Source organism: Novosphingobium sp. (assembly GCF_040398825.1).
Taxonomy (GTDB): Bacteria; Pseudomonadota; Alphaproteobacteria; order Sphingomonadales; family Sphingomonadaceae; genus Novosphingobium.
In genome coordinates this window covers 1-56662 of sequence record NZ_JBBATI010000018.1, presented here as the reverse complement: position 1 = coordinate 56662, position 56662 = coordinate 1, and the positions used below count along the sequence as shown (strand labels likewise).

At 64.1% G+C, this 56662-nt stretch carries 54 protein-coding genes, 1 tRNA gene and 1 pseudogene (1 of these 56 cut by a window edge); 22 read left to right on the top strand and 34 right to left on the bottom strand.

Going from position 1 to position 56662, the window contains the following annotated elements; translation table 11 throughout:
- The 5 genes from queA to ABWP89_RS10570 all read right to left on the bottom strand — a co-directional run.
- Positions 1 to 1017 carry the 5' portion of a tRNA preQ1(34) S-adenosylmethionine ribosyltransferase-isomerase QueA gene (gene queA, locus ABWP89_RS10590; protein ID WP_353229147.1) on the bottom strand. Its footprint begins 18 nt before the window's first position, so only the first 1017 of its 1035 coding nucleotides appear in the window; its start codon is at positions 1015 to 1017; its stop codon lies off the left edge, out of view.
- 26 nt (positions 1018 to 1043) lie between these two features.
- Positions 1044 to 1766 (bottom strand): peptidylprolyl isomerase, encoded by a 723-nt coding sequence (locus ABWP89_RS10585; RefSeq protein WP_353229146.1) that lies wholly within the window; start codon positions 1764 to 1766, stop codon positions 1044 to 1046.
- A 248-nt stretch (positions 1767 to 2014) separates the two neighbouring features.
- On the bottom strand, positions 2015 to 2548 hold the full coding sequence (coaD, locus tag ABWP89_RS10580; RefSeq protein ID WP_353229145.1) for a pantetheine-phosphate adenylyltransferase: 534 nt from the start codon (positions 2546 to 2548) through the stop codon (positions 2015 to 2017).
- 56 nt (positions 2549 to 2604) lie between these two features.
- A complete protein-coding gene (locus ABWP89_RS10575) occupies positions 2605 to 3525 on the bottom strand; it encodes a polyprenyl synthetase family protein (RefSeq protein WP_353229144.1) in 921 nt (306 codons plus the stop codon).
- A 5-nt stretch (positions 3526 to 3530) separates the two neighbouring features.
- Positions 3531 to 3785, bottom strand: a complete 255-nt coding sequence (locus ABWP89_RS10570) for an exodeoxyribonuclease VII small subunit (RefSeq protein ID WP_353229142.1) — start codon at positions 3783 to 3785, stop codon at positions 3531 to 3533.
- Positions 3786 to 4021: 236 nt separating this feature from the next.
- Between ABWP89_RS10570 and ABWP89_RS10565 the strand changes: the two genes are divergently transcribed.
- From ABWP89_RS10565 to purL, 3 genes are read left to right on the top strand one after another with little or no spacing between them, the layout of a single operon-like run.
- Positions 4022 to 4417, top strand: coding sequence for a DUF2177 family protein (locus ABWP89_RS10565; RefSeq protein WP_353229141.1), 396 nt, complete (start codon positions 4022 to 4024; stop codon positions 4415 to 4417).
- A 6-nt stretch (positions 4418 to 4423) separates the two neighbouring features.
- The gene (locus ABWP89_RS10560) at positions 4424 to 5080 is read left to right on the top strand and encodes a hypothetical protein (RefSeq protein ID WP_353229139.1); all 657 of its coding nucleotides are present in this window, start codon (positions 4424 to 4426) and stop codon (positions 5078 to 5080) included.
- Positions 5081 to 5126: 46 nt separating this feature from the next.
- Positions 5127 to 7328 (top strand): phosphoribosylformylglycinamidine synthase subunit PurL, encoded by a 2202-nt coding sequence (gene purL / locus ABWP89_RS10555; RefSeq protein WP_353229138.1) that lies wholly within the window; start codon positions 5127 to 5129, stop codon positions 7326 to 7328.
- Between the two features lie 128 nt (positions 7329 to 7456).
- On the opposite strand, the gene ABWP89_RS10550 is transcribed toward purL, so the two are convergent.
- Both ABWP89_RS10550 and serB read right to left on the bottom strand, forming a co-directional pair.
- Positions 7457 to 8290, bottom strand: coding sequence for a Coq4 family protein (locus ABWP89_RS10550; protein WP_353229136.1), 834 nt, complete (start codon positions 8288 to 8290; stop codon positions 7457 to 7459).
- A gap of 72 nt (positions 8291 to 8362) precedes the next feature.
- A complete protein-coding gene (gene serB, locus ABWP89_RS10545) occupies positions 8363 to 9199 on the bottom strand; it encodes a phosphoserine phosphatase SerB (RefSeq protein ID WP_353229135.1) in 837 nt (278 codons plus the stop codon).
- A 52-nt stretch (positions 9200 to 9251) separates the two neighbouring features.
- On the opposite strand from serB, the gene miaA reads away from it, so the two are divergent.
- The 7 genes from miaA to ABWP89_RS10510 all read left to right on the top strand — a co-directional run bounded on the left by miaA (position 9252) and on the right by ABWP89_RS10510 (position 16864).
- Positions 9252 to 10199 carry a tRNA (adenosine(37)-N6)-dimethylallyltransferase MiaA gene (gene miaA, locus ABWP89_RS10540; protein WP_353229133.1) on the top strand — a complete coding sequence of 316 codons (948 nt, stop codon included), beginning with the start codon at positions 9252 to 9254 and terminating at the stop codon, positions 10197 to 10199.
- 182 nt (positions 10200 to 10381) lie between these two features.
- Positions 10382 to 12130: a biosynthetic-type acetolactate synthase large subunit gene (gene ilvB, locus ABWP89_RS10535; protein ID WP_353229132.1), complete on the top strand. Its 1749-nt coding sequence runs from the start codon at positions 10382 to 10384 to the stop codon at positions 12128 to 12130.
- Positions 12131 to 12140: 10 nt separating this feature from the next.
- Positions 12141 to 12659, top strand: a complete 519-nt coding sequence (gene ilvN / locus ABWP89_RS10530) for an acetolactate synthase small subunit (RefSeq protein ID WP_353229130.1) — start codon at positions 12141 to 12143, stop codon at positions 12657 to 12659.
- A gap of 46 nt (positions 12660 to 12705) precedes the next feature.
- A complete protein-coding gene (gene ilvC / locus ABWP89_RS10525) occupies positions 12706 to 13725 on the top strand; it encodes a ketol-acid reductoisomerase (RefSeq protein ID WP_353229129.1) in 1020 nt (339 codons plus the stop codon).
- Positions 13726 to 14034: 309 nt separating this feature from the next.
- The gene (locus ABWP89_RS10520) at positions 14035 to 15309 is read left to right on the top strand and encodes an aromatic ring-hydroxylating oxygenase subunit alpha (protein WP_353229128.1); all 1275 of its coding nucleotides are present in this window, start codon (positions 14035 to 14037) and stop codon (positions 15307 to 15309) included.
- Between the two features lie 224 nt (positions 15310 to 15533).
- Positions 15534 to 16061: a hypothetical protein gene (locus tag ABWP89_RS10515; protein ID WP_353229127.1), complete on the top strand. Its 528-nt coding sequence runs from the start codon at positions 15534 to 15536 to the stop codon at positions 16059 to 16061.
- Positions 16058 to 16864, top strand: a complete 807-nt coding sequence (locus ABWP89_RS10510; protein ID WP_353229126.1) for a hypothetical protein — start codon at positions 16058 to 16060, stop codon at positions 16862 to 16864. The genes ABWP89_RS10515 and ABWP89_RS10510 overlap by 4 nt, the downstream gene beginning before the upstream one ends.
- A gap of 167 nt (positions 16865 to 17031) precedes the next feature.
- On the opposite strand, the gene ABWP89_RS10505 is transcribed toward ABWP89_RS10510, so the two are convergent.
- Positions 17032 to 18150: an epoxide hydrolase family protein gene (locus tag ABWP89_RS10505; RefSeq protein ID WP_353229125.1), complete on the bottom strand. Its 1119-nt coding sequence runs from the start codon at positions 18148 to 18150 to the stop codon at positions 17032 to 17034.
- Between the two features lie 232 nt (positions 18151 to 18382).
- On the opposite strand from ABWP89_RS10505, the gene leuA reads away from it, so the two are divergent.
- From leuA to ABWP89_RS10490, 3 genes are all read left to right on the top strand, one after another.
- Entirely contained in the window at positions 18383 to 20056 is a 1674-nt protein-coding gene (gene leuA, locus ABWP89_RS10500) for a 2-isopropylmalate synthase (protein ID WP_353229123.1), read from the top strand.
- 130 nt (positions 20057 to 20186) lie between these two features.
- Positions 20187 to 21233: an amidohydrolase family protein gene (locus ABWP89_RS10495; RefSeq protein ID WP_353229121.1), complete on the top strand. Its 1047-nt coding sequence runs from the start codon at positions 20187 to 20189 to the stop codon at positions 21231 to 21233.
- A gap of 70 nt (positions 21234 to 21303) precedes the next feature.
- Entirely contained in the window at positions 21304 to 22284 is a 981-nt protein-coding gene (locus ABWP89_RS10490) for an NAD(P)H-dependent flavin oxidoreductase (RefSeq protein ID WP_353229120.1), read from the top strand.
- A 29-nt stretch (positions 22285 to 22313) separates the two neighbouring features.
- Here ABWP89_RS10490 and ABWP89_RS10485 read toward each other — a convergent pair whose 3' ends face one another.
- The 4 genes from ABWP89_RS10485 to ABWP89_RS10470 form a co-directional block, all read right to left on the bottom strand.
- Entirely contained in the window at positions 22314 to 22832 is a 519-nt protein-coding gene (locus tag ABWP89_RS10485) for an AHH domain-containing protein (RefSeq protein ID WP_353229118.1), read from the bottom strand.
- A 107-nt stretch (positions 22833 to 22939) separates the two neighbouring features.
- On the bottom strand, positions 22940 to 23638 hold the full coding sequence (locus ABWP89_RS10480; RefSeq protein ID WP_353229117.1) for a hypothetical protein: 699 nt from the start codon (positions 23636 to 23638) through the stop codon (positions 22940 to 22942).
- Between the two features lie 145 nt (positions 23639 to 23783).
- Complete coding sequence (locus ABWP89_RS10475; RefSeq protein WP_502915273.1) at positions 23784 to 24224, bottom strand: NAD(P)H-dependent oxidoreductase; 441 nt, start codon at positions 24222 to 24224, stop codon at positions 23784 to 23786.
- 129 nt (positions 24225 to 24353) lie between these two features.
- Positions 24354 to 25712, bottom strand: coding sequence for a hypothetical protein (locus tag ABWP89_RS10470; protein ID WP_353229114.1), 1359 nt, complete (start codon positions 25710 to 25712; stop codon positions 24354 to 24356).
- A gap of 240 nt (positions 25713 to 25952) precedes the next feature.
- On the opposite strand from ABWP89_RS10470, the gene recJ reads away from it, so the two are divergent.
- The 6 genes from recJ (at position 25953) to phoB (ending at position 31267) form a co-directional block, all read left to right on the top strand.
- Positions 25953 to 27788 carry a single-stranded-DNA-specific exonuclease RecJ gene (recJ, locus tag ABWP89_RS10465; protein WP_353229113.1) on the top strand — a complete coding sequence of 612 codons (1836 nt, stop codon included), beginning with the start codon at positions 25953 to 25955 and terminating at the stop codon, positions 27786 to 27788.
- 137 nt (positions 27789 to 27925) lie between these two features.
- Positions 27926 to 28000: transfer RNA gene (locus ABWP89_RS10460), tRNA-Glu, on the top strand.
- A gap of 35 nt (positions 28001 to 28035) precedes the next feature.
- A complete protein-coding gene (locus ABWP89_RS10455; RefSeq protein WP_353229112.1) occupies positions 28036 to 28263 on the top strand; it encodes a hypothetical protein in 228 nt (75 codons plus the stop codon).
- Positions 28264 to 28378: 115 nt separating this feature from the next.
- The gene (locus ABWP89_RS10450) at positions 28379 to 29599 is read left to right on the top strand and encodes a sensor histidine kinase (protein ID WP_353229111.1); all 1221 of its coding nucleotides are present in this window, start codon (positions 28379 to 28381) and stop codon (positions 29597 to 29599) included.
- Between the two features lie 188 nt (positions 29600 to 29787).
- Positions 29788 to 30474 (top strand): phosphate signaling complex protein PhoU, encoded by a 687-nt coding sequence (gene phoU, locus ABWP89_RS10445; protein ID WP_353229110.1) that lies wholly within the window; start codon positions 29788 to 29790, stop codon positions 30472 to 30474.
- Positions 30475 to 30577: 103 nt separating this feature from the next.
- On the top strand, positions 30578 to 31267 hold the full coding sequence (phoB, locus tag ABWP89_RS10440; protein WP_353229109.1) for a phosphate regulon transcriptional regulator PhoB: 690 nt from the start codon (positions 30578 to 30580) through the stop codon (positions 31265 to 31267).
- A 25-nt stretch (positions 31268 to 31292) separates the two neighbouring features.
- On the opposite strand, the gene ABWP89_RS10435 is transcribed toward phoB, so the two are convergent.
- From ABWP89_RS10435 to ndhC, 19 genes and pseudogenes are all read right to left on the bottom strand, one after another.
- The gene (locus tag ABWP89_RS10435; RefSeq protein WP_353229108.1) at positions 31293 to 31568 is read right to left on the bottom strand and encodes a DUF1467 family protein; all 276 of its coding nucleotides are present in this window, start codon (positions 31566 to 31568) and stop codon (positions 31293 to 31295) included.
- 150 nt (positions 31569 to 31718) lie between these two features.
- Positions 31719 to 33371: a ribonuclease J gene (locus ABWP89_RS10430; protein WP_353229107.1), complete on the bottom strand. Its 1653-nt coding sequence runs from the start codon at positions 33369 to 33371 to the stop codon at positions 31719 to 31721.
- A 59-nt stretch (positions 33372 to 33430) separates the two neighbouring features.
- A complete protein-coding gene (locus ABWP89_RS10425) occupies positions 33431 to 34210 on the bottom strand; it encodes a type III pantothenate kinase (RefSeq protein ID WP_353229106.1) in 780 nt (259 codons plus the stop codon).
- A gap of 7 nt (positions 34211 to 34217) precedes the next feature.
- Positions 34218 to 34952: a biotin--[acetyl-CoA-carboxylase] ligase gene (locus ABWP89_RS10420; protein WP_353229104.1), complete on the bottom strand. Its 735-nt coding sequence runs from the start codon at positions 34950 to 34952 to the stop codon at positions 34218 to 34220.
- Positions 34953 to 34958: 6 nt separating this feature from the next.
- A complete protein-coding gene (gene nuoN, locus ABWP89_RS10415) occupies positions 34959 to 36425 on the bottom strand; it encodes an NADH-quinone oxidoreductase subunit NuoN (RefSeq protein ID WP_353229102.1) in 1467 nt (488 codons plus the stop codon).
- Positions 36425 to 37969 carry an NADH-quinone oxidoreductase subunit M gene (locus tag ABWP89_RS10410; RefSeq protein WP_353229100.1) on the bottom strand — a complete coding sequence of 515 codons (1545 nt, stop codon included), beginning with the start codon at positions 37967 to 37969 and terminating at the stop codon, positions 36425 to 36427. Before ABWP89_RS10410 ends, nuoN begins: the two co-directional genes overlap by 1 nt.
- A complete protein-coding gene (gene nuoL, locus ABWP89_RS10405; RefSeq protein ID WP_353229099.1) occupies positions 37966 to 39999 on the bottom strand; it encodes an NADH-quinone oxidoreductase subunit L in 2034 nt (677 codons plus the stop codon). The genes ABWP89_RS10410 and nuoL overlap by 4 nt, the downstream gene beginning before the upstream one ends.
- A gap of 10 nt (positions 40000 to 40009) precedes the next feature.
- On the bottom strand, positions 40010 to 40315 hold the full coding sequence (gene nuoK, locus ABWP89_RS10400) for an NADH-quinone oxidoreductase subunit NuoK (RefSeq protein WP_353229097.1): 306 nt from the start codon (positions 40313 to 40315) through the stop codon (positions 40010 to 40012).
- Between the two features lie 169 nt (positions 40316 to 40484).
- The gene (locus ABWP89_RS10395) at positions 40485 to 41102 is read right to left on the bottom strand and encodes an NADH-quinone oxidoreductase subunit J (RefSeq protein WP_353229096.1); all 618 of its coding nucleotides are present in this window, start codon (positions 41100 to 41102) and stop codon (positions 40485 to 40487) included.
- A gap of 12 nt (positions 41103 to 41114) precedes the next feature.
- Positions 41115 to 41600 (bottom strand): NADH-quinone oxidoreductase subunit NuoI, encoded by a 486-nt coding sequence (nuoI, locus tag ABWP89_RS10390; RefSeq protein ID WP_353229095.1) that lies wholly within the window; start codon positions 41598 to 41600, stop codon positions 41115 to 41117.
- Positions 41597 to 42643, bottom strand: a complete 1047-nt coding sequence (gene nuoH, locus ABWP89_RS10385; protein WP_353229093.1) for an NADH-quinone oxidoreductase subunit NuoH — start codon at positions 42641 to 42643, stop codon at positions 41597 to 41599. The genes nuoI and nuoH overlap by 4 nt, the downstream gene beginning before the upstream one ends.
- Positions 42640 to 44646 (bottom strand): NADH-quinone oxidoreductase subunit NuoG, encoded by a 2007-nt coding sequence (gene nuoG, locus ABWP89_RS10380; protein ID WP_353229091.1) that lies wholly within the window; start codon positions 44644 to 44646, stop codon positions 42640 to 42642. The genes nuoH and nuoG overlap by 4 nt, the downstream gene beginning before the upstream one ends.
- The gene (nuoF, locus tag ABWP89_RS10375) at positions 44646 to 45938 is read right to left on the bottom strand and encodes an NADH-quinone oxidoreductase subunit NuoF (RefSeq protein WP_353229090.1); all 1293 of its coding nucleotides are present in this window, start codon (positions 45936 to 45938) and stop codon (positions 44646 to 44648) included. Before nuoF ends, nuoG begins: the two co-directional genes overlap by 1 nt.
- Before the next feature lie 170 nt (positions 45939 to 46108).
- The gene (locus tag ABWP89_RS10370; protein WP_353229088.1) at positions 46109 to 46777 is read right to left on the bottom strand and encodes a complex I 24 kDa subunit family protein; all 669 of its coding nucleotides are present in this window, start codon (positions 46775 to 46777) and stop codon (positions 46109 to 46111) included.
- Between the two features lie 42 nt (positions 46778 to 46819).
- Positions 46820 to 47017 (bottom strand): hypothetical protein, encoded by a 198-nt coding sequence (locus ABWP89_RS10365; protein ID WP_353229086.1) that lies wholly within the window; start codon positions 47015 to 47017, stop codon positions 46820 to 46822.
- Complete coding sequence (locus tag ABWP89_RS10360) at positions 47014 to 48225, bottom strand: NADH-quinone oxidoreductase subunit D (RefSeq protein ID WP_353229085.1); 1212 nt, start codon at positions 48223 to 48225, stop codon at positions 47014 to 47016. Before ABWP89_RS10360 ends, ABWP89_RS10365 begins: the two co-directional genes overlap by 4 nt.
- 14 nt (positions 48226 to 48239) lie before the next feature.
- A pseudogene (locus ABWP89_RS10355) lies at positions 48240 to 48869 on the bottom strand (NADH-quinone oxidoreductase subunit C); the annotation flags it as partial.
- A 17-nt stretch (positions 48870 to 48886) separates the two neighbouring features.
- Positions 48887 to 49444: a NuoB/complex I 20 kDa subunit family protein gene (locus ABWP89_RS10350; RefSeq protein WP_353229083.1), complete on the bottom strand. Its 558-nt coding sequence runs from the start codon at positions 49442 to 49444 to the stop codon at positions 48887 to 48889.
- Between the two features lie 5 nt (positions 49445 to 49449).
- Positions 49450 to 49785, bottom strand: a complete 336-nt coding sequence (gene ndhC, locus ABWP89_RS10345) for an NADH-quinone oxidoreductase subunit A (RefSeq protein WP_502915272.1) — start codon at positions 49783 to 49785, stop codon at positions 49450 to 49452.
- A 362-nt stretch (positions 49786 to 50147) separates the two neighbouring features.
- Here ndhC and ABWP89_RS10340 point away from each other — a divergent pair, with 362 nt between their 5' ends.
- Positions 50148 to 51344 (top strand): acetyl-CoA C-acyltransferase, encoded by a 1197-nt coding sequence (locus ABWP89_RS10340; RefSeq protein ID WP_353229082.1) that lies wholly within the window; start codon positions 50148 to 50150, stop codon positions 51342 to 51344.
- A gap of 45 nt (positions 51345 to 51389) precedes the next feature.
- On the opposite strand, the gene ABWP89_RS10335 is transcribed toward ABWP89_RS10340, so the two are convergent.
- Positions 51390 to 51857 carry an SH3 domain-containing protein gene (locus ABWP89_RS10335; protein WP_353229081.1) on the bottom strand — a complete coding sequence of 156 codons (468 nt, stop codon included), beginning with the start codon at positions 51855 to 51857 and terminating at the stop codon, positions 51390 to 51392.
- Between the two features lie 180 nt (positions 51858 to 52037).
- Here ABWP89_RS10335 and ABWP89_RS10330 point away from each other — a divergent pair, with 180 nt between their 5' ends.
- Together ABWP89_RS10330 and ABWP89_RS10325 are read left to right on the top strand one after the other, a co-directional pair.
- Positions 52038 to 53075, top strand: a complete 1038-nt coding sequence (locus ABWP89_RS10330; RefSeq protein WP_353229079.1) for a 2-hydroxyacid dehydrogenase — start codon at positions 52038 to 52040, stop codon at positions 53073 to 53075.
- Positions 53076 to 53110: 35 nt separating this feature from the next.
- Positions 53111 to 54418, top strand: a complete 1308-nt coding sequence (locus ABWP89_RS10325) for an ammonium transporter (protein ID WP_353229077.1) — start codon at positions 53111 to 53113, stop codon at positions 54416 to 54418.
- A 32-nt stretch (positions 54419 to 54450) separates the two neighbouring features.
- Here the strand turns inward: ABWP89_RS10325 and ABWP89_RS10320 are convergent, their stop codons facing one another.
- Together ABWP89_RS10320 and ABWP89_RS10315 are read right to left on the bottom strand one after the other, a co-directional pair.
- Positions 54451 to 55860 (bottom strand): NAD(P)H-dependent flavin oxidoreductase, encoded by a 1410-nt coding sequence (locus ABWP89_RS10320; RefSeq protein ID WP_353229076.1) that lies wholly within the window; start codon positions 55858 to 55860, stop codon positions 54451 to 54453.
- Between the two features lie 227 nt (positions 55861 to 56087).
- Positions 56088 to 56662: peptide chain release factor-like protein (locus ABWP89_RS10315; RefSeq protein WP_353229075.1), on the bottom strand; the 575-nt coding region annotated here is incomplete at its 5' end.

Here is a 56662-nt window from a genome sequence, read left to right as displayed (position 1 = left end):
CAGGCTGGCATCGCCATAGCTGTAGAACCGGTATTCATCGGCGATAGCATGGGCGTAAACCGCCTGCATCCGCTCAAGCCCCATCAGTGCCGACACCAGCATGAACAGCGTTGACTTCGGCAGGTGGAAATTGGTCATCAGGCCGTCGATGGCGCAAAATGTGTACCCGGGCGTGATGAAGATCGACGTGTCGCCGGCAAATGCGCGGATTACGCGATCATCGCCGGTGGCGCTTTCCAGCAGGCGCAGGCTGGTGGTGCCGACCGCGATCACGCGCCCGCCGCGCGCGCGTGCAGCGTTCAACCGCTCCGCCACATCGGCTTCGATCCGGCCCCATTCGGCGTGCATGGCGTGGTCGGCGGTGTCATCGGCCTTGACCGGCAGGAACGTACCAGCGCCGACATGCAGGGTGAGCGTTTCGTGTGCGATGCCCGAATCGGCCAGCGTGGTCATCAGTTCCGGCGTGAAGTGCAACGCGGCGGTGGGCGCCGCCACCGCGCCGTCGCGCGCGGCAAACATCGTCTGGTAATCGGCGCGATCCGCCTCATCGGTCGGGCGTTTGCCGGCGATATAGGGCGGCAGTGGCATGCGCCCGGCGCGTTCCAGCAGCACCTCCACCGGTTCGTCGCCGGCGAACGCCAGGGTAAAACTGCCGTCGGCATGGCGGGTTTCGGCCATCGCGCTGACGCCGGCGGCGAATTCGATCGTTTCGCCGGTGCGCAGGCGCTTGGCATTGCGCACGAACGCCTGCCAGCGGCGCAGATCGACGCGTTTGTGCAGGGTAACGCCGATTTTGGCGTCGCCCCGGTGCCCTTCGAGTTGCGCCGGAATCACGCGGGTATCGTTGAACACCAGCACATCGCCGGCGCGCAGCAGGTGCGGCAGGTCGCGCACGGTGTGGTCGCCAAACGCGCCGGACCCCGGCACATGCAGCATTCGCGCGGCATCGCGCGGCCGCGCCGGGCGCAGCGCGATCCGTTCGGGCGGCAGAACGAAATCGAACAGGTCAACGCGCATGGGTCAGTGCCGTCGGCTTGCGCCGGTTATTGCGCGACCGAATGGTTGAGCATGTCGGCGGTGATCGTGCGCGGGGCGGCGGATTCGGGCGCGATCACCAGTGCGGGTTTGTGATCGGCGGCGATCGAGGCCTGGATGATGCGGGTGGGGTGCGCGGGCGGTTCGCCGCGCACGATGCGGTCCACTTCGCCCATGCCGGTCATCACGCGGCCGAAATTGGTGTATTTGCGATCGAGCGCCGATTTGGGATAGAACACGATGAAGAACTGGCTGTTGGCCGAATTGGGTTCATCGGTGCGCGCCATCGACACCGTACCGCGGCCGTGCGGCACATCGTTGAATTCCGCATCAAGATCGGGCAGTTTTGACCCGCCCTGCCCGGTCCCGGTCGGGTCACCGGTCTGCGCCATGAAGCCATCGATCACCCGGTGAAAAATTACGCCATCGTAAAAACCCTGCCGAGTCAGCGTCTTGATACGTTCGATATGGTGCGGCGCCCACTGTGGCACCAGCCGGATCGCCACGCGGCCGCCGTTGGAGAGATAAAGGATCAGCACGTTTTCGGGATCGTGGGTTTCATCGGCGTCGATCAGATAATTGATCGCGGCGGACGATACCACGCGATCAACCTTGAACGGTTTGATATCGGCCTTGGTCGATTCCTTTGCCTGCGCCATTGCCGGCGTCGCAGACATTGGGGCAAGCAACGCGGCGCCAAGCGCGAAAGAGGCAAGCACGCGAAATCGCATCAACAACCATCCCATCGAAAACAAGCCCTGCGGATAGGCGAGCCAGCCTTAGCCTGCAATGAACATTTCTTTGCCAAAATTCGCGAAAAAGCGAATTTTGGAGTCGGCACCGGCCCGCTCCCCGCGACGAAAATCACGAAAACGTCCGGGGGACGTTTTCGCTGAGGAGCCGACCGCCCAACGATAGTAACCTATGGGCGGTCGGGTGGGGGAGCGGGCCGGTGCCGACTAAAAAAACAAAAGATTGTTCAATAATCCCCCAGCTGCCCCTGCGACCGGACCCGCGCCACCACCTCATCCCGCACCGATTCCGAAACGAACTGGGTGATGTCGCCGCCGAACATCGCGATTTCCTTCACCAGTTTCGATGCGATCGGTTGCAGGCTGACATCGGCCATCAGGAACACCGTTTCGATGCGGTTGTTCAGCTGCTGGTTCATCCCTGCCATCTGGTATTCGTATTCGAAATCGGCCACCGCGCGCAGGCCGCGCACGATCACGCTGGCGCCCTGATGTTCGGCAAATTTCATCAGCAGCGCGTTGAACCCGGTCACTTCGACATTGGTCAGGCCCTGTTCGACGACATCGCGCCGCACCATCGCGATGCGTTCTTCGGGGGTGAACATCGGGTTTTTAGACATGTTGGTGGTCACCCCGATGATCAACCGGTCCACCAGCTTTGCCCCGCGCCGGATGATATCGCGGTGACCGCGCGTAACCGGGTCAAACGTGCCCGGATAGACCCCGATCCGTTCCCGAAAATCGCCGACGTGATCGCCCATATCCCTGTTCCCCCCATCGCCACTTTTTTGGTATGCGGCGCAGATGTCCGGTCGCCCTACCGGTCGCGATCAACAATGAAACGGGCGATCGCGCGCAGCAATTCCGCCTCTTCACCGTGCGAACCCAGATACTGGACCGCCTGATCGACCAGCATGTGCGCCTGTTTGCGCGCACGTTCGGCGCCCAACAGCGACACAAACGTCTGCTTGCCCGCCTCGGCATCCTTGCGCAGCGCCTTGCCCGCCGCGGCCTCATCACCTTCGGCATCCAGCAGATCGTCGACAATCTGGAACGCCAGCCCGATATCGCGGGCATAGCCACGCAGCAGTGCGCGCCCCTCTGCCGGCAATTTGCCCAGGATCGCGCCCATTTCCACCGCCGCGCCCAGCAATGCGCCGGTTTTCAGCTGTTGCAGGCGCGATACCGTGGCCAGGTCAAACGCGGTGGTTTCGGCCACCATGTCCATCATCTGCCCGCCGGCCATGCCCAGCGCACCGCTGGCCAGCGCCAGCGTGCGCACCAGTTCGATACGCGTGAACGGATCGCCGATCAGCGCCGGGTCGGACAGGATTTCAAACGCCAGCGCGTGCAGGGAATCGCCCGCCAGCACCGCGGTCGCTTCGTCAAAGGCGATATGCAGCGTGGGTTTGCCATGACGCAGATCGTCGTTGTCCATGCACGGCAGATCATCATGGATCAGCGAATAGACGTGGATCGCCTCGATCGCAGTGCCGACGCGTACCGCCACGCTGCGATCGACACCAAACATCGTTGCCACTGCCGTCACCAGCAACGGGCGCAGCCGCTTGCCCCCACCGATGGTGGCATAGCGCATCGCCAGGAACAGGCGGTCGCGCGCATCCCCCGGCACCGGCAGCACGGTATCGAAACAGGCATCGACCTCTTTGGCGATGCGTGTCAACGCGTCGCCCAGCAGGGTATCGGGATAATCGAGCGGCACGTCATTGATGGCCATCGCGATTACCCTTCCGAAACTGTATCAAACGGCCGCGTGCCCGTCGCCCGGCCATCGCGGTCGGCAACCACTGCCTCAATCCGCGCCTGCGCCGCGTCCAGCCGGGTCTGGCAATGCGCGCGCAGGGCATCGCCCCGGGTATAAAGCGCGATCGATTCGTCCAGCGGCGCCTCCCCGCTTTCCAGCCGCCGCACGACGTCTTCGAGGGCTTTGAGCGCGTCTTCGAACGATAGCGCGGCGATATCGGGTTGGCTGGTCATCACACAAGGACAATTGACGCCCCGCGCTGGTACGGTCAAGCCCGTGACCACAGAGTCTGTTGCGAAAGTACCACCCACCGCCCCGCACCCCCGTCCCATCCGCCCACAGGGTACCTTAACCGGGCGGATGGGACGGGGGTGCGGGGCGCTGGGTGGTACAAAGCCGCTTGGCTGCGACATTCGCAACAGACTCACAGAAAATTGCGGGTCCGCAGCGACAAAGGGAGACCAAAGCGATGAAATGGCTGATCGGATATGGCGTGGCGGCGCTGGTGTTTGGCGCGTTGGACGCATGCTGGCTGGGCTGGGCCGGGTCGCGCGTCTATCGCCCGGCGCTGGGCGATCTGCTGGCGCCCGATTTCCGCGCCGGCCCGGCGCTGGTGTTCTATCTGTTCTATCTGGCCGGGATGGTATGGTTTGCGGTGCGCCCGGGCGTGGCCGATGGTGTCGGCACGGCCGCGATGAACGCCGCGCTGCTGGGCGGGCTGTGCTATGCCACCTATGACCTGACCAACCAGGCGACCCTGGCGCGCTGGCCGGTGTGGCTGACCGTGACCGACATCGCCTGGGGCAGCTTTGCCACCGCGCTGGCGGCCAGTGTGGCCACCGCCGCGGTGCGCAAATTCGGCTGATACGCCATGTTCATCGGGCACTACGCGCCGGCATTTGTGGCATCGGGCACGCGCAACGGCCCGCCGCTGGGGCTGGGCCTGTTCGCCACGCAGCTGATCGATGTGGCGTTTTTCAGCTTTGCGATGGTGGGCATCGAACACTACCGGCTGACCCCGCAGGCCACCGCCACCAACTGGCTCGATCTGTATGACATGCCCTACACCCACAGTCTGCTGGGCGCGTCGTGCTGGGGGCTGGCGCTGGCGCTGGTTGCGCTGGCGGTCTGGCACAACCGTGCAATGGCGGTGATGATCGCCGCGCTGGTGGTGTCGCACTGGCTGCTGGACCTGCTGGTGCACCGGCCCGATCTGACGCTGGCGGGTGGACTGCCACTGCTGGGGTTGGGTTTGTGGAACGTCCCGGTCCTTGAAAAGCCGATCGAACTGGCGATAACATTCGGGTCGCTGGCATTTTATCTGGGGCGCACCCGGCCGGTTGCGCGCTGGGCCAGGCTCGTCCTGGTGCTGCTGGTTGCGGAATTGCTGATCTTTCAGGCGATCGACTGGTTTGGCGCGCGCACCACGCAACTGGAAATCGGCCAGCAGGAACTGGCTCTGTTTGCCTATGCCGCGGTGATCGTGACCGGGGCGCTGGTCGGCCTATCGCGACAGGCAAAAGTGTAAAAAAACCGGGTGCAACTTTGCCTCGTGATGTTCTAGGGCCAGTGCCATGACCGCACAAACCAGCACAATCTCCGCCGAGACCGTCGCCGCCCACGGGTTTACCGATGAGGAATATGCCCGCGTGCTGCACGCGCTGGGGCGCGAACCCAATCTGGTGGAGCTGGGCATATTTTCGGTGATGTGGTCGGAACATTGCTCTTACAAATCCAGCCGGCTGCATCTGAAAAAGCTGCCGACCACGGCGCCCTGGGTGATCTGTGGCCCGGGCGAAAACGCCGGGGTGATCGACATCGGCGATGGCCAGGCGGCGATCTTCAAGATGGAAAGCCACAACCACCCCAGTTACATCGAACCCTATCAGGGCGCGGCGACCGGGGTTGGCGGCATTTTGCGCGATGTGTTCACGATGGGCGCGCGGCCGGTGGCCAACCTGAATGCGTTGCGGTTTGGCCGGCCTGATCACCCGAAGATGAAGCATCTGGTGCAGGGCGTGGTGGCCGGCATCGGCGGGTATGGCAATTGCGTGGGCGTGCCAACGGTCGGCGGCGAAACCAATTTCCACACGGCCTATGACGGCAACATCCTGGTCAACGCGATGACCGTGGGGGTGGCTGACACCGACAAGATTTTCTATTCGGCCGCCACCGGCCTTGGCAATCCGATCGTCTATGTCGGGTCGAAAACCGGGCGTGACGGCATTCATGGCGCGACCATGGCCAGCGCCGATTTTGATGACCACAGCGATGAAAAGCGCCCGACCGTGCAAGTGGGCGACCCGTTCACCGAAAAGCTGCTGATCGAGGCGTGCCTGGAACTGATGGCGACCGATGCGATCGTCGCCATCCAGGACATGGGCGCGGCCGGACTGACGTCAAGCTCGGTCGAAATGGCCAGCAAGGGCGGCGCCGGCATCAGGCTGAACATGAACATGGTGCCGTGTCGTGAAACCGGCATGACCCCCTATGAAATGATGCTGTCGGAAAGCCAGGAGCGCATGCTGATGGTGCTGAAACCCGGCAAGGAAGCCATGGCGGAGGCGATTTTCAGCAAGTGGGAACTGGATTTTGCGGTGATCGGCGAAGTGACCGACACCGGCCACATGGTGCTGGAATGGAACGGCGCTGTGGTCTGCGACATTCCGCTTGATCCGCTCGCCGATGAAGCGCCGCTGTACGATCGTCCGCATCTTTCATTGGCCGATTACAAAACCTGGGCAGCCGTGACGGCGCTGGGCGACGTTCCCGCCAGCAGCGATCCGGGTGCTGACCTGCTGACGCTGATCGGATGCCCCGATCTGGCCAGCCGGCGCTGGATCTGGGAACAGTATGACAGCCAGGTCGGCGCCGATACCTTGCAGAAATCGGGCGGCGACGCGGCGGTAGTGCGTATCCACGGCAGCGACAAGGCGCTGGCGATGACCACCGATTGCACCCCGCGCTATTGCTATGCCGACCCGTATGAAGGCGGCAAGCAGGCGGTGGCCGAAACCTGGCGCAATCTGTGCGCGGTGGGCGCAACCCCGCTGGCGATCACCAATTGCCTGAACTTTGCCAATCCGCAGCGCCCCGAAATCATGGCGCAGATCGTTGAAGCGCTGAACGGCATGGGCGATGCCTGCCGCGCGCTCGATTATCCGATCGTGTCGGGCAATGTGTCGCTGTACAACGAATCCAGGGCGACCGGCGGTGGCAGCGCGATCCTGCCCACCCCGGCGATCGGCGGGGTGGGCCTCATGCTCGATCACGCCACGATGGCGACAATCCGGTTCAAGGCCGCGGGCGAGGCAATCTGGCTGATCGGCGGGCCGGAGGCGGGCGGGCATCTTGGCCAGTCGCTGTACGTCCGCGAAATTCTGGGGGCGGAGGCCGGCGCGCCGCCGCCAGTTGATCTGGCGCAGGAACGCCGCAATGGCGAATTCGTGCGCGAACTTATCGCCGACGCCCGCGTCAGCGCGGTGCACGACATTGCCGATGGCGGGCTGTTGGTGGCGCTTGCCGAAATGGCGATGGCCAGCGGCATCGGCTGCACGATCGATGGCGCGCTGGATACGGCGGCAGCGTTTGGCGAAGACCAGAGCCGTTACCTGGTGACCACGCCGGTCGATGCCGACCTGTCAGCGCCGGGTGTTGCTGCGCGGCGGATCGGGACGACCGGCGGCACTGCGGTGCGCGGCAACGGTTTTGCGGTGACGGTGGCGGATTTGAACGCGCGCAATGCCGCGTTTTTTGCGGAATGGATGGAAGGCTGACACTCTTAAAGCCCTTCCCTTCAGGGGAGGGGTGTCCGACGCCGGATTTGCAGCGCGTCACATCAGCGCAGGACACCCCCACCCGACCCTCCCCCTGAGGGGGAGGGCTTTTTCAGTTGGGCTTTTGTTCAGGCCGCCTGCGCCAGCGCGTGGTCGCGCACGATCGGCGCTTTGCCCAGCAGGTCATAGGGGTTTACGCCGATGCGGCGCCATTCGGCATGCGCGGCATGGTAGTTTTGCGCGGGGGTGATGTTCAGCCGGCGACGCACTTCATCAATCGGCAGCGGCAGCAGTTCGGTGATCGATTGTTCCAGCAGGCGCGGGCAAGCCTTGCCCAGCCGCTGGCCTTCGCGCACCGCGCGCAGCACCGGCGCGCTGCTCTTCACGGTCTTTTTCATGTTCAGCGCGGCCAGATAGCCAATGAACAAGTGCGCCGGGCTGGGCTGCTGGCTGTAAGTAAACGCCAGCACGCACGCCTCCCCCAGCGAATCGCGGCCATAGCCGGTCAGCACGTGGAGCATATCGTGGACATCGCGCGCGCGGTTCAGATACCAGTCGAACTGGTCGTGAAACTTTGGCTTGTCCTTGGCAAACAGCGCAAATTCATCGACCAGACCCTGCGCGGTCAGCCCTTCACGCTCCATGAAATCGCAATAGGCATGCGCCAGCGAACCGGCCGGCATGCGGCGCAGCGCGGCATGATCGTCGAGCACCGCCGGCAGGTACGGTTCGCGCGCCACGATTGCCCGCCCGCGTTCGCTGGTCAGGAAGCGCAGCCCGGCATTGCGCATCCCGTTCCAGGGCAGCGCTTCAAAAATGCGGAACACTTCTTCGGTGCGTTCCTTGTCCTTCAACAGCTGGCGAAAATGGCGGTACGCCTTGGCCGGGCGCGTGCGCAGCACCGGGCGGTTTTCATCATACAGCGGCAGTTCTGCCTGGATGGCAAACGGGATCGCATTCATGGCCGATAACACCCTGGTTGGTCGCAGTCCGATTGATCGTGACGCGATACTAACATTGATGTAAATAATTCGTCAATCCGTGACCCAGTGGTCGCGCGAAATTCCGTAAAGGTCCAAAATCGCGGTCAAATCCCCGCGATCCACGCGGCCGTGGGCCGCCGCGCGGGCGGTCGGCTTGGCGCGAAAGGCGATACCGTGGGTGGCCGCGCGAATCATCGGAATATCATTGGCACCATCGCCTGCGGCCAGGCTGACCGTTCCCTCCCCGATCCGCGCGGCTTCATCGATCAGCACCGCGCGTTTGACCGTGTTGTCAACGATGTCGCCCGTCACCACGCCGGTCAGCACGCCGCCGGCCACGCCCAAATGGTTGGCCACCACCCGGTCAAACCCCAGCGCCGCGCCGACGGTATCGGCAAAGGCATGAAACCCGCCGGTGACCAGCACGGTATGCGCGCCCAGCGCTTTCAGCGTGCGCACCAGCGTCGCCGCGCCCGCCGTGGGCCTGATCCGCTGATCCAGGCAATCGGCAATCGCGGATTCAGACAATCCGGCCAGCAGCGCCACGCGTTCGTGCAGCGCGGCGGCGAAATCCAGCTCGCCCCGCATCGCGCGTTCGGTAATCGCGGCGATACGGTCCTTCAGCCCGGCAAAATCGGCCAGTTCATCAATGCATTCCTGGCCGATCATGGTCGAATCCATGTCCGACACAAACAGGCGCGGCCAATCGATCGGCCCGGCCGCCAGCAGCATGTCGGCATCGCCAAAATGCGCATCGATCACGCGCCGCACCGCTTCGGCATCGACCGGGGCATCGCCGTCGACGATTTCGAGTTCCAGCACGTCGGGATTGCTGTCCAGCATCCCTGCCCCCAGCACCTCGGCGCCGGTGTCCTCTATTTTGTCCATGACGACCGCAAGCCGGTCTCCAAGTGTGTCAGGGTCTGCTATCAGCCGGGCAATGAACACCGATATATCCTCAAATCATGATGGGCAAAGGCCGCGTGTCGCGCTCATCGCAGGGCCAACCGCCAGCGGCAAGAGCGATCTTGCCGTGCGTCTGGCGCAATCCGTGCCGCGCGCGGTAGTCATCAACGCCGACAGCGCGCAAGTCTATGCCGACCTGGCGGTGCTGAGCGCGCGGCCCGGTCCGGACGAGATGCGCGGGGTGCCGCACCGGCTGTTTGGCGGCTGGGACGGTGCGCAGGCCTGTTCGGCCGCCGATTGGGCCGCGGCGGCGCGCGATGCCATCGATGCCGCGCATGCGGCCGATGCGCTGCCGATCCTGGTCGGCGGTACTGGCCTTTATATCCGCACGCTGCTGGATGGCATCGCGCCGATCCCGCCGATTGACCCAGACGTCCGCGCAGCGGTGCGCGCCATGCCGGTGGCCCAGGCCTATGCCGCACTGCGCCGCGAAGATCGCGCACGCGCCGCCGCACTCGCCCCCGCCGATGCCACCCGCATTGCCCGCGCGCTGGAGGTGGTGCGATCGACCGGCACGCCGATCACCGTGTGGCAGGCGCAGCGCGAAGGCGGCATTGCCGACCGCATAGCGCTGTCTGCCGTGGTGCTGATGCCCGATCGCGACTGGCTGTACCAACGCTGCGACCAGCGTTTCGCCGCGATGTGGCATGCCGGCGCGATCGATGAGGTGCGCGCGCTGCTGGCGCGCGGGCTGGACCCTGATCTGCCGGTGATGCGCGCGATCGGCGTGCGCGATGCGGCGGCGTTTCTGGCCGGCGAATGCGATGCCGCCACTGCCATCGCCGCCGGGCAGCAGGCCACGCGCAACTATGCCAAGCGCCAATACACCTGGCTGCGCCATCAGCCGCCCGCGCAATGGCCCCGGCTTACGCATGAAAATTACGCTGAAAATGCCAATTTAGCAGCATTGTTTCAATTATAGCGGGTTGACATGATCATTTGTATCACATAGCAGGCCGCAGCGTGCCGATGGCGACCTTGCGTCGTGCATCTGCGCCATTGTTTTGACCGTCACCCCGGCGGATCACCGGGGTTTTTTGCTGTTTTTCACCGGCGATTGGGCTATCGGCCCCGTCTTTGCCGCCAGATTGAAGGGTTTCACACGTGAGCACCGAGCGCAGCGGCGCCGAAATCCTGGTCGAAAGCCTGGTCGCCAAGGGGGTCGAATTCGTGTTCGGCTATCCCGGCGGGGCCGTGCTGCCGATCTATGACGCGCTGTTTGGCGATGAACGCATCCGCCACATCCTGGTCCGGCACGAGGCCGGCGCCGCGCATGCGGCCGAAGGATACGCGCGCGCCACTGGCAAACCCGGCGTGGTGCTGGTCACATCCGGCCCCGGCGCGACCAACGCGGTCACCGGGATTGCCGATGCCTTCATGGATTCGATCCCGATGGTGGTCATCACCGGGCAGGTCCCCACCGGCCTGATCGGCACAGACGCCTTTCAAGAGGCGGATACCGTCGGCATCACGCGCCACTGCACCAAACACAACTATCTGGTGAAGGACGCCGCCGAGCTGGCCACGATCGTCGATGAGGCGTTTCATATCGCCACCGCCGGCCGTCCCGGCCCGGTGGTCATCGATATCCCAAAGGACGTGCAGATCGCCACCGCGCCCTGGTCGGGCCAGCCCAACCAGCGCCGCACGCGTTACGCGCCGCAGACCATTGCGCCCAATGCCGATATCGAACGCGCAATGGCATTGATTGCGGCGGCCGAGGCACCGGTGTTCTATACCGGTGGCGGCGTGATCAACGCCGGACCTGAGGCGAGCCGGCACTTGCGCGAATTGCAGCGGCTGACCGGCGCGCCCGTTACCTCCACGCTGATGGGGCTGGGCGCGTTTCCGGCGTCCGATCCGGCGTGGCTGGGCATGCTGGGCATGCATGGCACCTATGAAGCCAACATGGCGATGAACCGCGCCGATCTGATCATCGCCGTCGGCGCGCGGTTTGATGACCGCGTGACCGGGCGGCTGGATGCGTTTGCCCCCAATTCGATCAAGATCCACATCGATATCGACCGCGCATCGATCAACAAGACCGTGCAGGTCGATCTGCCGGTGATCGGCGATTGCGCGGTCGTGCTGGGCCAGATGATCGACACCTGGCACGCGGCCGGGCACGCCCGGGTTGATCTGACCGACTGGTTCGCCCGCATCGATGGTTGGCGCGCGCGGCGCAGCCTGGCCTATCCGGCGCGCGGGCCGGAAATCATGCCGCAAAAGGCGATCGAGCGGCTGTATGACCTTACCCGCGACCGCGATCCGGTGATCAGCACCGAGGTGGGCCAGCACCAGATGTGGGCGGCGCAGTATTTCCATTTCCACAGTCCCAACAAGTGGCTGACTTCGGGCGGGCTCGGCACCATGGGCTATGGCCTGCCCGCGGCGATCGGCGCGCAGGCCGGGCTGCCCGATGCGCTGGTGATCGACATCGCCGGTGACGCATCGATCCAGATGAACATTCAGGAACTGGGCACCGCCACGCAATACCGCCTGCCGGTCAAGGTGTTCGTGCTCAACAACGAATGGATGGGCATGGTCCGCCAGTGGCAGGAACTGACCTATGAAAGCCGCTATTCGAATTCCTATTCGGACAGCCTGCCCGATTTCGTCAAACTGGCCGAGGCCTATGGCTGGAAAGGCATCCGCATCACCACGCTGGATGAACTCGACGCCGGGATTCAGGCGATGATCGACCACCCCGGCCCCGTCTTCGTCGATTGCCTGGTGGTGAAAGAGGCCAATTGCTATCCGATGATCCCGTCGGGCGCGGCGCATACCGACATGATCCTGTATGGTGACGAAGTCGCCGGCACGATGGACGACGCCGCCAAGGCGCTGGTGTAAGGAAATCCCGATGAACACCATGACTGCCGAGGCGCAGGAACGTCACGTCCTGACCATCACCGTCGACAACGAAGCGGGCATTCTGGCCAAGATCGCCGGTCTGTTTACCGCGCGCGGCTATAACATCGACAGCCTGACCGTGGCCGACATCACCGACAACCATGAGGTGAGCCGAATCACCATCGTCACCCACGGCCCGCCGACCATCATCGACCAGATCCGCGCACAGCTGGAACGGCTGGTGCCGGTGCACAAGGTCGTCGATCTGACCGAAGTCGGGCCCTACGTGGAACGCGAACTGGCGCTGATCAAGGTCGCCGGCACCGGCAACACCCGGGTGGAAGCACTGCGCATGGCCGACATCTTTCGCGCCAAAGTGGTCGATACCACCACGTCCAGCTTTGTGTTCGAACTGACCGGCGCGCCCGAAAAGATCGACAGTTTTGTCGCGCTGATGAAACAGCTGGGCCTGGTCGAGGTCGGCCGCACCGGCGTTGTCGGCATGGTCCGCGGTGAACACGCCGCCTGAATGTATTGCCTGTTTTCCTATCCCCATTTGCAGAAACGGAACCGACATGAAGGTCTATTACGACGCCGACGCCGATCTTAACCTGATCACGGGCAAAAACATCGTCATCCTGGGCTATGGCAGCCAGGGCCACGCCCATGCGCAAAACCTGCGCGATTCGGGCGTGAAGAACGTCGCGGTCGCGCTGCGCCCCGGTTCGGCCACCGCCGCCAAGGCCGAAGCCGCCGGTTTCACGGTGATGGCCAATGCCGATGCCGCCAAATGGGCCGACATCCTGATGATCCTGGCGCCCGATGAGCACCAGGCCGCCATCTATGCCGATGATATCCACGCCAACCTGCGCCCCGGCGCCGCGCTGGCGTTTGCGCACGGGCTCAACGTGCACTTTGGCCTGATCGAGCCGCGCATGGATATCGACGTGATCATGATCGCGCCAAAGGGCCCCGGCCACACCGTGCGCGGCGAATATGTCAAAGGCGGCGGCGTGCCCTGCCTGATCGCGGTGGCGCAGGATTCCACCGGCAACGCCCACGACATCGCGCTGGCATACGCTTCGGGCGTTGGCGGCGGCCGTTCGGGCGTGATCGAAACCAATTTCAAGGAAGAATGCGAAACCGACCTGTTCGGCGAACAGGCCGTGCTGTGCGGCGGTTTGACCCACCTCATCCAGGCCGGGTTCGAAACGCTGGTCGAGGCCGGCTATGCCCCGGAAATGGCCTATTTCGAATGCCTGCACGAAGTGAAGCTGATCGTCGACCTGATCTATGAAGGCGGCATCGCCAACATGCGCTATTCAATCAGCAACACCGCCGAATATGGCGACATCACCACCGGGCCGCGCCTGATCACTTCGGAAACCAAGGCCGAAATGAAGCGCGTGCTCGCCGACATCCAGGCCGGCCGCTTCGTCAAAAACTTCGTGCTCGACAATCGCGCCGGCCAGCCCGAACTGAAAGCCGCGCGCAAAGCCGCCGCCGCCCACCCGATCGAACAGACCGGCGCCGCCCTGCGCGCCATGATGCCCTGGATCGGCGCCAACAAACTGGTCGACCAGACCAAGAACTAAGCCGCCGCTTTCAGCAAAGAACAAACTGCCTCCGGCGGGCGCTTTCTGCTTTCTGCCTCCGGCGGGCAGGGGCTATTGCCCTTGCATCCCGTTACCTTCCCTACTTCGTCACACCGGGCTTGACCTGTACAGCTTGACCCGGGGTGACGCTTCCTGCCTGCGGCGCAAAGGCCAAAAGCGTCATGCCGGATCAAATCCGGCATGACGACAGGGGCTGTTCTGGCACCCACCCCACGCACCTTGCCTCCCCCCGCCAATCCGCTACCCTCCACCCCGGCGGCACCAAGACCGCCCACGGGGGACGAACCAATGGCGCATACCGAATCCGGCACCACCATGTCCGATGCCGAAGTCGTCGATATCATGACCGACATGACCGCGCGGCTTGACCAGACCGCCGGCGCCGTGCGCACCAACCGCCAGACCATGATCGATCTCGCCAGCCGCCTGATCACCCTGGCCCAGGCAGGCCATCCCGAACTGGCCGACAGTGTCATGGAGGTCCCCGCCAGCCGCTATACCGACCCCGCGCGTTACGAGGCCGAACGCCATGCGATTTTCGACCGCATGCCCTTCGTCGCCGGCCTGTCGCGCGATGTGGCCGAACCCGGCGATTACCTGCGCATCGACCATATGGGCACCCCCATCATGGTCACCCGCAACCGCCAGGGCCAGATCCGCGCCTTCGTCAACGCCTGCCGCCACCGCGGCGCCGCATTGGTCTATGACGATCGCGGCCATTCCCGCGCCGGATTTTCCTGCCCCTATCACGCCTGGTCCTATGACCTTGATGGCCACTTGCTGGGGGTCAGCTGCAACGCCAGCTTTGGCAATCCCGACAAAGCGTCACTGGGCCTGATCCCCGTCGCCGCGCACGAACGCCACGGGCTGATCCTGGTCGCGCCCAAACCCGGCGTAACCATCGATTGGGATCACTTCATCGGGCCAGAGCTGGATGCCGAGCTCCCCCACTGGGGCTTTGACACCGTCGCCGCCAGCCGCGTCGGGCCGATCGAGTTGAACGGCAACTGGAAACTGGTGCTGGAAACCTTCCTCGAATCCTATCACTTCAACTACGCCCACCGCGACAACCTGGCGCAATATTACAACGGCAACGTCAACACCGTCGACATGCTCGGCCGCCATTTGCGCACCGCCACTTCGCTGCGCACCATCCAGACCGACCTGCCCGCGCTGCCGCAGGACCAATGGACCCCCGAAAACTATATCCACGTCAAATACGTGCTGTTCCCCGGCACCATCCTGATAAACACGCCGCAAGTGCTCGAATTCTTTCAGATCATGCCGCTGGGCGTCGATCGCACGCTCGTCCGCCACGGCTGTTACAGCCGCATGGACCTGACCAATCCCGCCAACGCCGCGCTGTTTGAACGCATCTGGGAAAGCGCGCACACCGTGGTCCAGAAACAGGATTTCCCCTATGGCGTCACCACCCCCCACCCCGCCCTGACCAGCGCCGCCCTGCCCGGCCTCGTCTTCGGCCGCAACGAATGGCCCCTGCAAATCCTGGCCCAGGAAATCGACCGCGCCGTGGCCGAGGCGCCCGCGCCCGCCACGACTTAGCCTTCCCCCTCAGGGGGAAGGTTGGATGGGGGTGTCAAACGCCCGTTGGGACAGGGCAACGCTCCGGAAGATGCGTCCGGCGGGCGCTTTCTGCCTCCGGCGGGCGCTTTCTGCCTCCGGCGGGCAAGGACCATCGCCCTTGCAACCCGTTATTTTTGCAATTGAATGCTGCGCCATCGCAATGCACACTGCCTTGCGCGTTGGCCCTTGGTGAAGGCACCATCATGAAATTACCGATTGCCGTGTTGGGTGCCATCGCGCTGTTCGCGGGCCCCGCGCCAGCCACTGCGCAGCAACCTGCGGCCGATGATGCGTTGCCCAATCTGGTGGTACCCGCGCAAAATCTGGGCGACGAGCGCAAATATTTCATCCTGCACAAACCCGGCGTAACGGCCGAAGCGGCGGAACAGGATCTGGCGTTCTGCTGGCGTTACCTGCCGCGCGGGGTTGCGCGGTCCACCCCCGATTTCGTCCCCTGGCGCATGGGCCAGGACACGCGCACGGCGGAGCAGCGCACCGGCAATTATGGCCTGGTGGGTGATGTGATCGGCGCGATGATCGCCGGCCCGATCGAACGCAGCCTGCGCCAGTCGCGCGTGTTTCGCTGCATGGTCCCGCGCGGTTATCACCGCTACCGCACCTCTGAAGCGGTATGGCGGCAAATCAATGAGGGCGATCCGGCCCGCGCCATCCGCATCCAGGCCCGCCTGGCCGCCGGCGCCGTTCCGCCAACGCCAGAGGTGACGCAGTGATCCGCCGATTGCTGGCCCTGGCAGCCTTGCCCGCCATGCTGTGCAGCGCCGCGCCCGCGCTGGCGGAGGGCAATCCCGACCAAGATTTCCGGCAAATCGCAGCCAGGGAAACGTTCGCGTTGAAGGCCGACCGCGCCTATCTGCTGCTGCGCATCGACACCGACCTGTTCGCCTTTTCGGCGGACATCATGCGTGTACCCGGCGCCGACGAGATCGCATCCTATCAGGCCGCACGCAGCGCGGCGTACAGCAAGGCCGGCGCCAAAGCGGGACCGCTTGAATCCTTTAATTTCAAATACGAAGGCCGCCCCAATCTGTTTGCGATCATGCCCGGCAAGGCCATTGCATCATCCGGCAAGATCAAAACCACGCTGGTTGAGGTCGTTCCCGGCGATTACGTCGTCTATGGCCTGGGCATGCGGGAATACCTGTACGAATGCTTCTGCCTTGGCACCGTGGGTTTTACGGCTGAGGCAGGCAAAATCACCGACCTGGGCACGCTGTTGACCGCCAAGGCCTGGCAACCCTCCCCCATCCCCGAACTGAAAGACGAAACCGGTCTCGGCCGCAGCGCAGACATGGATCTGGGCCTGTTCGCCGTCGCCGTGCGCCGTGCGGAGGCAGGCATACCGTTGCCGCCGGGCATCAATCCTGCCTTGGTCCAACCGGCCAGCTTCCACGCGGTGGCCTCGTTCGTTGAACCCAACACCACGCTGATCAACCGTCTGGCGGCGATGCCGGAAGTGTTGTCATACGAAAATGGCAGGATCGTGGACGCCAAATCCGGTCGGAAATTGGATTAGGTGTTTTGGACAATTAGCGCAGAATGAGGTTGGGCTGAACCAGCGTGAGCCCCTGAGCTCATCCCATAAGGCTAAAGCATTCTATGCCGTTGATGTGCAATCCAACTACGGAATTTGAATGCGGCGTCACCGCAACGTCGCCGCAACATCAACGATAGCGATAACCCCTACCCCATCTTCCCAAACGCCGCGCGCAATTCGGTTACAAACGCTTCCGGCTGTTCCCATGCTGCAAAATGCCCTCCCTTTGCCATTTCCCCCCAATGCACCAGGTTCGAACAATGGCGTTCCACCCATTTGCGGGGGGCGGGCAGGATTTCCTTTGGGAATACGCTGCACGCCACGGGCATGGTGATGTCGGCGGGGGCGAAGCTGGCGAAGCTTTCCCAGTAGAGGCGTGCCGATGACGTGGCGGTGGCGGTGAGCCAGTAGAGGGTGAGGTTGTCGAGCATCGATGCGCGGGTCAGCGCGTCTTCGGGGCGGCCGTGGTTGTCGGTCCAGGCCCACATTTTTTCATAGATCCACGCGGCAAGGCCGGTGGGGCTGTCGTTCAGGGCATAGCCGACGGTTTGTGGCCGGGTGCGTTGCTGGGTGGAATAGCCGGAGTCCCATTGCTGATAGTGCTGGAGCGCGGCCAGGGCGCGGGCTTCATCGGGGGCGGGGTTGGCCAGGTCTTCGGGCAAAGGCCGGGCGATCGGCATGTTGAGGTGGATGCCGGCGCAGCCGGGAATGTTCAGCCGGCCGATCTGGGTGGTGACGGCGGCGCCCCAATCGCCGCCCTGTGCGAACCAGCGGGTGTAACCGAGGCGCGCCATCAGTCCGCCCCAGGCGTGGGCGATCTTTTCCACGCCCCAACCCTTGGCCGCCGGGCGTTCGGACAGGCCATAGCCGGGCAGGCAGGGGATGACGCAGTGGAACGCGTGCGCCGGGTCGGCGGGGTTGGTCAGCGCATCGATCACGCCGCGAAATTCCAGGATCGACCCGGGCCAGCCGTGGGTGAGGATCAGCGGCGCAGCATTGGCGTGGGGGGATCGGATGTGCAGGAAGCGGATCGCCAGCCCATCGATGGTGGTGGTGGACAGGCCTTGCGCGTTGATCCACGCCTCTGCCGGGCGCCAGTCATAGTCGTGGCGCCAGGTGTTGACGAAATCCTGCAGCACGGTCAGCGGCACACCCTGCGACCAGTCGTCCACCGTTTCCGCCTCTGGCCAGCGGGTGGCATCGATGCGCGCGTGGAGGTCGGCGATGGCGGTGTCGGGGGCGGTGAAGTGGTAGGGTTCGATCATCGTACGTCCTCATCCCTGCGGGCGGTTTGCCCGCCGGTTGCAGCATTCATTGTGGACAAGCCGCGCGCGATTGACCATAGCCCATGGCCATGACGCGCGCGCCGAACCTGACCCTGCGACTAATCCGCCCTTGGGCGTGATCTGACGCGTCGGTGTGCCGGCGCGCAAACCGCCTGAGGGCCGTTCTCCGTCGCCACAATTTCGCAAAACTCCCGTTGCAGAGCATCATGCCATGTCCATGTTGAAAAACCCCTCGGTCAAGTACCGCCCGTTTCCGCAAGTGCCACTGACCGACCGTCAATGGCCCAACCGCACCATCACCAAAGCGCCGCGCTGGCTGTCCACCGACATGCGCGATGGCAACCAGTCGCTGATCGACCCGATGGATGCCGATAAAAAGGCGCGCTTTTTCGATCTGCTGGTCAGGGTCGGGCTGAAGGAGATCGAGGTCGGCTTTCCCAGTGCGGGCGCCACCGAATATGATTTCATCCGCGGGCTGGTCGATAATGGCCGCATTCCCGATGATGTGATCGTGCAAGTGCTGACGCAATCGCGCGAAGACCTGATCAAGACCTCGTTCGAAAGCCTGGCGGGCGCAAAGACCGCGATCGTGCATGTGTACAACGCGGTGTCGCCGCTGTGGCGCGATGTGGTGTTCGGCATGAGCCAGGCGCAGATCCTGGACATTGCGCGCGCCGGGGCGACGTGTTTGCGCGATCAGGCGGCGCGGTTTCCGCAGACCGACTGGCATTTTGAATATAGCCCGGAAACGTTTTCGACCGCCGAGCTGGATTTCAGCATCGCCGCGTGTGAGGCGGTGATGGACATCCTGCAGCCGACGGTGGAAAAGCCGATCATCCTCAACCTGCCGGCCACGGTGGAGGCATCGACCGCCAACATCTATGCCGACCAGATCGAATATTTCTGCCGCAACCTGCCGGGCCGAGACCGCGCGGTGATCAGCCTGCACACCCACAATGATCGCGGCACCGGCGTGGCGGCGGCGGAACTGGGGCTGATGGCCGGGGCCGACCGCGTCGAAGGCTGTCTGTTTGGCAATGGCGAACGCACCGGCAATTGCTGCCTGGTGACGGTGGCGCTGAATTTGTACACGCAGGGCGTTGATCCGGAACTGGATTTTTCCGACATCGACCAGGTTATTCAGACGGTGGAATATTGCAACCAGCTGCCGGTGCACCAGCGCCACCCCTATGGCGGCGAACTGGTGTTCACCGCGTTTTCGGGCAGCCATCAGGACGCGATCAAAAAGGGCTTTGCCGCGCAGGCACAGCGCAATGATCAGCTGTGGGCGGTGCCCTATCTGCCGATCGACCCGGCCGACCTGGGCCGCAGTTACGAAGCGGTGATCCGCGTCAATTCGCAAAGTGGCAAGGGCGGTTTTGCCTGGGTGCTGGAGGCGGACCAGGGGCTGAAACTGCCCAAAAAGATGCAGGCGCATTTCAGCCGCCATGTGCAGGCGCTGGCCGACGATCTGGGACGGGAGCTGACCGCCGCGGACATCTGGTCGGTGTTCCGCCGGGTCTATCACCTGGAAGAACCACAGCACCTGTCGCTGGTGGATTATGAAGAGGCCAAGGCGAGCGATGGCACGCGCGTGTTTGCGGGGAAAATCGCGGTCGATGGCAAAGTGCAATCGGTCAGCGGGCGCGGCAACGGGCTGATATCATCGGTGGTGGCCACGTTGAACGACGGGTTCGGCATTGCCATCGATGTGCGCGATTATACCGAACACGCGCTGACCGGCGGCAGCGATGCGCGCGCAGCCGCCTATGTCGAATGCGTGACCGCAGCGGGCGCAGTGGTGTGGGGCGTTGGCATCGATGAAGATGTCGCCACCGCCAGCGTGCGCGCGATCCTGTCGGCGGCCAACGCCGCGCGGGGGTGAATGATGCGCGGGGGTTGGGCAAACGGCCCTCCCCCCATGCATTTCAATCACGCGGTTAAATCGGCTTGCTAGCACCTCGGATTCCGCGATAGTCCTGCATCAAGGCCAAAAGCCATGTGCGGGAGTGACTATGCCTGAACCGATTCTTGATGCCGATCTGCCGATCATCGATCCGCATCACCATTTGTGGGATTTGCGCCCCTTGCTGGCGCAGATTCCCGAACCGCACCACCCGTTCATCACCGCCGTGGCGCGCAATCCCTATTACACCTTTGACGAACTGCATGCCGAAGTGACCAGCGGCCACAATGTGATCGGCACGGTCTATATGGAATGCGGCGCGTTTTATAACGGCGACTGTGACCCCGCGTTCAAGTCGGTGGGTGAGGTCGAGTTTGTCAATGGCGTGGCCGCGCAGGGCGCCAGCGGGATCTATGGCGCGTTCCGCCCCTGTGCCGCGATCATCGGCCATGCCGACCTGACCACGGGCGATGCCGCGCGCGCCGTGCTGGAGGCGTTGCAGGCGGCATCACCCCGGTTTCGCGGCATTCGCCACTCTGCCGCGTGGGATGCCGATCCAACCGTGCTGGGGCCGCCGTTCCATGCGCCGCAGGGGCTGCTGCTGGACGACACGTTCCGCGCCGGGTTTCGCCACCTGGGTGAACTGGGGTTGACGTTTGATGCCTGGTTGCTGGAACCGCAGCTGGATGACCTGATTTCGCTGGCGCGCGCGTTTCCCGATCAGCCGATCGTGCTGGACCATTGCGGCACCCCGCTCAACATTGCCAGCTATCACGGGCGGCTGCACGAACGGTTTGATGTGTGGCGCAGCAAGATCCGCGCGCTGGCGGAACTGCCGAATGTGTCGGTAAAGTTGGGCGGGCTGGCGATGGCGTTTTGCGGCCTGCCCGAAGAAGGCCCCGCCGCAGGCCTGGGGTCAGAGGTGCTGGCGGGCCTGTGGCGGCCATATATCGAAACCTGCATCGATGCGTTTGGCCCGGCCCGCGCGATGTTTGAAAGCAATTTTCCGGTCGATTATTGGGGCGCCGATTACGCCACGCTGTGGAACGCGTTCAAACGGTTGTCATCCGGTGCCTCTGCACCGGAAAAGCGCGCGTTGTTTGCCGGCACCGCCGCGCGCATCTATGGGATTGAAGCGATCCTGCCACCGGCGTGATGCGGGTTTGACAAAGCTTTGCCCGACCGCCTATCACCAACCTTAACCGATCGTTTAAGAAGGCTGCCCAATGCCCCTGCCCGCACTGTTTGCCAATCTGCGCCTGCCGGTGATCGCATCACCACTGTTCATCATTTCCGGCCCCGAACTGGTGATCGCGCAGTGCAAGGCGGGCGTGGTCGGCAGCTTCCCGTCGCTCAACGCGCGGCCGATCAGCCAGCTGGACGAATGGCTGCACCAGATTACCGAAGAACTGGCCACCCACAACCGCGCGCACCCCGACCGGCCGGCGGCGCCGTTTGCGGTCAACCAGATCGTGCACCGCACCAACAACCGGCTGGATGAAGACATGGCGCTGTGCGCCAAATGGCAGGTGCCGCTGCTGATCACGTCATTGGGCGCGCGCGAAGATGTTTATCAGGCCGCGCATGGCTGGGGCGGGATCGTGCTGCACGATGTGATCAACGACCGGTTTGCGCGCAAGGCGATCGAAAAGGGCGCCGATGGCCTGGTGCCGGTCGCGGCCGGGGCCGGTGGCCACGCCGGGGCGCTGTCACCGTTTGCGCTGATGCAGGAAATTCGCGCCTGGTTCGACGGGCTGGTCGCGCTGTCGGGCGCGATCGGGCATGGCCGGTCCATTTTGGCGGCGCAGGCGCTGGGCGCCGATTTTGCCTATATCGGCTCAGCCTGGATCGCCACGCATGAGGCGCGCGCGGAACAGGCGTACAAGCAGGCCATTGTCGAATCCGGCGCGGACGACATCATCTATTCCAACCTGTTCACCGGCATTCATGGCAATTACCTGCGTTCGTCGATCGTCAACGCCGGGCTCGATCCAGCCAACCTGCCCGAAAGCGACCCGACCAAGATGAATTTCGGATCGGGTGGAAACACCGGGGCAAAGGCGTGGAAGGATATCTGGGGTTCGGGCCAGGGCATCGGTGCGATCAGCGCCATCGACAGCGTGGAAACCCGTGTGGCGCGGTTTGAAAGCGAATACCACGATGCCATCGCGGCGCTGGGTGCCAATACTGCACCGTTCCAGGGCTGACCGCAAACGATCGCGCGGCCGGTTGATGATCAGGCCGGTGCCGGGATGGTGGCGGCCCACAGCATGTCGGCCATTCGATCAAGGTGGCTGAAATCGAGCGCCGGATCGCGCGCGTGCAATGCCGCGCCGTGCCAGCGGGCGGGATCGAGCAGCCGGCGGCGCAACGCGCGCTGCAACAGGTCGATGCGCATCAGCGCCTCGGCCAGCGCGCCGTCGGCACCCGGCCCGCGCCGGCGTTTTTGCCATCCCGCCTCGATCTGCCCCATGCGTTCGATCACCAGTTCGTTATAGCAGTTGTGCGGGCCGCGATGCAGCGGCAGGCCCCGCCGCACCGCTTCTTCGTCGGTGGCGGGCAGCAACAGCCCATTGCAGCAAAAATCGTGAAAGCCCAGCCTGGCCGTGCCGATCTGATCGATCAGCCCGCCAATGCCCGGCATATCGAGCAATTGCCGCGGCAAGACATGGTGCCGCTGCAATCCGGCGCAATACCCCTTTGACCCCGGCACATTGACCGAACGAAAGGGCAGCGCAGAGCGCGCTAACGACATGATGCGGCCATATCCTTGTCCCCCAGATCAGGGGGTTGACGCTGCCCGGCACATGTAAACAAACCATTGCCGAAATCGCGCTGGCCGGTCTTGATGCCAAATCGGTTCTAAAGGGGGGTGGCGCGCAAGCTGTCCGGGCCCTGCGGCTCCAGCCGGACCGTGCCAAAACCGGGCAGTTCGATATCACAGGCGGCGTCGATGCGGCCATGCGCCACCAGCCAGTCGGTCAGCCGCACCGCGCCGCGCGCATCGGTTTCCCGCACGCCTTCGCGGCTGCCAAACACGAATTCCTGGCCGGTGAAATAGGCCAGGCCTGTGCTGGCAAAGCCCTGATCAGACCGGGCCAGGCCGGTCATCGCCAGCGCGGGGAATGCCCCCCCGTTCAACCAGTGACCGGTCGCTTCGGCAAACCATTGTGGTGACATCGCGGTCCGCGCCGGCAACCACACCACCGCGCATACCCCGGGCATGGCGGCCAGCGCGCGCACCAGCCCGGCCAGGGCCCGCACCACCGGCAGCAATTGCCCGGCCCCTGCCAGTTGCGCGCCCGGCCCCACCGTCACCAGCGCGTGGTCGGCCAGCGCAAATCCGGCGGGCAGCGCGATCTGTTGCATCGCCGCGTCGATGTGCAGCGCCGGTGCCGGGGTCAGCCCGCGGCAATCAAACATCAGGCCATCACACAACAGGTCGGCCTGGCCCGCCGCATCGTCACAGCGGATGATCTGGTATGCGGCAGCATCGCGCGCGTTCATAACCAGATCATCGGCGCGGCACCGCGCCGCCGTCGCAAACAGCAGGCCGGCCACGGGCGTACCCCGGGCGGCTGTTGCCCTATCCGTGGGACCCCGATTTTGATTGCGTCCACGCGCTGCCATTGTCAGTCATTTCCCGGCATGGTTGCTCATGAGACGCCGCAGCCATTGCGATCCCCCAGTGATCGGTCCAAATTGGTCAGAATACCCCGATTTGCAAGCCCGCTGCCAGCGAGCGTCCCAAATCCCGACAGGTTTGGCAATCGTTACCCGACAGCCTTTTCGGCGCGGCAATCGCCGCCGGCGTATCAGCCCCCAGCCGCACGATCAGCGATGGCGCCACGCGGCGCAACCGCCAGCCGGTGACGATGCGGTCAAGCTGCGCCTCTGCCCCCTGCCCGGCGTTGCCCGCGGCGATCGCGGTGGCATAGGCGCGACCCTCGATCCGGCCCAGCACGGCATAATAGGTGCGATCAAAAAACGCCTTCATCTCACCCGTCAGCGCGCCCAGGTTTTCCGGACAGACAAACAGCAGCCCGGCGCTGCGCAACACATCATCCGCCTGCGCATCACCTGCCGCCACCATCCGCGCCGCATCGCCGATTTCGGCCATGGCGCCCGCCAGCGCGGCATCGGCCATGGCCCGCGCCGCGCCGGTGCGGCTGTGCCAGACGATCAGCAAGGTGCCCGGTACCGGCGCAGGACCGGCCCCGGCAGTGTTTGACGCCAGGGTCACACCGTTGCGTTCACAGCGTGATCGCGGCGGGCTTCAACACCCGTCACCGCTGGCCCCGCCGGTCAACACGCCACCGATCATGCCACCAAGGCCGCCCAGGCCATGACGCTTTTTCGGCTGGCAGGGCTGATCGCCGGAATTCTGGCGCGCATCGCGCGACCGCTGATCACGCGACTGGCCTTCGCCCATGCCCGGCATGCCTGGCATGCCCGGCATGAAACTGGTCATCGACCGGTGACGGATGCGCGCTTCCCATTCGATATGCCACGCCACGCGCGGGTCGGCGGGCCGGGGCGGATAGGAAAAACGTTCTTCCGGGCCATAGCCCTGCATAGTCGTCATCATGAAACTGGCCGCCGCGGCATGCACCTCGGCCGGGATGGTGCAGGTTGCGGTCTGCGGCGCCATCACCGTGCGCGCGGCCACCAGCCGCGCCACCGTGGCGGGCGACAACCAGTCGGACAGCCCGCCGCCAAATTCGCGCGTGGTGGCCGACGACCACCAGACCAGGTCCTGCATATCCCCGCCGTCACCGCCGCCGCTCCCACCCCGGCCGACACCGTTGCCCCCCATCAGCGAGGCGTAATAGCCGGTCGCATCGGGCAGCAGATTCCAGCGCATCAGAATCGAACCCGATGGCTGAATGGTGCTGCTGACATTGAGCGGCGCCATGAAATCATGCTGCAGCGTAAAGGTCATCTGCGGCGAATAATTGCCGGCCACCCGGTGCAAACCGGGCAGTGCGCTGTCGGATGATACCGTTTTGCGATCATCCGAATTGGGCCAGTGGCCATAAGTCCGGCTGGACGCCAGGCTGACCCAGCGATCGAGCGGCACGGAACTGGTCCACAACCCGGGCGGCATCTGCCCCGCCGCCATCTTGGCAAAATCAATCACCACCGGCTGTCCCGGCGGGGCATGTTCACCGCAACCCCAGAAGATCAGCATGCGCCCGCGCGGACGACGGAACTCACGCTCACCGGGGTTTTCGGGTTTCGATGCGGTCACTTTGACCGGTTCGGGGGTTTTCAACGGCACCGACAGTCCCAGCCGCGCGCCGGCCGGCATGAAATGATCGGCCTTTGGGCCACCGCCCTGTGGTGCCAGCGTCGATCCCAGTTCCAGCGTCAGTTCGTGCGTCGGTCCGCCGCGGCCGCCGCCACCAAACGCCATCGCCATCCCGGCACCAAACCCGCCACCGCCGCCTGCGCCATTCATCATCGCGGCCATGCCCGATGTGGTGCCCGCGCGCATGTCATAGCGCGCCACCGGCCCGGTTACGGTCTGTGCCGCCTGCAGATGGCCGATCGTGGCCACCACGCCGCCGCCCAGCACCGCCAGCGCACCGCCCGCCAGCAGGGCCCGTTTTGAAATCCCCAAATCGCTGATCATGACTTGTCCCCCGTCAAACCTGAACATCACCGGACCAGCATTACCAGCCTGCCGGCGCAATCCCCGTTCGTGCGGGGGCGACTTATGCGCGCAGCTAACGCCAAGACCACGCCAAAGCCAAGCGCAAACACATCGGTGTCCGACGGGGTGCGCCGCGCATGCGGCGGCGCGTTTGCGGGTATGGGGGCAAACCGGCGCACCGCCAATTGAACCCCGGGCAAACTTGGCCTAATCGATGCCATGATCAAATCCATTTCGACCATCGACCAATCGCTATCCGGACTGGCCTGGCGCTGGCGCGGCGGCAACATGGATTTTGGCACAGACGATATTGGCGGACACGGTGCCGGCAGCGCCAGCGCGGCGGGCGATGACCTGATCGATCAATTGCTGTTGTCACGCGGGATCGACAGGGCGGATCTTGATCGCCAGCGCCGCCCGACCTTGCGCGAATTTCTGCCCGATCCATCGATCTTTCGCGATATGGACACCGCAGCGGCGCGGCTGGCCAGTGCCATCTGCGCGGGCGAAGCGATCGCAGTCTATGGCGATTATGACGTTGATGGCGCCACCAGCGCGGCGCTGCTGATCCGGTTTTTACGGATGTGCGGGCATGATGCCCGCGCCTATATCCCCGATCGCCTGTTGGAAGGATATGGCCCATCCGGCGCCGCACTGGTGCGGCTGGGGGCCGAAGGCGCGCAACTGGTGATCACCGTCGATTGCGGCGCGATGGCGCACGAAGCGCTGGCGATGGCCGCCGCCGCCGGGGTCGCGGTGATCGTAGTCGACCACCACAAATGCGGCGCAGAGCTGCCGGTGGCGGTGGCGCTGGTCAACCCCAACCGGCTGGATGAAAGCGATGCCGCCGCTGCGCACGGGCACCTGGCTGCGGTGGGCATGGCGTTCCTGCTGGCGGTGGCGACCGCGCGCGATCTGCGCACGCGCGGCTTTTTCGGCACCGGGTCACCGCCCGATCTGATGGGCCTGCTCGATCTGGTCGCGCTGGGCACGGTGGCCGATGTGGCGCAACTGCGCGGGCTTAACCGCGCGCTGGTGGCGCAAGGGCTGAAAGTGATGGCGCGCCGTGACAATGTCGGGCTGGCCGCGCTGATCGATGCCAGCCGGCTGGGCCGCAGCCCGGGGTGCAGCGACCTGGGCTTTGCGCTGGGCCCGCGCATCAACGCGGCGGGGCGGATCGGCGACAGTTCGCTGGGCGTGCGGCTGCTGACCACGCTGGATGGTGACGAGGCGGCGACGATCGCCGCGCAGCTGTCGCTGCTCAACGACGAACGCCGCGGGATCGAACAGGTGGTGCAGGAAGCGGCCGAGGCGGAGCTGGCGCGCAAAGGTGATTGCACCGTCAACGTGCTGGCCGGCCCCGGCTGGCACCCCGGGGTGATCGGCATCGTGGCCGGGCGGATCAAGGAAAAGACCGGCAGGCCGACGCTGATCATCGGCATCAACCCGGATGAAGCGCTGGCTGATCAGCCGGGCAACGATACGCGATTGGTGGGCAAGGGATCGGGCCGCTCGATCGTCGGGGTCGATCTGGGTGCAGCGGTGATTGCCGCGCGCGATGCCGGCCTGCTGGTGGCGGGCGGCGGCCATGCCATGGCCTGCGGGCTGACGATCGATCCCGACCGGATCGACGCCTTGCGCGATTTTCTGCAAGAACGCCTGGCGCGCGATGTGGCGCGCGCGCGTGCCACGCAAACGCTGCTGATCGATCTGTCGCTGGCCCCCGGCGGGCTGACCCCCGATCTGGTGACCACGTTGGAGGCGGCTGGGCCGTTCGGCATCGGCTGGCCCGGGCCGCGCGTGGCGATCGGGCCGGTGCGGCTGGTGAAATGCGAACCGGTCGGCACCGATCACGTGCGCATGGTCGCCACCGGAAACGATGGCCGTTCGTTCAAGGCGATTGCGTTTCGTGCGGCCCCCACCGCGCTGGGCCAGGCGCTGTTGCATGGCCACCGCGGCCGCCACTTCTGGCTGGCCGGGCGCGCGCGCATCGATGATTGGGGCAAACGCCCGGCCGCCGAATTGCATGTCGATGACGCCGCCTTTGCCGATTGATCGCTGGCTGATCGGGTGGCGGATTGCATGGTGTTTGCCCGCCAGCCAAAGGGGCATGACAATACCTGTCAAATTTGGGTTGACGCGCCCGGACAGAGCCAATAGAGGCGCGGCCTGCCCAGCGTTCTACGCCCGCTGGCCCCTTCGTCTAGCGGTTAGGACGCGGCCCTTTCACGGCTGAAACACGGGTTCGATTCCCGTAGGGGTCACCATTGGCAAATGCCTGCGCGGCGCATATGGCGCGCGCATGGACCTTCAGACCCTGATCACTGACAACCCGATTACCGCAAACCCGTTTTTCGTGATCGCGGCAGTCGCCGGGGCGCTGGCTGGCTTTGGCATGTTCCGCGATGCTCAGCACAGACGGCGGCGCGATCTTGACCGGGTATCGCTGATATCGTGGGGCCAGGTATCGATCGTGGCGCTGATGCTGGCGATCGTATGTGTCGCGGTCGGATTGCGCCACGGTGGCTGAATGCACATGACCTCCTGTTATTGCACCATATGTTTTTGTACGCATTCCGTAACGAAGCGCTGGTACCGCGACGGTTCCCCTGCGATGAAGCCGGCACGATGATCATCACCACCCCATGACCAAACCAAAGTCCCGGCCCATTTTCGCGCTGCCCTGGCCCGGCATGGCCATCGCGGTGCTTGCCGGGGTGGCCATGCTGATCGCCGGGGTGCAACCCGTGCTGATCCTGGCGGTGGTGGTGGTGTGGATGGGCAGCCTGTGGCTGTGGCAGGCCGAACCCGTGATCGAAGTGCAGCGCGTGGTCGAAGAAAGCCCGGTGTCGCGCGATGTCATGGCCAACCTGATCGAACCGTTTGGCGTGCCGGTGCTGATGCTGGACGGGCAGCGCATTGCCGCCGCCAATGCCGCCGCGCGTGCCGAACTGGGGGCACATATCGTCGGCCAGGATGCGCGTGTGGCGCTGCGCCATCCAGAGGCGATCACCCTGCTCGACGCCCGCGAAGGCAGCGTGACCGTGCGCGGGCTGACCGGGCCGCGCAGCATCTGGCACGTGCGCCGGGTGCCAGTGGACGACCGCTATTCGCTGATCGAACTGGCCGACCGCACGGCAGAGGCCGATGTCAGCCGCGCACACACCGATTTTGTCGCCAACGCCAGCCACGAACTGCGCACGCCGCTGGCATCGATCATCGGTTATATCGAAACGCTGGCCGACCCCGATGCGCGCATCGATGCCGCCACCAGCGCACGGTTTCACGCGACCGTATTGCGTGAAGCGCGGCGGTTGCAGCATCTGGTCGAAGATCTGATGTCGCTGTCGCGGATCGAGGCGGAAAAGCACGACCTGCCGCGCGACCACATCGATCTGGGGCAGATGGCGGCGTCGATCGGCGGCGAAGTGGCGGCAACCGTGGGCGATGATCGCATCGTGGTCGAAACCGATGATGCCGTGGTGCAAGGTGATCGCCAGCAGCTGGACCAGATCATCCGCAACCTGATCGACAATTCGATGAAATATTCCGACGCAAAACGCGCGGTCGAATTGCGTGTGGTGCGCGGCCTGCACGAAGCGGTGCTGACCGTGACCGACCATGGCGAGGGCATTCATCCCGACCATATCCCGCATCTGACCCGGCGGTTCTATCGCACCGATCCGGGCCGCAGCCGCGCGGCGGGGGGCACCGGGCTGGGGCTGGCGATTGTCAAACATATCGTCGAACGCCACCGCGGACGGATGGACATCACCAGCAAGCTGGGGGTAGGCACGACGGTCACCATCCGGCTGACGCTGATTGACCAGACCGCTGGTGCCCTGCCCGGTCGTGCGGTGGGCTGACACAGGCCGGTTGCGGGTCATTCAACGCGGCGGATAACCCATCCCGCTAAAAAAGATCGCAATCGGCGGTTGGCAAGTCGATCAGGCATCTTCCCTAAACCGCCGAATCGTCCCACCACGGGTTGTAACATTTCGCCCCGGTCCGACCCGGCCAAACCGACGCTCCTTTCAACACAGGACCCTGCCGCATGGTTGCAGAACACACCGTGAAGGCGTTTGACGAAGACATCACGCGGTTGCGCGGGCTGATCGCCGAAATGGGCGGTCTGGCCGAACTGTCGATCACCGATGCCATGGACGCGCTGGTCAGCGGCAACGAAGTGCTTGCCGCCCAGGTGATCGCGCGCGACCGGCGCATCGATCTGCTGGAAAGCGAGGTCGACCGGCTGTCGGTGCGGGTGCTGGCGCTGCGCGCGCCGATGGCCGATGACCTGCGCGAAGTGATTGCCGCGCTGAAAATTGCCGGGGTGATCGAACGCATCGGCGATTATGCCAAGAACATCGCCAAGCGTGTGGGCCATATCGAAGGGCGCAAGCGGTTTGAACCGCTGACATTGTTGCCGATGATGAACGAACTGGCCGGCGAAATGGTGCACGACGTGCTGACCGCCTATGCCGCGCGCGACCCGGTGGCGGCGGCCGAAATCGTCCAGCGCGATGCGAAAGTCGATGCGTTTTACGACAGCGTGTTTCGCAACTTTGTGTCATATATGGTGGAGAACCCCGCCACGATCAGCAGCGTGGCGCAATTGATGTTCGTCGCGCGCAACATCGAACGGATCGGCGATCACGCCACCAACATTGCCGAAATGGTACACTTTGCGGCGACCGGTACGTACCTGCCCGAACGTGAAGATGTGCTACCCCCTGGCTGACCGGGGGTGTGGTGGTTTAGTCATAACGGCGTAACATTGCTGGTGTCTGCGCAGGATGCCGGGACGGGGCTTTACACCTGGCCAAGGATGGGGAAATCACCAAATGTCGGCGCCAAAGCTGCTGCTGGTAGAGGACGATACCGCGCTGGCCGAACTGGTGGAATACCGGTTCCGCGGTGAAGGCTATGACGTGCGCACCACCGACGATGGTGATGAGGCGCTGCTGCTGGCGGCCGAGGATACGCCTGATCTGGTGCTGCTGGACTGGATGATCGGCGGAACCAGCGGGATCGAAGTGTGCCGTCGCCTGCGCCGGCAAAAGGCCACCGCGCATGTGCCGATCATCATGCTGACCGCGCGCAGTGATGAAGATGACCGCGTGCGCGGGCTGGAAACCGGCGCCGACGATTATGTGACCAAGCCGTTTTCCCCGCGCGAACTGATTGCGCGTGTCGGCGCTGTGCTGCGCCGCGTGCGCCCCGCGCTGGCGGGGGAAACGATTACGGTGGGTGATCTGTCGCTGGACCCGACCGCCCACCGTGTCAGCCGCTGTGGCGAAGCGATCAAGATCGGCCCGACCGAATTTCGCCTGCTGCGCCATTTTATGGAACACCCCGGCCGGGTGTTTTCGCGCGGGCAATTGCTCGACGCGGTGTGGGGCAGCGGCAGCGATATCGAACTGCGCACGGTCGATGTGCATATCCGCCGCCTGCGCCAGGCGATCGCCGTGCCGGGCGCACCCGACCCGGTGCGCACCGTGCGGTCAGCGGGATACGCGCTCGAAGGGGTGTGAGGAGTTTGGGCCTGATCCGCGCGGATCAGTACAACCCGATCAGGTGCGAAATGTCGAGATCCTGGATCGTGATCCAGTGATTGACGTAATTGGCATAATACAACCCGAATGACACCACCGCCAGCACCGTGGCACGGCGCATGATCAGCCGCGGGCTGAGGTTGGCGGGCGCGCTGTGAACCTGGCCGGGGATCTTTTCCAGCCCCAGTTCGTCATGCGTGCGGATGCCGAACGGCATGACCAGAAACGCCGACAGTACCCAGAACAGCGCGAAAATGGCAATGATCGATGTCCAGCGCATCGTATGGGCTCCGCTTTGTATCACCTTGAAAAGCCCCTCCCCTAAGCGGAGGGGTTGGGGAGGGGTGTCTGACGCCGGATCGTCGCGTGACATAACGGCGTGGGACACCCCCACCCAACCCTCCCCCTGAGGGGGAGGGCTATTCTGACGTCAATGGTCGCGCAGCATGACCTGGACCATCGGCTTTTTGCCGATCCAGCGGTCACCGCAGCGCCGCACGGCCAGCCGCACCGCCTCCGCAATGGCACCGCGGTTGCGCTTGCGATCACCCTTCAGCGTGGAAACGGCATTGGCGGCATCGGCCTGCGCCTCGGCCACAAAGGTATCGAGGTCTTCATCCAGCGGAATGCCCAGCGTGGCGATTTCGACCGGCGAGCACAGTTTGCCTTCCGGGTTCACGGCCAGCGCGACGGTGATCAGCCCGCTTTGCGACAGCTTGCGCCGGGTCGCCAGCGCTTCGCCATCGGCGGGTGCGATGATATCGCCATCCAGCACCAGCCGGCCGTTGCGCACTTCCTTGATCTTGTGCGGGCCGTCGGGGGCCAGCCGGATCAGATCGCCGTTTTTCTGCAGGATGGTGCGCGGGATGCCCTGTTCCTTGCCCAGCCGCGCCTGTTCATCCATGTGGCGCACTTCGCCATGCACCGGCACCAGAATTTCGGGCCGGATCCATTTGTACAGCTCAATCAATTCGGGCCGGCCGGGATGCCCCGACACGTGGATCATCGATTGTTTGTCGGTAATCAGCCGCACGCCACGGCCTGCCAGCGTGTTCTGGATGCGCCCGATCGCCAGTTCGTTGCCGGGGATCTGCCGGCTGGAAAACACCACGGCATCGCCGGATTCCAGCTTGACCGGGTGGGATTCACTGGCGATGCGCGCCAATGCCGCGCGCGGTTCGCCCTGCCCGCCGGTGGCGAGCACCAGCACTTGCCCGCGCGGCAATTCCATCGCCCGGTCCATCGGCACCGTCTGCGGAAAATCTTTCAGATAACCGGTCGCCTTGGCCGCGCCGATGATGCGATCGAGCGAACGCCCGGCCACCACCAGCCGCCGCCCGGTCTGTTCGGCCACCCAGGCCAGCGTCTGCAAGCGCGCGACGTTCGAGGCAAAGGTGGTGACCACCACCCGCCGGCCTTTGAGCGCGGTCACCGTTTCCAGCAAGCCATCGCGCACCGCGCCTTCGGAACCCGATGGTTTGGGATTGAACACATTGGTTGAATCGCACACCAGCGCCAAAACGCCGCTATCCCCGATTTCGGTCAGTTCGGCCGGTGTTGCAGGTTCACCGATCTGCGGCGCGTCATCCAGTTTCCAGTCGCCGGTGTGGAACACCCTGCCATAAGGCGTGTCGATCACCAGCGCGTTGCCCTCGGCGATCGAATGCGCCAGCGGCACATAGCGGATATCGAACGGCCCAAGCGTCAATGATCCGTCGTTCTGGATCACCCGCAGTTCGACATCGCGTTCGATCCCGGCCTCGACCAGCTTTTCATGCACCAGCCGCGCGGTAAACGGCGTGGCGTAAAGCGGCACGCCCAGGTCCAGCGCAAAATAGGGGACCGCGCCGATGTGATCTTCGTGCGCGTGGGTCAGCACGATGCCGAGCAGGTCTTTCGACCGTTCCTCGATAAATTCCAGATCGGCGAACACCAGGTCGACCCCGGGGTACCACGGGTCGGAAAAGGTCATACCCAGATCAACCATCAACCACTTGCCATTACAGCCATAGAGGTTGACGTTCATCCCGATTTCGCCCGACCCACCGAGCGCACAGAACAGCAATTCCTTACCAGGCTTCACGAAAATTCCTGAATGTTGAGACAGACAATGATGACCGGGCGAATCCCGCCCGTATGCCTTTACCGCTGGACCCGTTCGGCCAGCAGGGCAAGCCCGTCAAGGGTGAGGTCGGTTTCGACATGGTCGAAAATCGTCGTATGCTGGTGGAACAGCACGGCCAGCCCGCCGGTGGCGACCACGGTGACCGGGCGGCCGATTTCCACCCGCAGCCGCGCGATCAACCCCTCCATCATCGCGACATAGCCCCAGAACACGCCGATATGCATCGCGTCCTCGGTATTGCGGCCGATCACACTTCCATTATCGCGCGGCGCTTCGATGGCGATGCGCGGCAGGCGCGCGGCGGCATTGACCAGTGCCTCCAGCGACAGGTTGATTCCCGGCGCGATGATCCCGCCTTTATAAGTGCCTTCGCCATCGATCACGTCAAACGTGGTGGCAGTGCCGAAATCGACCACGATCAGATCGCCCGCAAACCGCGCATGCGCCGCCACGGTGTTGACCGCGCGATCCGCCCCGACCGAGCGCGGGTTGTCGATATCGAGCCGGAACCCCCAGTCGACCGGCGGTTCGCCCGCGATCATCGCGTCCTGATGAAAATACTTGTTCGACAGCACCTGGATGTTGTGCAGCGCGCGCGGCACCACGTTCGACACGATGACCTTGTCCACCACATCGGGCTTCAGCCCCTGCAGGTTCAGCAATTGCAACAGCCAGACCGCGTATTCATCGGCCGTGCGGCGCGGATCGGTGGCGATCCGCCAGCGCCCGACAATGTCGCGCCCGTCGATTAGCGCAAAGACGACATTGGTATTGCCAACGTCAATGGCCAGCAGCATCAGACCCTCACAATTTCAACGGCGTAATGTCGATATCGCCCGCGTGGATCGCACGACACGACCCATCCGCCAAGCGCAGAAGCGCTGCGCCGCTGGTATCGAGCCCGGCAAACGTGCCCTCGATCAGCCCGGCCGCAGGATCGCGCGCCGACAGCGGGGTGCCCGGCGGGTGCGCCCGCGCCTGCCAATCATCGCGCAGTGCAGCCCAGCCACCGTCGTGCCAGTGCGCCAGCGTGGCGGACCATTCATCGGCCAGCGCCTGCGCAAACGCATCACGCGCCAGATCATGCCCCAGCCCGGCCAGCGCAACGGTCGCACGGTCGGGCAGATCGGGCGCCTGCACCAGATTGACGCCGATCCCGACCACCACCGCGTCGGCGCGCCGTTCCAGCAGGATACCGGCCAGCTTTGCCCCGGCGACCAGCACATCATTGGGCCATTTCAGGATCATGCCGGCGGTCACGCCGATGCAGGCAACCAGCGCCCGGTGCAGCGCCACCCCGGCCACCAGCGACAGGGTCTGTGCAGGCGGGTCGCCCGGGCCGATATGTGCGACGGTCGATCCCATGAAATTGCCCAGGCCATCGGACCACTGCCGCCCGGCACGGCCGCGCCCCGCGCTTTGCCGGTCGGCGATCAGCCAGTATCCTTCCGCAGCGACATCGCCCGCCCCCAACCGCGCCATCAGCGCGCTGTTGGTCGAGGCTATTTCGGCGACCGTTTCGATATGGATCAGCGCCAACCCCGATCAGCCGAGGCGGAACAGCGCCGCCGCGGCATTGCCCGCCAGCGTGCCCAGCCAGCGCGTCAGCAGATAGCCCAGCGGTGACAGGAACAGCGTCGATGCCGCCAGCAGCACGGTGTTGGCAAAAGTGCCGCCCCCGCGCACCTTATCAGCCACATCGTCGAAATACATGACCTTGACGACCTTGATGTAATAGAACGCGCCGATCACCGATGCGGCAATCGCGATCCCGGCCAGCACCACCAGATGCGCCTGCACCGCAGCCTGAAAGATCACGAATTTTGCCCAGAACCCGAACAGCGGCGGAATGCCCGCCAGGCTGAACATCACCACCGCCAGCACTGCCGCCAGACCGGGGCGGGTGCGCGACAGCCCACCAAGATCGGCGATCGATTCCACCGCCGCGCCCTGGGCATCGCGCATTTGCAACACCACCACAAACGCCGCGACCGAACTGACGACATAGATCGCCAGATAGACCAGCATCGCCGACGCGCCCGCGGGCGTGCCCGTCGCCAGCCCGATCAGCATAAAGCCGACATTGTTGATCGACGAATAGGCCAGCAGGCGTTTGATATTGTCCTGCCCGATCGCGCCCAGTGCGCCGATCACCACCGACAGCAGCGCCGAAAACACCACGATCTGCTGCCACGCGCCCGGCTGGCCACCAAAGGCATCCAGGCTGACCCGCATCAGCAGCGCCAGCGCGGCCGCCTTTGGCGCGGTGGCAAAGAACGTTGTTACCGGCGCGGGAGCGCCTTCATAAACGTCAGGCGTCCACATGTGGAACGGCGCGGCGCTGATTTTGAAGCCTAGCCCGACCAGCACGAACACCATGCCGAATGTCGCGCCTATCGACAGCGCGCCGACGCCCAGCGCGGCACGGATGCCATCGAAACTGGTGGTGCCGGTAAAGCCATAAGTCAGGCTGATGCCGTAGAGCAGGATGCCCGAGGCGAGCGAGCCGAGCACGAAATACTTCAGCCCGGCCTCGGCCGAGCGCCCGTCGCTGCGCAGGAACGCCGCCAGCACATAAGCAGCCAGGCTGTTGAGCTCGAGGCCGATATACAGCGTCAGCATGTCGTTGGCCGACACCATGATGCCCATGCCCAGTGCCGCCAGCAGCACCAGCAGCGGAAATTCTGCGCGCATCTCGTTCGAACGGTCGAAAAACGCCGGCGCGATCACCAGCGTGACCCCGGCGCCAAGATAGATCAGCAATTTGGCAAAGGCAGCAAACGCATCCATTTTCAGATGGCCGTCAAACGCCAGCGTGGCATGCCCACCGATCCCGCCGGCCAGCGCCGGCATCGCGAGCGCGGCAGCGGCAACCAGCACCGCAAACGCCGCGATCGAAATCGCCCGCGCCGCTTTGTCACCACCCCAGGCGGCCCACAGCAACAGCACCAGCGTGGCGCTGCTGATCAGTTCTTCAGCCGCGATCGACAGCAGTGAGGGGAGCATGTTCATCACTTCACCCCCTGCGCGTGCAGATTCAGCGCGACGGCCGTTGCCGCGCCGTTACGTGCAAACGTTTTCACGTCAGCATCCCCCCTGGGTTTCGCGATGGCGACCCGCGCCTCCAGCGTCCCGATATCCTTGCGCATCGGCGCCATGAAGGTTTCCGGATAGACCCCCATCCACAGCACGGCCACCGCCATTGGCGCCATCATCGCCCATTCGCGCATGTCGAGATCGGGCATGGCCGCGGCGTCCGCATGCTTCTGCACTCCGAACACCACCCGGCGATAGAGATACAGCATATAGGCCGCGCCCAGGATGATCCCGGTGGTAGAGATCAGCGCGACCAGGCTCGATTGCTGATAGATGCCCAGCAGCGACAGGAATTCGCCGACAAAGCCGCTGGTGCCCGGCAGCCCGATCGACGCCATCGTGAACAGCAGGAAAAACAGCGCATAATACGGCATGTTGATCGCCAGCCCGCCATAACGCGCAATTTCGCGGGTGTGCAGCCGGTCATAGATCACGCCCACTGCCAGAAACAGCGCGCCCGCCACCAGCCCGTGGCTGAGCATGACCACCATCGATCCTTCCAGACCCTGGCGGTTGAACGCGAACAGCCCGACCGTGACGATCGCCATGTGCGCGACCGACGAATAGGCGATCAGCTTTTTCATGTCGTGCTGCACCAGCGCGATCAGCGAGGTGATGACTACCGCGGCAATCGACAGCCCCCACACCAGCGGCGCGAAATGCGCAGACGCGATCGGGAACATCGGCAGCGAAAAGCGGATGAAGCCATAGCCACCCATTTTCAACAGCACGCCGGCCAGTATCACCGAGCCGGCCGTGGGCGCCTGCACGTGTGCATCGGGCAACCAGGTGTGCACAGGCCACATCGGCATCTTGACCGCAAAGCTGGCAAAGAACGCCAGGAACAGCCAGGTCTGCGCCGATGTCGGAAAATCGTATTGCATCAGCGTCGGGATATCGGTGGTGCCGGCCTCGTTGGCCATCCAGAACATCGCGATCAGCATCAGCACCGATCCGAGCAGGGTGTAGAGAAAGAATTTATAGCTGGCGTAGATGCGTTCCGCCCCGCCCCAGATGCCGATGATCAGGTACATCGGGATCAGGCCAGCCTCAAACATGATGTAGAACAGGAACAGGTCCTGCGCGGTGAACACGCCGATCATCAGCGTTTCCATGAACAGGAACGCCGCGTAATATTCGCCCGCGCGCTTTTCGATCGCGTTCCAGCTGGCGCCGATGCAGATCGGCATCAGGAACACCGTCAGCGCGATCAGCGTGAGCGCAATGCCATCGATCCCCAGTTTCCACGAAAACCCGGTGAACAGGTCGGCATGTTCCTGAAACTGCCACTGCGCGCCGCCGATGTCATAATGCATCCATAGCACCAGGCCGAGCGCCAGATCAATCAGCGTGGCGATCAAGGCCACCATCCGCGCGGTTTCGCGCGCCGAAACCAGGCTGATCACGGCGCCGACCAGCGGCACCAGCAGCATCAGCGAAAGAAGCGGAAGTCCGGTCATCGTGCAATCACCCAGCTGATCGCGCCGACAAGTCCGACGAGCATGACCAGCGCATAGCTGTAAAGATACCCGGATTGGAACCGGACCGCACCACGGCTGGCCAGCGCCACCACCCAGGCCGCGCCGTTGGGCCCGAACCGGTCGATGATGCCGATATCGCCGACCTTCCAGAACACCCGGCCCAGCCACATGGCGGGGCGGATGAAAATCGCGGCATACAATTCATCAAAGTACCATTTGTTGAGCACGAAACGGTACACCGGGCCGATCCGGCTGGTCACCGCCGCCGGCAGGGCCGGGTTGATCACATAGGCATAGGTCGCGATCGCCAGCCCGGTCAGCATCACCGCGGTGGGCGCGAACTTTACCCATTCGGGCACCTGGTGCATGGCGTGCAGCACCGATTCATCGAACACCAGCGCGCCGTTCCAGAACGCGCCTGCGCCTTCGCTGAGGAAGGCTGGCGCAAACACAAAGCCGGCAAACACCGCGCCCAGCGCCAGCACGCCTAGTGGCAAAAGCATGTTGAGCGGGCTTTCATGCGGGTGATAGCCGGCGGTGCCATCGCTGACCACATGATGATGATCATCGTGGTGATGGTCGTCGTGGCCGTGGCCATGCGCATCGTGCACCGCGTGCAGGATATGTTCCGACTGGTCCCAGCGCGGCTTGCCAAAGAACGTCAGGTACACCAGCCGCCAGCTGTAAAAACTGGTCAGCAGCGCGGCAAACACGCCCATGGCGAACGCAAACATGCCGACCTGGCTGCCTTTGGCATAGGCCGCCTCGATAATCGCATCCTTGGAATAGAACCCGGCGAACCCGAACACTTCGTCGATGCCGACCCCGGTGATCGCCAGCGTGCCGGCCATCATCGCCGCAAACGTCAGCGGGATCTTTTTCCACAGTCCGCCGTAATAGCGCATGTCCTGTTCGTGGTGCATGGCGTGGATCACCGATCCCGCGCCGAGGAACAGCAGCGCCTTGAAAAAGGCGTGGGTGAACAAATGGAACATCGATGCACCATAGGCGCCGACGCCCGCGGCGAAGAACATGTAGCCCAGCTGCGAACAGGTCGAATAGGCGATCACGCGCTTGATATCGGTCTGCGCGGTGCCGATGGTTGCTGCAAAGAAACAGGTCGATGCGCCGATGACCGTCACAAACGTCAGCGCGGCGGGGCTCTGTTCAAACAGCGGCGACAGGCGGCAGACCATGAACACGCCGGCGGTGACCATCGTCGCGGCATGGATCAGCGCCGACACCGGGGTGGGCCCTTCCATCGCGTCGGGCAGCCACGTGTGCAGCCCCAATTGCGCCGATTTGCCCATCGCGCCGATGAACAGCAAAATGCACAGCACGGTCGCGGTATCAAAGCGCTGGCCCAGGAAACCGATGGTGGAACCGGCCAGGCCCGGCGCCATATGCAGGATCTGCGGGATCGACACGGTGCCGAACACCAGAAACACGCCGAAAATACCCAGCATGAAACCCAGGTCGCCGACGCGGTTGACCACAAACGCCTTCATCGCGGCGGCATTGGCGCTGGGTTTGCGGAACCAGAACCCAATCAGCAGGTACGACGCCAGCCCCACCCCTTCCCAGCCGAAAAACATCTGGACCAGGTTGTTGGCGGTCACCAGCATCAGCATGGCGAAGGTGAACAGCGACAGATAGGCAAAGAACCGCGGGCAATCCGGGTCTTCATCCATATAGCCCCAAGAGTACAGGTGGACGAGCGCCGACACGCTGGTGACAACCACCAGCATGACCGCCGTCAGCGTATCAACCTGCAAGGCCCAGGCGAATGTCAGATCGCCCGAGGAGACCCAGTTCAGCACCGGGGTGACCGTGGTCTGGGCATGGCCGCGCAGGAACGTCAGAAAGATCGGCCAGGACAGCCCGCATGACAGGAACAGCGCACCGGTGGTGATCAGCTTGGCCGGAACCGCACCGAGACGTTTGTTGCCCAGGCCGGCGACAATCGCCGCGACCAGCGGGGCGAACACGATGATAAGGATGGCAGACATCGGTTTGCTTTCAGCCCTTCATCCGGTTGACATCATCGACCGCGATCGTGCCCCGGCCCCGGAAATAGATGACCAGAATGGCCAGGCCGATCGCCGCCTCACCCGCGGCCACGGTCAGCACGAACATCGCGAACACCTGCCCGACCAGATCGTGCAGATAGGCCGAAAACGCCACGAAGTTGATATTGACCGACAGCAGGATCAATTCGATCGCCATCAGGATGACGATGACGTTCTTGCGGTTCAAAAAGATGCCCAGCACGCCCAGCACGAACATGATCGCGCTGACGGCAATGTAATGGCCGATGCCGATCATGCGTGCAGTTCCTTGTTGTTCGGCCTGAAAGCCCTCCCCCTGCAGGGGGAGGGTTGGGTGGGGGTGTGCACCGCTGATGTGACGCGCATCATTGCGGGCGTGGGACACCCCTCCCCAACCCCTCCCCTGAGGGGAGGGGCTTTTATGGAGGTGAAAGACATGGTGCGCATCACAGCGACACCCCTTTGCCCACGGCGGGCTTGACGTTGACGGTCGCGTCCTGGGGCCGGCGGGCGACCTGTTTCGACACGTTCTGGCCGCGCGTATCGCTGCGCTGGCGGTGGGTCAGCACGATCGCGCCGATCATCGCCACCAGCAGGATCAGCCCCGCCGCTTCGAATTCAAACAGATAGTGCGAATAGAGCAGCGCCCCGATCGCGGCAGTGTTCGACAGCCCATCGGGCGTCGCGCCAGCGCCACCGGCATGGCCGATCGCCAGCGTGCCGGCGCTGCGCACCAGAATGCCGACGAACAGTTCGACAAACAGCACCACCGCCAGAATGATCCCCAGCGGCGCATTGCGGATAAACCCGGCGCGCAGTTCGGAAAAATCGATGTCGAGCATCATCACCACAAACAGGAACAGCACCGCGACCGCGCCGACATAGACAATCACCAGCAGCATCGCGATAAATTCGGCGCCGGTCAGCACCATCAGCCCGGCCGCGTTGAAGAACGCCAGGATCAGCCACAGCACCGAATGCACCGGGTTGCGCGCCAGAATGGTGATCGCGCCAGAGGCAATCATCATCGTCGCGAACAGGTAAAAGGCAATTGCCTGGATCATCGGTCTGGCCCTTTACCGGTAGGGGGCGTCGGCTTCGAGATTGGCAGCGATTGCGCGCTCCCACTTGTCGCCGTTGGCGAGCAGCTTGGCCTTGTCGTACAGCAGTTCCTCACGCGTTTCGGTGGCATATTCAAAATTCGGCCCTTCGACCACGGCATCGACCGGGCAAGCCTCCTGGCAAAAGCCGCAGAAGATGCACTTGGTCATGTCGATGTCATAGCGCGTGGTGCGGCGGCTGCCGTCGGCGCGCGGCTCCGCCTCGATGGTGATCGCCTGCGCCGGGCACACCGCTTCGCACAATTTGCACGCGATGCAGCGCTCTTCGCCATTGGGATAGCGGCGCAGCACGTGTTCGCCGCGAAAACGCGGGCTTATCGGGTTTTTTTCATAGGGGTAGTTGATCGTCGCCTTGGGCTTGAAGAAGTACTTCAAGGTCAGCCAGTGCGCCTGGACAAACTCCCACAGCGTGAAGCTTTTGATGATCTGTGCGACGGTCATGAAAAATGTCCGATGGCCATAAGGTACCCGCTGATCACCACGACAAAACCAAGCGACAGCGGCAGAAAGATTTTCCAGCCCAGCCGCATCAGCTGGTCATAGCGGTACCGTGGCACGGTCGCCTTGATCCAGCTGAACACCAGAAAGCCGAAAAAGATTTTCAGCATCAGCCAGACCAGCCCGGGCACGAGATAGAGCACCGGAATGTTCAGCGGCGGCAGATAGCCACCCCAGAACAGCGTGGCATTCAGCGTGCACATCAGCAGCACGTTGGCATATTCGCCCAGCCAGTAGAGCGCAAAGGCCATCGACGAATATTCGGTCTGATAGCCGGCGACCAGCTCGCTTTCCGCCTCGGTCAGGTCGAACGGTGCACGCTGCGTTTCGGCCAGCGACGAAATCAGGAACATCACCCAGACCGGGAACAGCAGTGGGCTGCACCAGAACCCGTTGATCAGGCCAAAGCCAAAGCCGCGCTGCGCCTCGACAATCGCGCCCATGTTGAAACTGCCCGCCCACAGCACCACGCAGACCAGGATAAACCCGATCGACACTTCATAGCTGATCATCTGCGCGGTGGCGCGCATCGCGGAAAAGAACGGGTATTTCGAATTCGACGCCCAGCCGGCGATGACGATGCCATACACCCCCAGCGACGAGACCGCGAGCACGTACAACAGCCCGACATTGATGTCGGCCAGGATCGCGCCTTGTGCAAACGGGATCACCGCCCAGGCCAGCAGCGCGACGGTAAAGGTGATCACCGGCGCCAGCAGAAACAACGCCTTGTTGGCCGCCGCCGGGATGATGGTTTCCTGCAGGAACACCTTGATCGCGTCGGCGAACGATTGCAGCAGACCGAACGGCCCGACCACGTTGGGCCCGCGGCGCAGCGCCATCGATGCCCAAACCTTGCGATCGACATAGATCACCATCGCCACCGCCAGCATCACCGGCAGCGCAATCAGCAGGATTTCGATGACCGTGGCCAGGCCCCAGGCCCAGCCGAACGGCAGTCCGACATGTACCAGAAACGGCGTCATTCTGCGGCCTCCGCTTCAACCACGCCATGGATCAGTTCGGCGGAACAGCGTTGCAGCGTCGGGCTGGCCCGGCTGATCGCGTTGGTCAGGTAGCGATCCTTCACCGCATAGGCAATCACGCCCGCGGCCGTGCCCTGCGCGGGCGCGGAGGGCAGTTCGCCATACGGCGCCAGGCCTTCGACGCCCAGCGCGGGCACTTCGGCAATCATCGCTGCGCGCAGTTCGGCAAAGCTGTCAAAGCCGACGGTGACGCCAAAGGCATCGGCCAGCGCACGCAGGATGGTCCAGTCTTCGCGCGCATCACCGGGCGCGAACACCGCCTTTTCGGCATATTGCACGCGGCCCTCGGTGTTAACGTAAGTGCCGTCCTTTTCGCTGAACGCGGCGGCCGGCAGGATCACATCGGCGGCATGCGCGGCCTTGTCGCCATGGTGGCCGATATGCACGATCATCGCGTCGGCGAACCGCGTCCAATCGACTTCATCGGCGCCAAGTGAAATCACCAGTTTGGGCTGGGCCGCCACGATGTCGGCAATTCCGCCGGCCTGCGCATAGCCGAGCATCAGCCCGCCCATCCGCGCGGCGGCAAAATGCAACACGTTGAACCCGTTCCAGCCTTCGCGCACCAGATTGAACCGGGCGGCAAACGCCAGGCCTGATGACAATCCGCCCTTGGCCAGCGCGCCGCCGCCGATGATCAGCACCGGGCGCGCGGCATTGGCGAACACCGACGCGACGTCTTCGGGCAGGCCGTCGATCACCGCCGCGTCATCGCCCAGATGCGTTGCGGCAAAGGTGGTTTCCCACCAGGGGCCGATCACATAGACCTTGGCGCCGCGTTTCACCGCCTTGCGCAGGCGCGGGTTGAGCAGCGGCGCTTCATCGCGCACATGGCTGCCATAGATCAGGATCGCATCGGCATCCTCAATCCCGGCCAGCGTCGTGTTGAACGCCACTGCGGCCAGGTTCGACGTGTCATAGGCCAGACCGGTCTGCCGCCCTTCGAGCAGGGTTGATCCCATGGCGCCGGCCAGTTTTTTGGCCGCAAATAGCGTTTCGCAATCGACCATGTCGCCCGCGATCACCGCAATCGCGGCGCCAGGATTGATGCTGCCGACCGCTGCCAGCGCCTCGCCCCAGCTGACGGCGTGCAATTTGCCATCCTTGCGCAGCCACGGCCGATCGAGCCGCCGCCGGGTGAGCCCATCGACCAGATAGCGCGCGCGATCAGACAGCCATTCTTCGTTCACGTCATCATTCACGCGCGGCAGGATGCGCAGCACTTCGCGGCCGCGTGAATCCAGCCGGATGTTCGCACCGATCGCGTCGGACACGTCGATGCCGAGCGTCTTCTTCAATTCCCATGGCCGCGCTTCAAACGCATAGGGCTTGCTGGTCAGCGCGCCGACCGGGCACAGATCGATGACATTGGCCGACAGTTCGTGGGCCGACGCTGCCTCAAGATAGGTCGAAATCTGCATACCTTCGCCGCGATAGAGCGCGCCGATTTCGTCAACCCCGGCAATTTCCTCACTGAACCGCACGCAGCGGGTGCAGTGGATGCAGCGAGTCATGGTGGTCTTGATCAAAGGCCCCATGTACTTTTCGGTGACCGCGCGCTTGTCTTCGTGATAGCGCGACGATCCCCGGCCATAGGCCACCGACTGGTCCTGCAGATCGCATTCGCCGCCCTGGTCGCAGATCGGGCAATCGAGCGGATGGTTGATCAGCAGAAATTCCATCACGCCTTCGCGCGCTTTTTTGACCATTTCGCTGTCGGTGCGGATGTCCTGCCCCTCGGCAGCGGGCAGCGCGCACGATGCCTGCGGCTTGGGCGGCCCGGGCTTCACCTCGACCAGGCACATGCGGCAGTTGCCGGCGATCGACAGCCGTTCGTGATAGCAAAAGCGCGGGATTTCCTTGCCTGCCAGCTCGCACGCCTGCAGCACGGTGGCGCCAGCGGGGACTTCGAGCTCGACGCCGTCTACTTTGAGCTTGGGCATTATTCGGCCGCCTCTTGCAAGGCACCGCGTTCCACGATGCGGCGTTCGATTTCGGGGCGGAAGTGTTTGATCAGGCCCTGGATCGGCCAGGCCGCCGCATCGCCCAGCGCGCAGATGGTGTGGCCTTCGATCTGCTTGGTCACGTTTTGCAGCATATCGATATCTTCGATCTGCGCATCACCGACCCGCAGGCGTTCCATCATCCGCCACATCCAGCCGGTGCCTTCGCGGCACGGGGTGCACTGGCCACAGCTTTCGTGTTTGTAGAAATACGACAGGCGGCTGATCGCGCGGACGATGTCGGTCGATTTGTCCATGACGATCACCGCCGCGGTACCCAGACCCGATCCGACGGCGCGCAGCCCGTCAAAATCCATCGGCGCGTCCCAGATTTCCGCCGCGGGCACCAGCGGGACCGATGATCCGCCTGGGATGACCGCGAGCAGATTGTCGCGACCGCCGCGAATGCCGCCGCAATGCTTTTCGATCAGTTCGCTGAACGGGATGCTCATCGCTTCTTCGACCACGCACGGCTTTTCAACATGGCCGGAGATCTGGAAAAGCTTGGTACCCTTGTTGTTGTCGCGGCCAAAGCTGGCGAACCAGGCTGGCCCGCGCCGCAGAATGGTCGGCGCAACCGCGATCGATTCCACATTGTTGACCGTGGTCGGGCAACCGTACAGCCCGGCGCCCGCCGGGAACGGCGGTTTCAGCCGGGGCTGGCCCTTTTTGCCCTCAAGGCTTTCGATCATCGCGGTTTCTTCGCCGCAAATATAGGCGCCGGCGCCGCGATGGACGAACACGTCGAAATCATAGCCTGACTGGCAGGCGTTACGCCCGATCAGCCCGGCCTCGTATGCTTCGGCCACGGCGGCAAACAGCGTTTCGGCTTCACGGATATATTCGCCGCGCACATAGATATAGGCCGCGCGCGCACCCATCGCAAACCCGGCGACCAGCGCACCCTCGATCAGCTTGTGCGGATCGTGGCGCAGGATTTCGCGGTCCTTGCAGCTGCCGGGTTCGGATTCGTCGGCGTTGATGACCAGAAAGCTGGGGCGGCCATCGCGCGATTCCTTTGGCATGAACGACCATTTCATGCCGGTCGGGAACCCTGCCCCGCCGCGCCCGCGCAGGCCTGAATCCTTCATTTCCTGGATGATCGTGTCGCGCCCGCGCTCGATCAGCGCCTTGGTATTGTCCCAATCCCCGCGCATGCGCGCGGCGGGCAGGTTCCACGGCTGATAGCCGTAGAGGTTGGTGAAGATGCGGTCCTTATCGCCGAGGCTCACAGCGCGGCTCCCGTCAGCATGATGGCGCCAATACCAAAACAAACCCGCTCAGCCTGAGCCTGTCGAAGGCCGCGCGCTGCGGTCGAGGCTTGCGCGCATGCTTCGACAGGCTCAGCATGAGCGGATGTGGTGTGGGGTGACAGGTGGGTTTGGGCGGCACGGATCATGGCTTACCACTCCGCCCGGTAATCGTGGTTGTCGGTCACCATGGCCACCAGCGTGGTCGGCCCGCCCAGCGGTTCGACGGTGTGGCGGCCGGGCGCTTGCGTGCCGACCTTCGGCGCGCGACCAGCGGCCAGTTCATCCAGGATATGCGTCATGCTGGTGGCGGTCAGGTCTTCGTAATTGTCGTCGTTGATCTGCACCATCGGCGCCGAGGCGCAATTGCCCATGCATTCAACTTCGGTCAGCGTGAACAGGCCATCGGCGGTCGTGTGGCCCTTGGCCAGCCCGCGCGCCTTGCACGCGGCAATGATATCGTCCGACCCGCGCAACATGCATGGCGTGGTGCCGCACACCTGCACATGGTACCGCCCGATCGGCGCCAGATTGTACATGGTGTAGAACGTCGCCACCTCCAGCACGCGCACCACCGGCATATCCAGTTCGCGCGCGACGAATTCGATTACCGGCAACGGCAGCCAGCCCTGGGTCTGCTCTTCCGCGCCCACCTGGCGTTGCGCCAGATCGAGCAGCGGCATCACCGCGCTGCGCTGACGCCCGGCGGGATAGCGCGCGACGATCTCTTTCGCCTTTGCAGCATTGTCCCCGGTCCAGCCAAACTGGCCCCAGCGAGCGCGCAAAGCAGGTGTATCCGGTTCGAGATGACGGTCGGCCATTTTAGCCAAAGTCCTTGATCAGATGAGATTGTTCGGGCGCGATCATGACCGCCGCACCCATTTGAACCACAGGCTCTGCCCGAAATGCGCCAGTTCATAGCCGCCAGCCATGGCAATCAGCAGCGGCATCCACCACGGCACCGGCGTGCCGCGCCACAGCGCGACAAACAGCACCACGGCGGTGGCGAGGCCAGCCAGGCAGGCGATGATCGAAATCTGGCGCAGAACCTGGGCGGTCACCGGTCACACTCCCCGAACACCACGTCGATCGCGCCCAGGATGGCGGTGGCGTCGGGCAGCATGTGGCCCTTGCACATGAAATCCATCGCCTGCAGGTGCGAAAACGCGGTCGGGCGGATCTTGCAGCGATAGGGCTTGTTGCTGCCATCGCTGACCAGATAGACGCCGAATTCGCCCTTGGGGCTTTCGGTGGCGACGTAGACTTCGCCCGCCGGCACGTGAAAGCCCTCGGTATAGAGTTTGAAGTGATGGATCAGCGATTCCATCGAGCTTTTCATTTCGCCGCGCTTGGGCGGGACCACCTTGCGATCGGACGACGCGACCGGGCCTTCGGGCATTTCGGCCAGGCACTGCTTCATGATGCGCGCCGACTGGCGCACTTCTTCAACGCGGACCATGAACCGGTCATAGCAATCGGAATTGGTGCCGACCGGAATGTCGAAATCCATGCGCGCATAGACGTCATAGGGCTGCGATTTGCGCAGGTCCCACGGAATGCCGGCACCCCGGATCATCGGCCCGGAAAAGCCCCAGGCCAGCGCGTCTTCCTTGCTGACCAGCGCGATATCGACATTGCGCTGTTTGAAAATGCGGTTGTCGATCACCAGGCTCATCGCATCGTCGAACAGCTGCGGCAGCCGCGTGTCGAGCCAGTCTGCCATATCGGTCAACAGTTTCAGCGGCACATCCTGGTGCACCCCGCCGGGGCGGAACCACGCCGAATGCAGCCGCGCGCCCGATGCGCGTTCAAAGAAGTTCAGGCAATCTTCGCGGATTTCAAACAGCCACAGGTTGGGCGTCATCGCGCCGACATCCATGACATGGCTGCCAAGGTTGAGCATGTGGTTGCAAATGCGCGTCAATTCCGCAAACAGCACGCGCAGATACTGCGCGCGCAGCGGCACTTCGATATTCAGCAGCTTTTCAATCGCCAGCACATAGGAATATTCCATCGCCAGCGGCGAACAGTAATCCAGCCGGTCGAAATAGGGCAGCGCCTGCAGATAGGTCTTGTGCTCGATCAGCTTTTCGGTGCCGCGATGCAGCAGGCCGACATGCGGATCGATCCGTTCAATGATTTCGCCGTCCAGTTCCATCACCATGCGCAGCACGCCGTGCGCGGCCGGGTGCTGAGGGCCGAAATTGATGGTGTAGTTGGTGATGACCTCGTCGCCGGTGGTGGGCGACTGTTCGAGCGAAAAGCTCATGGCTTTGGCCCTTCTGCTTTTTCCCCGGTCGCTTTTTCATCCCCGGGCAACACGTAAGTCGCGCCTTCCCACGGGCTTTCGTAATCGAACTGGCGCAGGTCCTGCGCCAGCCGCACCGGTTCGTACACCACGCGCTTGTCCTCTTCGGAATAGCGCAGCTCGACATAGCCGGTCAGCGGAAAATCCTTGCGGAACGGGTGGCCCTGAAAACCATAGTCGGTCAGGATGCGGCGCAGATCGGTGTTGCCGGCAAACAGCACGCCGAACATGTCATAGACTTCGCGTTCATACCAACCGGCGTTGGGCCACAGCGTGGTGACGGTCGGCACCGGCGTCGCCTCGTCAGTCGAAACTTTCACGATCAGGCGCAGGTTGCGCGTGACCGACAACAGGCAATAGACCACTTCAAAGCGTTCGGCGCGATCGGGGTAATCGACCCCGGCGATATCCATCAATTGCTGAAACGCTTCGCCATCGCGCAGATCGCGCAGCACGCCCTCTATCCGGTCGCGCGCTACGGTCAGCACGACTTCGCCATATTCCTGGCGGGCATCGATCAGCGCATCGCCCAGCCGGGTGCGGATCGCATCGACCGCGCCCTCTGGTGCGTCGTAGCGCGGAGCGGAATGAAGCACTTGTGCCATCAGCTTTTGCCCCGTCCCTAACGTTCCAGCGTGCCCATACGGCGGATTTTCCGCTGCAGTTGCATCACGCCATACAACAACGCCTCTGCCGTCGGCGGGCACCCGGGCACATAGATATCCACGGGCACGATGCGGTCGCACCCGCGCACCACCGAATAGCTGTAATGGTAATAGCCGCCGCCATTGGCGCAGCTGCCCATCGAAATGACATATTTGGGGTCCGACATCTGGTCATAGACCTTGCGCAGAGCCGGGGCCATCTTGTTGCACAGCGTGCCGGCCACGATCATCACGTCGGACTGGCGCGGGGATGCGCGCGGGGCGACGCCAAACCGTTCCATGTCATAACGCGGCATGTTCACATGGATCATTTCGACCGCACAGCAAGCCAGGCCAAACGTCATCCACCACAGCGAGCCGGTGCGCGCCCACTGGAACAAGTCCTCGGTCGACGCGATCAGAAAGCCCTTGTCGGAAATTTCGGCATTCACCTGCGCAAAAAACGCCGGGTCGGGCGCGATCAGCGCGGAACCGCCAGGGGGGTTTGCACCCGGAACGAGAGGAGATGTGGCCATGGTGTTCATTCCCAGTCCAACGCGCCTTTTTTCCAGGCATAGATAAAACCGATGACCAATTCGAACAGGAACAGCATCATCGTCGACCAGCCCGCCCATTGCGTCTGTTTCAGGCTGACCGCCCATGGAAACAGAAACGCCGCCTCCAGATCGAAAATGATGAACAGGATCGCCACCAGATAGAACCGCACGTCAAACTGGCTGCGCGGGTCTTCAAACGCGGGAAATCCGCATTCGTACTCCGACAGCTTTTCCGGATCGGGGTTGTGCGTGCCGGTCAGGTGCGAAACACCGATCGGCAAAAACACAAAAGCCGATGACAGGCCAACCGCGATAACCATGAAAATGAGGATCGGCAGATAACCGGCCAGATAGGATATGTGGTCTGAAGTTATTTGGTCTGACAAGGGGCTGACTCGCCTTTCAAAGCTTGTGCCCCGGCCCCTAGGCCCGCCGTGCCGCCCGCGCAAGTGGGCGACATTGCATATTTCCCCCGCTCCCCAATCCTTTTTGGGCAGTGCAGCATCGGCAAACGGGCAGATTTTTCAGGTTTTGCCGGGCTTTGCGCGCAAATGTGCCGCAGCCGCAGCGCCGAATTGCCAAGTTGCCCGCGCATCACTAAGACTGCGCCAAACGCCCGCGCCCTGTGCCCGCATGATCCGGCGCCGGGCGCGGGCCCAGCCTGTAAGAAGGACATTTCGCCATGGCCCAGTTTTCCGCTGCCGATCCGGTTGTCATCCTGTCCTATGCCCGCACGCCGATGGGATCGATGCAGGGGGTACTGGCCGATTTGTCGGCCACCGATCTGGGTGCTGCTGCGGTGCGCGCCGCGGTCGACCGTTCGGGCGTGGCGGCGGACAAGTTTGACCGCATCTACATGGGCTGTGTGCTGCCCGCCGGGCTGGGCCAGGCGCCCGCGCGCCAGGCCGCGATCAAGGCCGGCCTGCCCGCATCGGTGCAGGCGACCACGGTCAACAAGGTGTGCGGATCGGGCATGCAGACGCTGATCATGGGGGCAGAGGCGCTGGCCGCGGGATCGATCGACTATGTCGTGTCGGGCGGCATGGAATCGATGACCAATGCGCCGTACCTTTTGAAAAAGCACCGGTCGGGCGCGCGCATCGGCCACGACACCGCCTATGACCACATGTTCCTTGACGGGCTGGAAGACGCCTATGAACCGGGCCGCGCCATGGGCACCTTTGCGCAGGACACCGCCAACGAATACCAACTGACGCGGGAGGCGCAGGACGCCTATACCATCGAATCGCTGCGCCGTGCGCAAAGCGCGGTGACCGAGGGCCGGTTCAAGGACGAAATCGTGGCCGTGACGGTCAAATCGCGCGGCGGCGACACCGTGGTCGACACTGACGAAGCCCCCGGCAAGGGCAAGCCCGACAAGATCCCGGGCCTGAAGCCTGCGTTTGCCAAGGACGGCACGATCACCGCCGCCACATCCTCATCGATTTCCGATGGCGCCGCCGCGCTGGTGCTCACCCGCCAGTCGGTGGCCGATGCCGCCGGGCTGGCCCCGGTGGCGCGCGTTGTGGCAATGGCCGCGCATGCCCAGGCGCCAAAGGATTTCACCACCGCGCCGGTTGGCGCGATCACCGCGCTGCTGGCGCGCGCGGGCTGGACGATCGGCGAAGTCGATCTGTTTGAAGTGAACGAGGCATTCGCCTGTGTGGCGATGTTTGCGATGCACGATCTGGGCATCCCGCATGACAAGATCAACGTCAACGGCGGCGCCACCGCGCTCGGCCACCCGATCGGCGCATCGGGCGCGCGCATCATGACCACGCTGATCGGCGCATTGAAGGCACGCGGGCTGTCAAAAGGCGTGGCCAGCCTGTGCATCGGCGGCGGCGAAGCGACCGCCGTGGCGATCGAACTGGTGTAATGGCGTGACGGGCGGGGCCTGGCGCTCCTCCCGTCGCGGCCAAGCTCAGGGCGCGCCCGCGCCCCACAGCGATGTGGCAGCCATAAAGCCCTGGCGGCCATCGATATCGACCTTGCACCAGCCGCTGCTGCATTCGCCCAGCAGGCGCGCAATCGCGCCGGGCTGTGCGCGCCACATTACCCGGCCCGATCCATCGCGGTTTTCGCGGATTTCGGCCACAGCGCCGTGCACCAGCGCGGTATGCGCCTTGTGCGTGACAAATTGCGTCAGCATCCAGCCGCGCGCACCATCGGGGTCCTCGACCAATACCCAGCCTTCCATGCTGCGCAGCACTTTCATCGGCAGCCCCGGCCGTTTGTACGTCCAGTTGATGCGATAATCGCGCCCGGGCCCGACCCGCATATTGGTCTCGCCGTTGCGCAGCGACACCCAGAACGGCACACCATCGGTATCGGCCGCACGCGTGGCCGGCACGGCCAGCATCAGGCCCGGCGCGAGCAGCGCGGTACGCAAGACAGTGCGACAAAACAGGGAGTGCTTGTTCGGCAAGGACATTACGCAGGTGCGATATACCATCGACCGCCAAAGGCCAAGGCAGTGCCGCACCACAAACGGTGCACAGCACGGCCCGCCGCCTGCCCGATCGAGCCCGCGCCCCTTGACCGGCATCGCGCCGCTGGCGATAGACAGCGGATGCCCAACCGATCAAGCCCTGTCCCCACCCCCCTGCCCGCCGAAACCCGCCGCGTAACGGGAAGCCCGCGCGTCGTCGTCACCCGCCGGCTGCTGCCCGAAACCGAGGCGCGGATGGCGGAACTGTTCGATGTCGTGCTCAACGCCGATGACCATGCGCTCAGCCGCGACGAACTGGTGGCGGCCGTGGCCGATGCCGACGTGCTGGTGCCAACGGTGACCGATTCGATCGATGCCGATCTGATTGCGGCGCTGCCGCCGCGCCTGCGGCTGATCGCCAATTTTGGCGCGGGCGTCGATCACATCGATCTGGCCGCGGCACGCGCCAAAAAGATCATGGTGACCAACACCCCGGGCGTGTTCACCGATGATACCGCCGACATGACGCTGGCGCTGATCCTGTCGGTCACCCGCAAGCTGAACTATGGCGGCCGCATCCTGCGCAGCGGCCAGTGGCAGGGCTGGGCGCCGTCGACCATGCTGGGGCACCGCGTCGGCGGGCGCGTGCTGGGGATTGTCGGGATGGGGCGCATTGGCCAGGCGGTGGCGCACCGCGCGCGCGCGTTCGGCCTGACCATCCTCTATCACAATCGGCAACGCGTTCCCGAAGCGCTGGAAACCATGCTGGGCGCGCGGTTTGAACCCGATCTGGATGCGCTGCTGGCGGCGACCGACATCCTCACGCTGCATTGCCCTGCCACCCCCGAAACCCACCACCTGATCGATGCGCGGCGAATCGCGCTGATGCGGCCGGGCGCGTTCATCATCAACACCGCGCGCGGCACCATTGTCGAAGAGGCGGCGATGATCGACGCGCTGGTATCAGGCCATCTGGGCGGCGCCGGGCTGGATGTGTTTGCGCACGAACCGCTGGTCGATCAACGCCTGCGCGACCATCACAATGTCGCGATTCTGCCGCACATGGGCAGCGGCACGGTCGAAGGCCGGCTGGCATCCGGTGACAAGGTGATCGCCAATATCCGGTTCTGGGTCGATGGCCACCGCCCGCCCGATCAGGTGCTGCAAGGCTGGCTTTAAGCAAAGTTAAGCATGGCTGGGGCATGTAGGGCGCCATGAACCGGATTTTCACCCGCAAACTGGTGCGCTTTGCCCTGGCGCTTGGCTGCGCAATCGCGCCCGCGCTGGCCCACGCGCAAATCGACGCCGCCGATGCTGCCGATGCGGTGGACAGCGGCGATACCGCGTTTGTGCTGTGCCTGGCGCTGCTGGCGCTGGCGATGCTGCTGCCGGGGATCATCCTGCACCATGGCGCGCGGTTGGGCGCGCGGGCCTTTGCGGCACTGGCGACCGAAACCGTGGGCATTGCCGCGGTGGTGTCGCTGCTGTGGGTGCTGGTCGGTTATACGCTGGCCTTCGGCACGGTCGGATCGGGCTGGCTGGGCGGTGGCAATGCGTGGATGCTGCTCGATCTTGCCAATGTGCGCGAGGGCAGTGCGGTGCCCGAAATGGCATTTGTGGCGCTGCAACTGGCCTATGCCGTGCTGGCCGCCGGGCTGCTGACGGGGGCCTGGGCCGAGCGCGGCAACCTGGCCTGGGTACTGCCATTCGCCGGGCTGTGGATACTGATCGTCTATGCGCCGCTGGCGCACTGGATCTGGGGCGGTGGCTGGCTGGCGGCACGGTTGGGCACGGTCGATGCGGCGGGCGCGCTGGTGGTCCATGCCAGTGCTGGCATATCGGCGCTGGTGATCACCCTGCTGATGGGCCGCCGCGCGCGGTTTGGCGCGCAGCCCGATGCCGTGGCCACCAGTGGCACGGCGCCCGGACTGGCGCTGGCGGGGACCGGCATGATGTGGATCGCGCTGCTGGCGCTGTCGGCGGCGGCGACTCTGGCCGCCAGCGATGATGCCGCCACCACGCTGATCAACGGCCTGGTCGCCGCCGCCAGTGGCGCGCTGGTCTGGCTGCTGATCGCTGCGGTCACCACGGGCAAGGCCAATCCGCGTGCATTGTCCGCCGGAGCAATGGCCGGGCTGGTGGCTGCGAGCGCGGGCATGGGCGCCTTTGCACCCGGCGCGGCGATGCTGGCCGGGCTGATCGGTGCGCTGGTCGCCTGGGTGGCGGCGCGCATGATCCGCGCCGCAGCGATCGACGACGCGGCCGATCTGGTCGCGGTGCATGGCGTGGCCGGGCTTGCCGGCGCGATGCTGGCCGCGCCGCTGATCGCCGGCACATTGGGCGGCACGGGCTATGCGGCGGGCATGGGCCCGGTGCGGCAAGTGCTGGCACAGGCACTCGGCGCGGGCGTGGTGGTGGCGTGGAGCGCCATCGGCACCGCGATCGCCGCGCTGATGGTGGCGATGGTCGTGCCAATGCGCATCAACGAGGCTGATGAGATCGACGAACCGGATTTCGATTAAACCCTGCCCCGCCAACGGCCGGGGTGCAGGGATCAATCGCCCGTCAGGATGCGGTCCACCAGCTGTTTCACCGTCGGGGTGAAGTTGTTGGAATAGAACGGGTCCTGTTTGAACCGATAGGCGGCGTGGCCGGCGAACATCAGGTTCTGATCGATATCACCACCATGCGCGATGTCCTGCAGCGTTTTCTGGATGCAGAAACTGCGCGGATCGGCCAGCCGCCCGGTGGAATAATCGTCATGATCCTTCCACGATGAAAACCCGCAATGCGACAGGCAGCCCATGCAATCGGCCTGATCCTGGCGGATCATGTCGCGTTCGGCCGGGGCCACAAACACCACCGTGTCATCCGGCGTGCGCAAGGCATGGTCATGCCCCTGTGCCGCCCAGCCGCGCGCACGTTCAAGATCGACCGGCGTCACCCAGAAATTCTTGCCACGCACACCGACATCCAGTTGCACCGTGTGTTCGCCCGCCGCGACGCGCGAAAACGGGATCTGCCGCGCGCTGCGAGCCTCAAGACTGCGCAAGAACGGGTTGCGCACTGCCGATGAATAGAACCCGGTGGGCGAAAACTTGTGCAACAGCACATCGCCGGGCTCGATCGTGCGCAGATGATCTTTCCACCCCTGCGGGATCGGGCTTTCAGCGGTCAGCAGCGGCCGCGTGCCAAACTGAAAGACAATCGCGCCCAGTTCCGGATTGTCGATCCAGTCGTTCCATTCGCGCAAGTACCACACGCCGCCGGCCATGATGATCGGCACCGTATCGGCCACGCCTTCGGCACGCATGGTGTCGCGCAGGGCCTTTACGCGGGGATAGGGATCTTCGGGTTTGCGCGGGTCTTCGGCGTTGGACAGACCGTTGTGCCCGCCGGCCAGCCACGGATCTTCGTACACCACCGCCGCCATCAGATGCGCGACCTTGTGATAGGCGCGTTTCCACAGCGCGCGAAACGCGCGGCCCGACGACACGATCGGCAGATAGTTGACGTTGAAACGCGCGGCGATTTCCGACAATTTGTAGGGCATGCCAGCACCGCAGGTGACCCCGGTGACCAGCCCGCGGGTTTTTTCGAGCACGCCTTCAAGCACGGCCTGCGCCCCGCCCATTTCCCACAGCACGTTGATGTTGATCGCGCCCTGCCCGCCCGAAATTTCGTGCGCGCGGTGGACCTGTTCGACCGCGCCGTCGATGGCGTAGCGGATCAGCTGTTCGTGGCGTTCGCGGCGCGTAAGTTGCGGATAAAGCTGCGGCACGATGCGCCCGGTCGGGTCATAGCTGTCGGCATTGACCGCGCTGACCGTGCCGATCCCGCCCGCCGCTGCCCAGGCGCCCGAACTGGCATGGTTGGTGGCGGCAACCCCCTTGCCCCCTTCGACCAGCGGCCAGACTTCGCGTCCGCCATAAACAATTGGCTTCAAACCCTTGAACACAGACATACCCCACTCTCAACCCTGCCGCTGGCGCGGTTTATGCTGCAGCACAACGGCCGTTCAGCCCGTAGCAATCCTGACCAAATGTTTAGGCGCAATCGTAACAAAGCGCAAAGCGCATTGACCCGAAAGTGTCATTGCAGACCTGACCAGCCGGCCCCGATCCACCACGACAGCCCGTCGCCCGCGCGCATCAACCGTGGCGCAAACCCTGCGCGCAATCGGCCACCCAATCAATCGTCATCCTCGACCGCGACCTTTTCACCGGTCACCCGCTGCGACAGTGCCGCCGCCATGAACGGATCGATCGCCCCATCCAGCACATCCGACGGATTGGTGCTGACCACCCCGGTGCGCAGATCCTTTACCTGCTGATACGGCTGCAACACATAGGAACGGATCTGGTGGCCCCAGCCGATTTCGGTCTTGGCGGCATATTCGCTGCTGGTCGCGGCCTCACGCTTGGCCAGTTCGGCCTCGTACAGCCGGGCGCGCAACATGCCCATCGCGGTCGCGCGGTTCTTGTGCTGGCTGCGGTCGTTCTGGCTGGCGACGATGATGCCCGATGGGATGTGGGTGATGCGCACCGCCGAATCGGTGGTGTTGACATGCTGCCCGCCCGCGCCCGACGCGCGATAGGTATCCATTTTCAGGTCGGCCGGGTTGATGTCGATTTCGATGTTGTCATCGATTTCGGGATAGACCCAGATCGAGCTGAACGAGGTGTGCCGCCGCGCCGAACTGTCATAGGGGCTGATCCGCACCAGCCGGTGCACGCCGCTTTCGGTCTTGGCATAGCCATAGGCGT

What these genes read in the sequence shown, in the direction of transcription:
- nuoG (WP_353229091.1), bottom strand. Translation starts at nt 44,646, where the DNA reads ATGCCCAAGCTCAAAGTAGACGGCGTCGAGCTCGAAGTCCCCGCTGGC.
- ABWP89_RS10450 (WP_353229111.1), top strand. Translation starts at nt 28,379, where the DNA reads ATGACCAAACCAAAGTCCCGGCCCATTTTCGCGCTGCCCTGGCCCGGC.
- ABWP89_RS10520 (WP_353229128.1), top strand. Translation starts at nt 14,035, where the DNA reads ATGGCGCATACCGAATCCGGCACCACCATGTCCGATGCCGAAGTCGTC.
- ABWP89_RS10495 (WP_353229121.1), top strand. Translation starts at nt 20,187, where the DNA reads ATGCCTGAACCGATTCTTGATGCCGATCTGCCGATCATCGATCCGCAT.
- ABWP89_RS10585 (WP_353229146.1), bottom strand. Translation starts at nt 1,766, where the DNA reads ATGCGATTTCGCGTGCTTGCCTCTTTCGCGCTTGGCGCCGCGTTGCTT.
- ABWP89_RS10550 (WP_353229136.1), bottom strand. Translation starts at nt 8,290, where the DNA reads ATGAATGCGATCCCGTTTGCCATCCAGGCAGAACTGCCGCTGTATGAT.
- serB (WP_353229135.1), bottom strand. Translation starts at nt 9,199, where the DNA reads ATGGACAAAATAGAGGACACCGGCGCCGAGGTGCTGGGGGCAGGGATG.
- ABWP89_RS10575 (WP_353229144.1), bottom strand. Translation starts at nt 3,525, where the DNA reads ATGGCCATCAATGACGTGCCGCTCGATTATCCCGATACCCTGCTGGGC.
- ilvC (WP_353229129.1), top strand. Translation starts at nt 12,706, where the DNA reads ATGAAGGTCTATTACGACGCCGACGCCGATCTTAACCTGATCACGGGC.
- nuoH (WP_353229093.1), bottom strand. Translation starts at nt 42,643, where the DNA reads ATGACGCCGTTTCTGGTACATGTCGGACTGCCGTTCGGCTGGGCCTGG.
- ABWP89_RS10565 (WP_353229141.1), top strand. Translation starts at nt 4,022, where the DNA reads ATGAAATGGCTGATCGGATATGGCGTGGCGGCGCTGGTGTTTGGCGCG.
- ndhC (WP_502915272.1), bottom strand. Translation starts at nt 49,785, where the DNA reads ATGGTTATCGCGGTTGGCCTGTCATCGGCTTTTGTGTTTTTGCCGATC.
- ABWP89_RS10410 (WP_353229100.1), bottom strand. Translation starts at nt 37,969, where the DNA reads ATGACCGGACTTCCGCTTCTTTCGCTGATGCTGCTGGTGCCGCTGGTC.
- phoB (WP_353229109.1), top strand. Translation starts at nt 30,578, where the DNA reads ATGTCGGCGCCAAAGCTGCTGCTGGTAGAGGACGATACCGCGCTGGCC.
- ilvN (WP_353229130.1), top strand. Translation starts at nt 12,141, where the DNA reads ATGAACACCATGACTGCCGAGGCGCAGGAACGTCACGTCCTGACCATC.
- ABWP89_RS10560 (WP_353229139.1), top strand. Translation starts at nt 4,424, where the DNA reads ATGTTCATCGGGCACTACGCGCCGGCATTTGTGGCATCGGGCACGCGC.
- purL (WP_353229138.1), top strand. Translation starts at nt 5,127, where the DNA reads ATGACCGCACAAACCAGCACAATCTCCGCCGAGACCGTCGCCGCCCAC.
- nuoL (WP_353229099.1), bottom strand. Translation starts at nt 39,999, where the DNA reads ATGTCTGCCATCCTTATCATCGTGTTCGCCCCGCTGGTCGCGGCGATT.
- nuoI (WP_353229095.1), bottom strand. Translation starts at nt 41,600, where the DNA reads ATGACCGTCGCACAGATCATCAAAAGCTTCACGCTGTGGGAGTTTGTC.
- ABWP89_RS10490 (WP_353229120.1), top strand. Translation starts at nt 21,304, where the DNA reads ATGCCCCTGCCCGCACTGTTTGCCAATCTGCGCCTGCCGGTGATCGCA.
- ABWP89_RS10515 (WP_353229127.1), top strand. Translation starts at nt 15,534, where the DNA reads ATGAAATTACCGATTGCCGTGTTGGGTGCCATCGCGCTGTTCGCGGGC.
- ABWP89_RS10340 (WP_353229082.1), top strand. Translation starts at nt 50,148, where the DNA reads ATGGCCCAGTTTTCCGCTGCCGATCCGGTTGTCATCCTGTCCTATGCC.
- leuA (WP_353229123.1), top strand. Translation starts at nt 18,383, where the DNA reads ATGTCCATGTTGAAAAACCCCTCGGTCAAGTACCGCCCGTTTCCGCAA.
- nuoK (WP_353229097.1), bottom strand. Translation starts at nt 40,315, where the DNA reads ATGATCGGCATCGGCCATTACATTGCCGTCAGCGCGATCATGTTCGTG.
- ABWP89_RS10470 (WP_353229114.1), bottom strand. Translation starts at nt 25,712, where the DNA reads ATGATCAGCGATTTGGGGATTTCAAAACGGGCCCTGCTGGCGGGCGGT.
- phoU (WP_353229110.1), top strand. Translation starts at nt 29,788, where the DNA reads ATGGTTGCAGAACACACCGTGAAGGCGTTTGACGAAGACATCACGCGG.
- ABWP89_RS10325 (WP_353229077.1), top strand. Translation starts at nt 53,111, where the DNA reads ATGAACCGGATTTTCACCCGCAAACTGGTGCGCTTTGCCCTGGCGCTT.
- coaD (WP_353229145.1), bottom strand. Translation starts at nt 2,548, where the DNA reads ATGGGCGATCACGTCGGCGATTTTCGGGAACGGATCGGGGTCTATCCG.
- ABWP89_RS10455 (WP_353229112.1), top strand. Translation starts at nt 28,036, where the DNA reads ATGGACCTTCAGACCCTGATCACTGACAACCCGATTACCGCAAACCCG.
- ABWP89_RS10320 (WP_353229076.1), bottom strand. Translation starts at nt 55,860, where the DNA reads ATGTCTGTGTTCAAGGGTTTGAAGCCAATTGTTTATGGCGGACGCGAA.
- ABWP89_RS10360 (WP_353229085.1), bottom strand. Translation starts at nt 48,225, where the DNA reads ATGAGCTTTTCGCTCGAACAGTCGCCCACCACCGGCGACGAGGTCATC.
- ABWP89_RS10570 (WP_353229142.1), bottom strand. Translation starts at nt 3,785, where the DNA reads ATGACCAGCCAACCCGATATCGCCGCGCTATCGTTCGAAGACGCGCTC.
- nuoN (WP_353229102.1), bottom strand. Translation starts at nt 36,425, where the DNA reads ATGAACATGCTCCCCTCACTGCTGTCGATCGCGGCTGAAGAACTGATC.
- ABWP89_RS10435 (WP_353229108.1), bottom strand. Translation starts at nt 31,568, where the DNA reads ATGCGCTGGACATCGATCATTGCCATTTTCGCGCTGTTCTGGGTACTG.
- ABWP89_RS10395 (WP_353229096.1), bottom strand. Translation starts at nt 41,102, where the DNA reads ATGATCCAGGCAATTGCCTTTTACCTGTTCGCGACGATGATGATTGCC.
- ABWP89_RS10485 (WP_353229118.1), bottom strand. Translation starts at nt 22,832, where the DNA reads ATGTCGTTAGCGCGCTCTGCGCTGCCCTTTCGTTCGGTCAATGTGCCG.
- ABWP89_RS10350 (WP_353229083.1), bottom strand. Translation starts at nt 49,444, where the DNA reads ATGGCCACATCTCCTCTCGTTCCGGGTGCAAACCCCCCTGGCGGTTCC.
- ABWP89_RS10425 (WP_353229106.1), bottom strand. Translation starts at nt 34,210, where the DNA reads ATGCTGCTGGCCATTGACGTTGGCAATACCAATGTCGTCTTTGCGCTA.
- ABWP89_RS10330 (WP_353229079.1), top strand. Translation starts at nt 52,038, where the DNA reads ATGCCCAACCGATCAAGCCCTGTCCCCACCCCCCTGCCCGCCGAAACC.
- miaA (WP_353229133.1), top strand. Translation starts at nt 9,252, where the DNA reads ATGAACACCGATATATCCTCAAATCATGATGGGCAAAGGCCGCGTGTC.
- ABWP89_RS10505 (WP_353229125.1), bottom strand. Translation starts at nt 18,150, where the DNA reads ATGATCGAACCCTACCACTTCACCGCCCCCGACACCGCCATCGCCGAC.
- ABWP89_RS10475 (WP_502915273.1), bottom strand. Translation starts at nt 24,224, where the DNA reads ATGGCCGATGCCGCGCTGGCGGGCGCCATGGCCGAAATCGGCGATGCG.
- recJ (WP_353229113.1), top strand. Translation starts at nt 25,953, where the DNA reads ATGATCAAATCCATTTCGACCATCGACCAATCGCTATCCGGACTGGCC.
- ABWP89_RS10370 (WP_353229088.1), bottom strand. Translation starts at nt 46,777, where the DNA reads ATGGCCGACCGTCATCTCGAACCGGATACACCTGCTTTGCGCGCTCGC.